Origin of the sequence: Streptomyces sp. NPDC048331 (genome assembly GCF_043201215.1) — a bacterium.
Lineage (GTDB): Bacteria > Actinomycetota > Actinomycetes > Streptomycetales > Streptomycetaceae > Streptomyces.
This window is the reverse complement of record NZ_JBICYT010000009.1, coordinates 1-57,671: the sequence shown is the minus strand read 5'-3', so window position 1 is coordinate 57,671 and position 57,671 is coordinate 1. Positions and strand designations below refer to the sequence as shown.

Here is a 57,671-nt window from a genome sequence, read left to right as displayed (position 1 = left end):
TCGGTGGCCTGGATCCCGGAGCCGACCACCACCGCGACCAACGCGGCCGTCCCCAGCCCCTCGACCGCCGCCCGCCGCACCAGCGGCGCCGGCACGCTCACGCCGGGGCCTTCGCGGAAACGGCGGGGATCTCCAGCAGGGCGGACAGTTTGGCCAGGGCCTCGGGGAGCACCCAGTAGTACACCCAGGTCCCGCGCCGCTCGGAGCCGACCAGTCCGGCCTCGCGCAGCACCTTCAGGTGGTGGGAGATCGTCGGCTGGGAGACGTCGAAGGGGCCGATGAGGTCGCACACGCACGCCTCGCCGCCCTCGTGGGAGGCGATCAGGGACAGCAGGCGTAGCCGGATCGGGTCCGAGAGCGCCTTGAACATCCGCGACAGCTCCGCCGCGGCCTCTTCATCCAGCGGTTCGCGGATCATCGGCGCGCAGCACGCCGCTTCGTCGCCCTGTCCGAGCACCGGCAGACCAGCTTGTTTCGACATTTCTCTATGTTGACAGTCATCTAATCCGGTGACAAGGTCGACTGTATCGACAGACATCGATACAAATCGTTGGGAGACCGCCATGTCCCGTGTCCAGCTCGCCCTGCGCGTCGCCGACCTCGAAGCCTCGATCGCCTTCTACTCCAAGCTGTTCGGCGCCGAGCCGGCCAAGCGCCGCGAGGGCTACGCCAACTTCGCCATCACCGAGCCCCCGCTCAAGCTCGTCCTCATCGAGGGCGAGGCCGGCGAGGACACCCGCCTGGACCACCTCGGCGTCGAGGTCGCCACCACCGAGCAGGTCCACGCCGCCACCACCCGGCTACAGGACGCCGGGCTGGCGACGTTCGAGGAGAACGACACCTCCTGCTGCTACGCCCTCCAGGACAAGGTGTGGGTCACAGGCCCCGGCAAGGAGCCGTGGGAGGTCTACGTCGTCAAGGCCGACGCCGACCAGCTGGGCAAGGGCCCCGTCGCCGGCGGCGACGCCTGCTGCTCCGGCCAGGAGGAGAGCATCGCGGTCGTGCCGGCGGCTTCGGGCTGCGCCTGCGGCAGCTGAACAGCGCCGCTCACCCTTCTTCCGGCTCGTCCTCCTGCGCGGCGTCCGGGCACCAGGGCGCGTATCGAGTCGTGATCAGCGGGTGGTTCGGGTGAGATCCTCCTCGGCCGAACGGCCCTGACCTGCGCCGCTCTGACGACCGTACTGACGACCCTGGGCGGCGGCACGGCCCACGCGGACAAGGGCTGGGAGGAGACCGCGGCACAAGGGGTGACGACACCAACCCCCTCCAACGGGGGGAATCACTGCCTCTCCCCGGAGGGGGTCGACATCAATGCGCTGCTGTCGATCAGGGAGCAGATCATCGGCCCGCCCGATTGCCGCGTCGCGGTGGCGTGGAAGCCGTGGGTACGGGCCTTCCCTAGCTGGGGCACGGCCGCCGGCGCGGCCACCGCCGTTTATCCGGCGGGGTACACACCCTCGCTGCCGAATCCCTTCGACGACTTCCTCCTGAAGTTCCTCGGCGTCCGCATCACCCAGGACATCGGCACCCCGCAGGAACGGAGCTACTCCTTCGGCCCCGAGGTTCTGCGCCTGGCGACGATCGAGGAGGGGCTGCCCTTCGCCAACTTTGCGTCACCCGCGCTGCCCGGCCTCAGGCCCGGTACGCACACGACCACGGTGTTCTTCAGGATGGCCTTCGAGCACTGCGACGGGGCCGGCACCGTTCGGGAGGAGAACTGCCTCCCCGCGGGAGAGAACCAGTACACGGGCGACACCCCGTTCGAGGTCGTCAAGAAGCGTGCCTCCTCCGGCGGCTGACCTAGCGCGTGTCTCCTGGATGGGTTGGTCAGTTGATCGGATGTGTCTGTCCGATCAGTGATCCCTGTTCCATGGGTGACTGGCGGCGCGGCCCCCTCTCAGCTACCGCTCAGCGGTGACGCCCACGTGGGGTCGTGTCGGGATCTCCGCGTGAGGTGGGCCAGCAGGTGCTCCGCCGCGATGGAGGCAGCGTCTTGCGGCGCGCCGACTGCGGTCAGGGCTGCGATAAGGCTTGCCGCCGCTGTTTCCGGCACGTCCGGGTCGGTGAGGAGGGGAAGTAGTAGCAGGAAGCGGGTGGCCGTGTTCTGAACGCCTTCGGCCGCCAGGGACGGGCTGTCAGCGATTCGGATCAGTTCGTGCCATGTCAACCCGCTACCCGAGAAGTCTCCGTCCCAGCTGGCGATCTGTTCGACGGAGCTTCTGCCTGGAGGAGTGAGGAGGTAGTCGGTGCCGTAGTCGCCCTCCAGGTTGCGGTAGATCACCACGGCTCCGGGGCCGTCTTGTGCCGGCACCCTGAACACCGGCCAGCGTTCAGGATCGAAGAGGACCTCGGACAGTGCATCGGCATCGGCGCCGTCCTCACCGAACCACTCCGGAACGGGGCGCTCGGCACACCCCCCGTCGCTACACATCGCCAAGAGGTAGTTCGACCAGAAACCCGGGTGGAACAGCAGTGACTCGCCCGGCACCAGCGGGCCGGCGCCATATCCCTTGATCAGCACCCCTCGATCCTGTCACCCGCCACTGACACGGACCGATCCGGGGATCAGCAAGGGCCGCCCAGTTACGGGACATCCCTTGAAGGTTGTTGCAGAAGGTCTGGTTCGGGCAGGTCGAAGTGGTGCATGACCTCCTGTTTCACCGCGTCATGGCGAGGTTGTGCATGGTGGCGACGGCCTGGACGGCGCGGTGAAGTCCGTCTCCTTTCTGTCGGCAGTCGCAGAGGGATCTTCCAGTTCTTCAGCGGCAACCTTTCGGTCGCGGACCGGGACAAGGGTGCCGTCCACGATCCACAGGCGTTCGACGTCGGCGACGGGCCGCGTCGCCGGATCGAGGGCGAGCAGGGGTCGCAGGCGCTGGATGACCCGGCATGCCGTGGCCGGGGAGATCCCGAAGAGCGGGGCGAGCTGCCGCATCGTGAGGTCGGTGCGGTAGTGGACGGCCACCAGCAGGACCCGGTCCGCCGGCGGCAGACACCACGGCCGGCCGCCTCCGGGACCGTTCCCGCCCCGTTCACGGACCACCTTCACCAGCGTCGCGAACCGGTCCATCCGCAGACCCGTGAACGCCTCCACCCACACCGGCTCAGCCCGCAACACCCCACCCATACAGGGAAAATGCCCAAGACCGAGCCTTCTGCAACAACCTTGAGGCCTTGACGGCTGCGACGGCCAACGCCGTGCGCCGGGGCTGCGGCGCACGCTCGATCGTCTGCGCCTTGCTCAGCTGACCGGTTCCGGGTGCCGGCGTGGACAACCGGTTCACCGGCACCCGGAACCGGTTCACCCGGCCCATCGCGTCGTCGCGGACCTGCGCATGCGCCAACAGCCTTGCCCCCCGTGCCGTCCGCCGCCCAGCGGGCGAACCGCTCGTGGATCGTCCGCCTGCCGCAGCCCATACCGCTCGGGCAGGGTCATGCCACGGAGCCCCGGTCCGCATCCGCCGCGGCACACCGTTGACCACCTGCCGGTGAACACGCCACGGCCGACGACGCCCATCCACCTGCGGCAACGAGGGGCGTCCTGCTTGCTTTGCGGGTTCACCCCAGCCTGATATCGTCATCGTGACGATAATCGCTCAGCGGTTCCCGCCCCTACGGGCATCGGCTCCAGGGGCCTCGATCCGCCGCCGCGCGCACGGGCGTGACGTCAAGCGCGAGCCCGGAGCCGTGCCGGCGCGAAGAAGCGCCGCCAGGAGCCTTCCCCTCAGGACGAAAGATTGAGCATGTTCGAAAAGCCGGTGAATCCCTTCGCCCTCTCCGAAGCGATGCTGAGCCGAATATCCGCCGACGACTCATGGGCCCCGACCGAGTCGGAGATCCCATACGTCGACGCCAGGGTGATTCGCCATTTCCTCACTCCGGCCGAAGTGGAGGCATTCGCGGCCGAACTCGCTGCCCAGCGCTTCGTGCCGGTGGGTCTGGACGGCGTTGCCGCCAACTACGCGGAGGGAGATCCGGTCGGCTCCCTCCGCGCCACGGCCGAGTCCGAGGTCCTGGCGACGGAGTTCTACCGCAGGCTGCGGACGTTTCTGTCCTCCGAAGTAGGACCGGACGATCCGACGGATTCGGACGGAAGGACCTGGAAGCCGGCGTCCGTCAATCCGCGCATGCGCTTCATCACGTACGAACACGGCGGCTTCCTTGTCCCGCACTACGATTCGCCCTATTTCGCCCCCGACGGAACGCGGACTCACCTGACGGTCGTCGTCTACCTGTCGTACGAGGCAGTGGGCGGAGAAACGCGGTTCATCGCCGACGAGCAGAACGACCTTCCCTTCGCGCAACGCGACTTCTCGGACTGGCCCCGGCTCGCGGAGCCTGAGGAGATAGTGAGCGCCCACCGCCCCGAACCGGGCGATGCGCTCCTCTTCTGGCATCGGACGCTTCACGACTCGGCCCCGATTCTCGAGGGTACGAAAACGGTCCTCAGAACCGACGTGCTCTACGAAGCCATAGCCGTGCCGTGAGCGACAGCAAGGCAGTCGTCGCACGGGGAACGGGCCCGACCGCGGCGTACGGTCCCGCCACGAACCGCGGAACGTCCTGCGCCGAGGAGACGGTCACCGCGAGTCGGCCGGGGCCGCCTTCGTCACCGACAGCGGCTCGGCGATGTCCTCCAGCGAGCGGCGCTCGGCCTTGACCGCCAGGAACACCGCCACGATTCCGGCGGCGCACATCAGTGCGGCGCCGATCCGGAAGGCGAGCGCCGTGTCGCCGACCACGCCCGACGCGGTGAGGTCGGCGAAGATCAGCGGGCCGCTGATGCCGCCGGCCGCGGTGCCGAGGGCGTAGAAGAAGGCGATGGCCATCGCGCGGGTCTCCATGGGAAAGACCTCCGAGACGGTCAGGTACGCGCTGGAGGCTCCCGCCGACGCGAAGAACAACACCACGCACCAGCAGGCCGTCATGGTCGTCGCCGTCAGTGAACCCCGGTCGAACAGCCATGCCGTGCCGAACAGGAGCATGCCCGAGAGCAGGTAGGTGGAGGAGATCATGATCCGGCGCCCGAGCGTGTCGAACAGCTTGCCGAGCAGCAGCGGTCCGAGGAAGTTGCCCGCCGCGATGACGGCGAAGTAGTAGCCGGTGTTGCCCGTCGGCACATCGAAGAACGTCGTGAGGATGGTACCGAAGCCGAAGGTGATGGCGTTGTAGAGGAACGCCTGGCCGATGAAGAGCGACAGGCCGAGGAACGCGCGGCGCGGGTAGCGGCCGAAGACCGTTGTGGCGATCAGACCGAAGCCGATGCTCTTGCGCTGGTGGACGGTGATCTCACCGGCGGGCGGCGGGAGACGTTCGCCCTTCTCCCGCTCGATCCGCTGCTCCACCGACGTCACGAGTTCCTCGGCTTCCTCCGACCTGCCGTGGATGAACTGCCAGCGTGGACTCTCCGGAACGTGCCGGCGGACCAGCAGGACGACCAGGCCGAGTACGACACCGAGCGCGAAACTGAGCCGCCAGCCGAGGTCCTTGGGGAAGATGTCGGTGTCCAGCATCACGACGGACAGCAGGGCGCCGCCGATCGCGCCCAGCCAGTAACTGCCGTTGATGATGAGGTCGACGCGGCCCCGGTAGAGGGAGGGGATCAGCTCGTCGATCGCCGAGTTGATGGCCGCGTACTCGCCGCCGATGCCGAAGCCGGTGAGGAAGCGGAAGAGGAAGAACCACCAGGACTCGAAGGACAGCGCGGTCATCGCGGTCGCGCCCAGGTAGACGACCAGGGTCACCATGAACAGCCTCTTGCGGCCGTAGCGGTCCGTCAACCAGCCGAAGAAGAGCGCCCCGGAGCAGGCACCTGCCACGTAGAGCGCGGCGGCGACGCCGGTGACCTGGGCGGCGGTGATGTCGAGGCCGCTGCCTTCCTCGGCGAGGCGGCCGGCGACGTTGCCGACGATGGTGACTTCGAGGCCGTCGAGGATCCAGACGGTGCCGAGGCCGATCACGATCATCCAGTGCCACCGGGACCACGGCAGGCGGTCGAGGCGGGCCGGCACGGCCGTGGTGACGGTGCCCGTGGTGCCCGGCACGGGCACCGGTGACGAGTCGGATGCCATGGTTCCCTGTTCCTCCTTCTCGAACGCCCTCTTGCCCTGCCGGGTTCCCGCGAACCGGCCGGACATGCGGCCGCGGCAACGGCCACGGCCACGGAGCGCTGCCCGCACGGCCGCGCCGCCCCGCGGCACGATGCCGGCGCCGCCCTCGCGTCCTGCCCGGCGGCGGACACGTCCCAGCTTGCGCGCGGACTCCGGACACACCCGCCGCGACACACGTGGCACCGCCCGCGCGGACCGCCGCAGCCCGGCGCCATGCCGTTCGCGCAGCTGTGACGGGCGCTCACCATCGCTGCGGACGAACGCCGTTGTCAGTGGCGACGGCTACGTTCGGAGTGTTGCAAGGGGCCGTTTCCCGACAGGAGTGCACGATGACCGAGAACAGTGTCCAGCCCCCGCTGAGGGTGGTGCTGACCGATGTGAACGAGCACGTGGTGCAGGCGTGGCGGGCAGCGTTCGCGGACACCCCCGGCATCGAGATCCGCCGCGGCTCGATCCTCGACGAGGACGTCGACGCCTGGGTCACCCCCACGAACTCCCGGGGCCGGATGGACGGCGGCGTCGACGCCGCCATCAAGCGCCACCTGGGTTCCGGCATCCAGGTACGGGTACAGCGCGCGATCCGTGACCGGTTCACCGGAGTCCTCCCGGTGGGCAGCGCGGTCTGCGTCCCGTCGGGCGCGGCCGTCCCCCGGTACCTGATATCGACGCCGACCATGGTGCAGTCCTCGCAGAACGTCAGCGCCACCCTGAACGTGGCCCTGGCCTGCGCCGCCGCGTTCCAGGCCGTTCACCGGCAGAACCGGCGGGCGCCCGGCAGCATCCGCTCCGTGGCCCTGGTCGGGATGGGCGCGCAGACCGGCCAGGTCCCTGCCCGGGTGTGCGCCAACCTCATGTGGACCGGCTACACCCTCTTCCACGACCACTGGTTCCAGGACGACGACGAGTTGCGCGCCACGATCATCGCGCAGCTGAACGGCATCGAGAACGCCCCCGTCGAGGAGCGGGTACGCATCGTGCCGCCGAAGCCCGTCGAGCCCGTCCCCGCCGGCCACCCCGCCGACCATCCCGTCGGCCACCTTCCTTCCTCGACCACCTCGACCACCTCGACCACCTCGACCACCTCGACCACGACGAACGAGAGCTCCTCCCCCATGACCGACGCGAACGACCCCCTGGCTCTCACCGAACTCTTCGACGGCGGCGGCGAACCCTGGCTGCCGCTCCTGAAGCCGGTCATCGAGGCGCTGCCGGACGCCCCACGGTTCATCGGGAAGGGCCGCAGCCCCGAGGTCGTCCCGGTGCGCGAGCTGACGTTCCAGGCGCTCAAGCCCAACCCGCCGCACAAGTGGAAGGTCGTCGCCTTCGGCCAGAACCCCTACCCCCGGCCGGAGAGCGCGACCGGCATAGCCATGTTCGACAACACCTTCAGCGACTGGAAGGACAGCCAGTTCGGCCGGGTCGTCAGCATCCGCTGCCTCATCAAGGCGGCGGCGATGTGGAAGTACGACATCGCCAAGAAGACGCCCATCGCCGAGGTCCGCGCGCTGTTGAAGGAGCGGGACACCGTCCAGCCGCCGGAGTGGTTCCAGGCGATGCTCACGCAGGGCGTGCTGCTGCTGAACGCCTCACTCACCGCCAGCGGTGACGGAGCGATGGGTGCCGACCAGCACACGGCGTTCTGGCGGCCCGTCGCCGAGCGGATCGTCGAGGAGATCCTCAAGGCCAAGCAGGACGCCGACGAGGAGGACCGCGGGATCGTCTTCGCCTGGTGGGGGGCGCACGCCCGTAATCTCAAGCGGGTCGTCCTGCGACTCCAGGAGAAGTATCCGGACGTCGAGGTCCGGCACATCGACCACGCGAACCCGGCGGCGCAGGGCGACATCTTCTGCGAGGGCGACCACTTCGCCCTGGTGAACGAGGCCCTCGCGTCGGTGGGCGCCGACCCGATCGACTGGCTGCCGAGCAAGGGGTGGGATCAGGGGGCGGCCGGCTCGGACGGAGGGGTCGCGGCACGCATGGGCGCCTTCATCGAGTCGACGATGAACCTCCACCAGCTGTACCTGGAGCGGCTCACCAGCGTCAAGGACGAGGGCCTGGTCCTCCCCGCGATCACCGGCGTGTTCGACACCCCGCTGATGGACTTCCAGGAAGCCGTCGCACCCGTCGCCCGGACGCTGGCCGGGCTCACCGGACACATCGACCGCTCACGCGACTTCGGCAAGCGGCGGGCGGACGAGACGTCCGCCGGCCTGTCCGCCGACGCGATCGCGGCGCTCCACCTCTACACCTGCGAGTCCGCCTTCTACCGCGAGATCAACGCCGTCCTGCGCTCCCCGGACCGCACCAAGGTCACGCCCTACCTCCCCTACCTGCGGCTGCTGTTCTCGGCGGTCGCGGGGCTGCCCGCGCACACGCAGCCGCTGTGGCGCGGCGTGTCCCTGGACCTGCGGGCCCAGTACCCGGTGGGCCGCACGGTCACCTGGTGGGGCGTCTCCTCGTGCACCTCCCAGCTGCACGTGGCGCGGTCCTTCCTGGGCAGCCGCGGCAGGCGCACGCTCTTCGAGGTGACCCCCGCCAAGGCGGTCGGGATCAAGAGGTTCTCCGCGTTCACGGGCGAGGAGGAGTACATCCTCACCCCGGGCACTCAGCTCAAGGTGACGGACGTCAAGAGCGAACGCAGCGGTCTCTACACGGTCAGGCTGACCGAGGTCGACGATGCCTCCATGGTGTCCTGACACCCCGGGACCTCCCGGTCCGGATGGGGGCTCGCGATCGCCATGCCCTGCACTGCGGCGGTGTGCGGGAGGGTTGCTCGGTCCTCGGGCCGTTTAGGTCAGGTTCGAGCGGTCATACGCGGCTGTGTACACCTTTTCCATTGAGCAGGGAGTGATCAGCTGTGTCTGGTGAGCAGAAGGCCGAGGCGAAGGGCGAGCAGGCCAAGGGCAAGCTCAAGGAGACCGCTGGCCGCCTGACGGGCAATGAGCGCATGACCGCCGAGGGGCGCGCGGAGCAGGCCAAGGGCGATGCCCGCGAGGCCAAGGAGAAGGCCAAGGACGCCTTCAAGCACTGACCTCGCGAGCATGGGGGCCGGGACCGCGTACAGCGGCCCCGGCCCTGTGCCATGCCCGCACGCGCGGGCTCCGCTCAGGCGGCGACGGGCTGTGGCCGCCGCAGTTGCGCCTGGCCGAAGAGAAGCGCGTAGCCGTCGGGGAGTTGCAGCAGGATGCGGTCGAGGAGGTCGGGGCCGGCAAGGCGGGTGACGGCGGCGAGAACCGCGCCGACGTCCCAGCGGGCTACGGCCGGGCTCGCTCCCGTTCGATCTGCCAGATCCTTGACGAAGCCCCAGCCCGTGAGCTTCTCGGTGGCGGGGATCTGGGCGGTGAGGATGAGAGCGGCCTCGACGGGCAAGCACTGGGCGAGGGCGACCCGTTCGTCGCCTGTGACCTGGCGGCCGAGTGCGCCGAGGACGGTGCGGACGGCTTCTTCCGCGCGTTCGCGGGTGGGGTGGGCGCCCTCGTAGCGGACGCGTTCCAGCATCTGGTCGAACGTGGTGACGGGGGCGGACCGGTCGGGTCGAGGCTGGTCGTACATGGTGCTGCGGTCACCTTTCTCGTCAAGGTCTCAGGTTGTTCGGCCCGGTCAGGGTCAGGGTCAGGTGGGCTGGGGGTGGCCGAAGAGGAGGTCGTAGCCGGGTGGGAGCTGGACGATGACCTCGCGGGTGAGGACGTCGCCCGCGGCGGCGGCCGCCGTGGACAGGACCGCGCCGATGTCCCACAGGGCCGTCTTCTCGGTGGCGCCCTCGATCCAGGCCGCCGTCGCACGGACGAACCGTTGCGGAGTGAGCGGTTCGGCCGCCTGGAGCGGGTTGAGGAGGATCAGGGCGTAGGTCTCGGGGAGTCGGGCGGCGAGTTCGGCCCGTACACCGCCGACCAGATGGGCGCCGAGCAGGGCCAGGACGACACGGGCGACGCGGTCGGCCTCTTCGACGGTCTCGTACGCGCCGCGTTCCTGGACGTGGGCCAGGAACGACTCCCTGCGGAGCGACATCGCAGCACCTCCGAGAAGGGGTGGAGAGGTCAAGGGGTGTGCGGAGGGCGGGTGCCGGAGGGGGGATCGGCCCTCCCGCCCTCCGCGACCGGCTGGGGGGGTGGTTCAGCCGGAGATCTGCTTGCGGCCGGATCCGGCCCCGATGCTGACCTTGCGGGGCTTGGCGCGCTCGGCGATCGGGATGCGCAGGGTCAGGACACCCGCGTCGTAATCGGCCTGGATGCGCTCGGTGTCCAGGGTGTCGGCCAGCATGATCTGGCGGGAGAAGACGCCCAGGGGCCGCTCGGAGAGCTCCATCTTCACGGAGTCGGCCTTGGCGACCGGGCGGCGCTCCGCCTTCACGGTGAGCATGTTCCGCTCGACGTCGATCTCGATCGCCTCGGTACTCACGCCGGGGAGGTCGAAGGCGATCACGTACTCGTCGCCGTCACGGTAGGCGTCCATCGGCATCACGGACGGCTTCGACCAGGTCCCCGACGTACCCGACAGCTGCTGGACGATCCGGTCCATCTCGCGGAACGGGTCGGTGCGCATCAACATCGCGAAACACCTCCAGTTGGTTCAGGCAGAAACTGCCAATGCGCTTCAACGTGCCTCCGTTGTAACATGTCATCGAAACGATGACAAGCAAGACGTCATCTGGAGGATGACAGGACGACGGAGAGTCCCATGAACGAAGCCGCCGACCCGGCCGCACAGGCCGCACCGGTCCCCTTCCTCGCCGCCGCCGCAGCGTTGGAAGCCATCAACCAGTCCGTGAAGGACGCCCAGCGGCCCTCGGCCCGGACGCCGATCACAGCGGAGCCACCCGCCGCCGACGCCGGCCCGCACCCGGCCCTGGCCGCACTGCTGATGCTGCGCGAGATCCGCGAACAGCTCGCCGGCTGGGAGAGCGGACTGATCGAAACCGCCCGTCGACAGGGCGCGAGCTGGGCCGACCTCGCCGGCCCGCTCGGGGTCGCCAGCCGGCAGGCCGCGGAGCGTCGCTATCTGCGACTGCGCCCCGGGGCGGCCGGGAGTACCGGCGAGGAACGTGTCCAGGCCACCCGCGACAGTCGCGCCGCCGATCGCACCGTCACCGCCTGGGCCCGCGACAACGCCGCGGAACTACGCCGCCTCGCCGGACAGATCACGGCCCTCACCGACCTGCCCGCCACCGCCGAGGACGCTGTCGACGAGCTGAACCTGGCACTCGCCGACAACGACGCCGCCCGCCTCGTGCACCCCCTGACCGCCACACGGGCCCACCTGCGGCCCGAGGACGCCGGTCTCGCCGAACGCATCGACACCCTCACCCGGCACACCGAACAACTCCGCCAGGACACCCACGACCAGCGCGGCACCTAGGTCATGAGCAGTGGGCGGCCGGGGGTGTCGGGTCATGGTGTTCTCTGTTCCTTCCCACCTCGGAGGTGAAGGCGTCACTTCGTGGTGGGAGCCCGTACGGTCGCCGTGGGAAAGTCGCTGCGGCCGCCCCGCAGTGCTGGAGGAACACCTATGAAGAAGCCGAAGGTGAGGGTCCGCCCGGATACGGGCGAGACGAGGGAGGTCGTCTGTTCCGGGGAGTTCGACATGGACTCGGTCGGGCAGCTGGCGGAGGCCTGTGTCCGGGATACAGGTGACCCTCGGGTCCTGGTGGTCGACGTCTCCCAGGTCGCGTTCGCCGATTCCTCCTTCCTCAATGTCCTGATCAGGGTGAACAACAGCGGGCCTCTGACGCTGGCCGGGCCGCTGCCGAGCCAACTGCGCCGCCTGCTGGAGATGACCGGCGCACTGCCACTCTTCGACGTGCGCGACGACGACGCCGGGGCGGTCTGAGCGTCAGGGCGTACCCGCGGGAGGTAGCGGGGGTGCGCCGGACCCGGTGAAGAAGACGGCGTTGACGGTCTTCATGTCGTCGTGGAAGTGGACGTGCGCGCGGTCGGCGAGCTGCTCGACCAGACGCCAGCCGAAGCCTCCCGGCCGACCCGGCTCCCAGGGGCGGGTCAGCGGGCCGTCGGGTGACCGGTCGGACACCTCCACGACCAGGGCTCCGCGTTGAACGCGGATGTCGAAGTGCGTGACCCCGCCGGCGTGGCGTCGGGCATTGGCGATCAGTTCACTCACCACGGTCAGCACGTCCTCCCGCCGCTCCGGGAGGAGTGCGGGTTCCAGGTGGTCGCGTTCCAGGCGGTCGAGAACGCGCCGAGCTTTCTCCCTCGCCTCCGCGCACGTGACATCACCTGTCAGCTCCGGCAGCGAGCGGGATCGGTGGTCGTCCATGCAACGCGCCTCCCCCACTTCCCGACCGGCATGCGCCGGGCCCCACCGGGCCACTCCATCGGATTCTGGGACGCCCCCGGGCCCGTCACGGTTCGCCGGAACCCCGAAGGGAAGCCCGACCGATCCGAAAATCGTCCGGGCACGGGTGAACGGGCTGCGGAGCGGGCACGTTGAAGGTAGCCGTTGGTGTGACCCGCGCTGCTGCGTCCCTCCTCGATCGTGGTGGGGCGCCTCCGGTACGGACCTCCTCGATCACGTGGCCATGTGGGCCGCGTACCTCCTTCCCGGACGCGGAAGGGGAGGGCTCCCCCACGACCGGGACGGCCACCATGCAGCGCACCCTTCACACCGCTCACACCCGCCCGGGGCCGGCCCATGCCGGCGCACAGGCCGCGGTCGAACTCCTGCCGCGACAGCGGCACACCACGCTCATCCGGCTCACCGGCGAGTTCGACATGGACTCCGTCCACATACTGCGCGAAGCCCTGGGCGCCGTCCCCGCCACCACAGCGATCATGGACCTGACCGGTGTCGACTTCGCGGACGCCGCGCTGCTGCACGCCCTCCTCGACGCCCCGCAGAACCTCGTACTGGCAGGCCCCCTGCCGCAGCACCTACAACGCCTCCTCGACGCCACCGGCACCACGCAGCTGTTCACCACCGCCCCGGTCAGGCCCTAGGCGCCCCGCCGGCCGGCAGTGGGTCGAGGCTCAGGTCATGTTGAAGTACGGCAGGGGGCCTGCGGGCTGGGCCGCGGTGATCCGGCGGACGACCACGATCGCGAGGATCGCGGACAGGATGTTCAGGCTCTGGTCGACCGGGTTGCGGTAGTCGAAGTGGCCGAGTACCAGGTAGTGGAAGGCGACCGAGAGCGGGCCGTCGAGGAGCCAGACGAACCACCAGGCGTTGATCAACCAGGCGTCGCGGGGCGGGCCTCCGGCCCGTCGGATGTCGAGGGCGATGCGGCGCGGCAGCCACCACATGGCGAGCGGGATGGCCCAGGCGCCGATGGCGAAGCCCACCGGGTACGTGTGGCTGCCCGGGGCCAGGACCTCGGCGTTGCTGCGGACGCGGAAGAACCAGACGAGGAACGCGATCCAGCACGACACCTGGAGCACGGCCGGGAACGGAACCATGTCGTCGGCCAGCCAGGGCGAGTCCTCACCGCCGGTCGCGATGATGTAGACGTCGGCGAGCGCCTGGGTGGCGATCAGCGACTGGACGACGAGCGCCGGTCCGATCGGATTGCGGAATCTGAAGCGCGGGCCCCGCTCGGCGGCCGGTCCGACCGGCACGTTGTAGGCGTCCATGAATCCCCCCGGGATGTGGTGACGTCGCCGTGGAGCGCCACGGCGACGATGATCACCGGCATGGTAGGTGGGCTTCGGCCAGGGCGTCCAAGGGCGATGTCCCTCCACCGGATCTGCGAGAACGGCGAGAACGGCGAGAACACGCCGGCCCGGTCCGGCTCGGGCCGTCAAGGCCCGAGCGCGGACTCGACGTCAGGGTGAAGCGGGAAGACCTGGTCCAGTCCGACGACGCGCAGGACGCGCAGCGTGTTCGCCGGGACCGTGGCGAGTGCGAAGTCGGCTCCGGCCGACCGGGCGTGGTTGCGGGCGGCGATCAGCGTGGTGATGCCGCTGGAGTCGCAGAACTCCATGCGGGCCAGGTCCAGGACGAGGCGCCGGCCCGGTTGGAGGGAGAGGGTCGTCAGGAGGTCGCGCAGGTCCGCGCAGGTGTCGTAGTCGAGGTCTCCGACGACTTCCACCACCGAGCCGGTCGGGGCGTCTCGAACGGTGACGTGCAGCGGGCTCATGTCGGCTTCCCGGTCGTGGAACGGGCTGCGGGCACGCCGAGGGCGAGGAGGGCGGTGTCGTCGTCGAGGCCGTCCCCGAAGCCGTCCAACAGGACCGTCAGTGCCTCCATGACCTCGGCCGGGGACCGGCCGGTGTGATCGGTGACGAAGGCGCGCAGGGCTTCGTCACCGTACAGCTCGGTACGGCTTCGACCGGTACGGGCTTCGGTGAGGCCGTCGGTGTAGAGCAGGAGGGTGTCGCCGGGTCCCAGCGTGGTCGTGGCGGGGGTGAAGGGCGCGGTGGGCAGGATGCCGATGAGGAGGCCACCGGGGGTGCGGAGGAAGTCGGCTGTGCCGTCGGCGCGCAGGACCAGGGCCGGCGGGTGTCCGCCCGAAGCCAGGTGGACCGTGACCCGCTCTGTCACCGGGTCGGGTTCGAGGGTGCCGAAGACGGCGGTGCAGTAGCGGGGGTCACCCGTGCTGAAGCGCTGGTGAAGGACTCGGTTGAGAGTGGTGAGGGCGGAGACGGGGTCGGCGTCGTGGAGGGCCGCGGTGCGCAGGGTGTAGCGCGTGAGCGAGGTGACCGCGGCGGCCTGCGGGCCCTTACCGCAGACATCGCCGAGGAAGAAGGCGAAGCGTGTGGCGTCGAGGGGGAAGACGTCGTAGAAGTCGCCGCCGAGTCGATCGGGGGAGGCGGTGCGGTAGTGCGCGGCGGTCTCCATGCCGGGGATGGGCGGCAGGGTGTCGGGCAGGAGCGATGACTGGAGTACGGCGAGGGCGTCCTGGAGTCGGGCACGGTCGGCTTCGGCCTGCCGGTGTGCCTCCTCGGCGGCTTTGCGCGCCCGCAGGAGTTCTTCTTCGTAGGCGCGGCGGTCGCGGGCGTCGAAGAGGGTGGTGCGGATCAGCAGCGGCTCGCCCGTCGCCCCGTGCTTGACCACGGAGGAGACCAGCATCGGCATCCGGGCGCCGTCGGCCTTGCGGATCTCCAGGGCGATGCCGCCGATCTCGCCCTGCATGCGGAGCAGCGGCGCGAAGTGCGTCTCGTGGTAGAGCCTGCCGCCCACGGTCAGCAGGTCGGTGAAGCGCATCCGGCCCACCACCGCCTCCCGGGTCAGGCCCAGCCAGTCCAGCAGCGTCATGTTGATCTTCGCCACGGTGCCGTCCATCAGCGTGGAGAGGTAGCCGCACGGTGCGCGCTCGTACAGCTCCTCCGCGCTGTCCTCCAGCAGTGCCGCGAAGGCCGCGTCCGAGCGCTTGTCGTCGCCCGTGTCGCCCGTGTCGTGCGGCTCGGACTGCTGATCGCTGGGGCACATCACCGCAGGCCTGCCAGGAAGCCGGTGATCGCCGCGTTGGTGGCTTCGGGTGCGGACAGGTGCGGGCAGTGCCCGGTCGCGTCCAGAGTGATCCGTGTCGAGTGGGGGATCTCACGGTGCACGAAGGCGCCGACCTCCCGGGGGGCGATGGCGTCCTGGGTGCAGTCCAGCACCAGCGTCGGCACGCCGACCTTCTTGAGGTCGTCCCTGGAGTCGGACAGGAAGGTGGTGCGGGCGAAGACGCGCGCCATCTCCGGGTCGGTGGCACAGAAGCTGTTCGTCAGCTCCTCGCCGAGTTCGGGCCGCTCGGCATTCCCCATGATCGCCGGCGCCATCGCCGCCGACCAGCCCAGGTAGTTCGATTCCAGCGAATCGAGCAGCTCCTCGACGTCCTCGGCGGAGAACCCGCCCCGGTATCCCTCGTCATCGATGTACCGGGGAGAGGGCGCCACCATCACCAGGGCGCCGATCCGCTCCGGAGCCGTCCCGGCGGCCAGTACGCCGATCATCGCCGAGACCGAATGCCCCACGAACACCGCGCCTCTGAGGTCGAGCACCTCGCAGACGTCCACCACGTCCTGGGCGTAACCGTCGAGGGATGCGTAGCGGGTCTCCGAGAAGGAGGAAAGGTCCGAGCGGCCCGACCCGACGTAGTCGAACAACACCACCCGGTAGTCCTCGACCAGGGCGGGGACGGTGAAGCGCCACATGTTCTGGTCGCAGCCGAAGCCGTGCGCGAGGACCACGGTCGGGCCGTGGGCGTTGCCGGTGACGGTGACGTTGTTCCTGCGCTGGACATCCATACCGGGCAGTCTCTCAGGTCCCACCCACCGCTCCCCCGCCCACCGCTCCCCCGACGCAGCCCCCTTCCGTACGCTGGCTACATGCGTACGCGCCCCACTCTGAGCTGGACCCCCACCGCCGCGGAACTGCTGCCGGGCACCACGGATCCGGAGCCGGTCGCCGACACGCTGAGGAACGGCGGCGTGCTGGTGCTCAGCGGGGCGGGCCTGTCCACCGAGTCGGGAATCCCCGACTACCGGGGCGAGAACGGGAGCCTGCGCCGGCACACCCCGATGACCTACCAGGAGTTCACCACGAGCATCCACGCTCGGCGCCGCTACTGGGCACGCAGCCACCTCGGCTGGCGCACCTTCGGCCGCGCTCGGCCCAACGCCGGGCACCGGGCCGTGGCCGCGTTCGGGCGGCGCGGCCTGCTCTCGGCGGTGATCACCCAGAACGTCGACGGTCTGCATCAGGCCGCCGGCAGCAAGGACGTGGTGGAACTCCATGGAAGTCTGCACCGGGTCGTCTGCCTTTCCTGCGGCGCCTTCAGCGCGCGCCGGGAACTCGCCCGGCGGTTGGAGGAAGCCAATGTCGGCTTCGATCCCGGGACCGCCCGACTGAATCCGGACGGCGACGCCGACCTCACCGACGACCAGGTCGGAGACTTCACCGTCATGCCTTGCTCGAAGTGCGGCGGCACCCTCAAGCCCGATGTGGTGTTCTTCGGCGAAACCGTTCCCCCGAACCGGGTGGAGCGCTGCCGCGAACTGGTCGACACGGCGAACTCACTCCTGGTCCTGGGGTCATCGCTGACGGTGATGTCAGGGCTCCGGTTCGTGCGCCAGGCAGCCCAGGCGGGAAAACCCGTGATGATCGTCAACAGGGACCCGACCAGAGGCGACCGGCACGCGGCCGCACGCGTCGCGCTCCCCCTGGGCCCGACCCTCACCGCCCTCGCCGACGGACTGGACATCCCCCTCGACGACCGGCCGACGCACTGAACCAGGGACTGCCTGGTGACCGCCCCAGCCGCCGGTCAGTCGCGGCCGCCTCCCGCTCCGTCGAGGGCGGTGACGGTGCCGCCGGCGGCGAGGGTTCCCGTCACGGACACCGGACCGTCCGGGCCGGTCCAGGGGGCGGCGAGGGTACGGTCGGTGGCGCCGGCCCGCACCGCGCCGGTCGCCGTGATCCCGGTGACCTGCCGGCTTCCGGCGGCCAGCAGGTACCAGCGGCCGGCCGGGGATCGCCAACGGAAGCCCGCGAGGAGGTGCTGGCCGAACCGGCCGCAGGCGGCGGTGGAGCGGGCCCGCGCCACGTCCTGCGGTGTTCCCCCTTCGAGGCGCATCCGGACCGTGACGTCGCCGGGCCCGGCCCAGCCGGAGGCCCGTGTGCACGACCAGACCGCACGGCCGGCGCCGTCGGGCAGCCGGGCGGCGGCGAAGTCCCAGACGTTGACGGCCCGGTAGGCGCCTGCGCGCAGTTCGCCGAGCCGGCAGGCCAGGGGGGCCCAGGCCGTGCGGGCCTCGGGGCCGGTGGCTTCCCGCGGCTGGCGCGCGGGGGCGGCGGCGGGGCCGTCCGGCAGGGGCGTGTAGGTCAGGTGCACCGGCGACAGCGCGCCGAGGTCGGTGAGGACGAAGGAGTGCTTCTCGACGATGCGGGTCGATGAGGTGAGTTCGAGGACGGGCCAGGAAGCGCAGCTCCCGCCGCTGGCGGGAACGGCGGCCGGGGCGGTGACCCCGTCGCCCGCGACGGCGAGCGTGTGGGGCGCGTCGCCGGCGCGGAGCAGGTCGCGGGTGGCGGCCGTGGCGATCCACGGGGCGAGGAGGTAGCGGGCCGACGCCCCGCCGGGGGCCCGGGACAGGGTGAGGGCGGCCGCCGTCGTGACGCCCGCGTCGTCGGTGCGGGTGACGTCGAGCGTGCGGGCCCCGGATCCGGTGGTGGTTTCGCCGTAGCGCACCACACGGTCCTCGTCGCGCAGGAGCACCACCGTACGGCCGTCCAGTTCGCCCGCGTACAGCAGTTGGGGCGGTCGTGCGGGAGGTTCGGCCGTGGTGCCGGGCGTCATGGTGACCGGGGTTCCGCCCGGCGCGGCCCATGTGCGCAGGGCGCGGGCCAGCAGGTCACGGTCGCCGGTACGGCCGCCGCGGGCGGGCCAGGCGGTGAAGTCGACGCGGGCGGTGTCGGCCCACGCCTCGGCGGGGACGCGCTGGAGCCGGCCGGGGTCCAGCACCGCGGAGGCCGCGGGTCCGGCCGCCGGGCGTACGTCCGGCCCGGAGGGCGGGCCGTGGACGGAGAGCGCGGTGAGGGCCACGGCCAGGGTGGCGAGACCGGCCCAGCAAGCCCGGGCCCTGCGGCGCCGGCGCAGCAGGTCGGTGGGGCGGGCGCTGACCACGCTGGCGTCGAACTCCGGTCGGCGCAGGGCCTGGAGGAGTCCTTCCCCGACGGGCAGGGCGAGGGCGTCGCGTACGGCTCCGGCGGGGTCGGCGGCCCCGGCGGAGCCGAGGAGGCGTACGACCTCGCGCTCGGTCAGGTCGTCCAGGTGGTGGAGGACGAACGCCGCCCGCACGGGGGCGGGGGCATCGCCCAGCGTCTGGGCGGCCTCGTCGATCCCGCCCGCGGGTGGCCACAGTCGCAGCCCCCACACGAAGGGCGGCACGGGCAGTCGGCCGATGCGGGCCCAGGCGCCGCGCGCGGGTCCGGCGGGGGCGAGGACGGCGCGCAGGACGCGGATGCGGATGCGGATGCGGACCAGCGTGGGGTGCGGGTCGACGTCGCCCGTACCGCCGTCGGCACGGGCTGGTTCCGCCGGTGTGCCGGGGCGGGGCAGCGCCCGCTGCACGGCCTTGTGGGCCAGCAGGACGCGGGCGTGCCGGCCCGACGAGTTCGGGAGCGTCAGGTAGGCGAGCCGGACCAGTCGGGGGTACTGCTCGACAAGGACCGCCTCGGCGTGTTCGACGGCGTCCGAGCCGAATCTCTGAGAGGTGCTCACGCCCGCGTCAAACGAGTGAATCCTGGGATGGTCACACACCATGCCCGCGAACACCGCCGACACCGCCGAGGTCGTGCGGCGGCGGCCGGCCCGCTCCACCCGGCAAGGGCGTGCGCGCCGGCGAACGCCGCCCCCGCGCCGAGGGCCGGCTCGCCCCGCCTGCGCAGGGCGGCACAGGACCGGCTCCGGGCGAGTCGAACCGCGGCGACGGGGACCGCCCCGGACGTGCGGGTGATCGCAGCGCTTCCACGGCTCTGACCTGGGTAGACGCAGGAGGCTTAACAAGAACTGCGGTTCGACGTACATGAGGTGAGGGCTCGGAGCCCTCACCTCTTTCCGCACAAGGAGATGCCCCCTCCATGAGCACCACCACGGTCCCCTCGGCGCAGGCCACCTGGATGCACGCTCGGTCGTCCCCGGCCGTCGAAGCGGCCCTGGACGCGGCCTACGAGACACACCGCCGGTTCCGGCACGGGGCGTTCGGCGAGCAGTGTCCGACCTGTCACGTGCCCCCCGGCGAGCTCTGCTCGTCCCGCCGCAGCGTGCAACGTCGCGCGTCGCCAGGCGCACCGGGCCCGCCTCGCGCAGACCGAACCGGTGCCGTCGCTTGCCGCGGTGGCCCGATGAGTGCGCTCGCGGTCGAGGTGCCGCCGGCGGTTCCGTGGGAGGGCGACTCGTCGTGCGTGCTGCCGGCGGGCGCCTGCCGCATGTCGGACCCGAAAGCCGCTAGCCCGTGCGCGGGTTCCTCACGTGGCGGCCTTGATCGCGGCCCCGTCCACCGCCGGAGGCACGGCGCCTCGCCGCACGCCTGCCGGATCCTTGACCAGCAGCGCAATGTACGTGAGGTCGAAGACGGAGCACAGGATCCCCAGCCCGAGAACGAGCGGGGAGTACTCCACGACCCCGAAGAGGAACGCCGCGGAGAGCGTGCCGATCCACTTGGCGACCGCGATGACCAGGGACTGGCCGAGCGGGCCACGCCGACTCGCGTAGAGGGCGATGAACAGGCCGGACATCAGCAGGTTCTGCAAGAAGGCCGAGTAGTGGCCCCCGTCCTGCGGGCCGAACTGCGCGACGAAGAGCCATTGGACGACGAAGGCGCTCGCGAAGAGGAGCACACTCCACACGGCGAACAGCCTCGGGGTGACGAAGCCGGGCAGCTCGGCCCGGCCGTACCGCAGGTACGTGTACACGATGACGATGTCGGCGACGGTCCAGACCGCGTTGATCACAGCCTGAGCCGTGTCCGCGGATCCGCTGAACCCTTGGACGACGTACGTCGCCTCCCAAGCGAGATTCAGCGCCAGGGCCCCGGCAGGTATCGCGTACGTCCGATCCCGCAGCCCCACCCGTATGGCCTCGACATACACAACCGTCCATGCCAGCCCGCCGATCAGGGCCAAGATCTGCTCCATGCCGTCCCCCACAGTCAGTCTGCGCCGTCCAAACTTCCGCACCTTAAGCCATCGACGTCCATGGGCCTTGCGGAGGCGGTCGGAAGGGCTGAGCACCGCGGTGCTCGGCGATGAAAGCGCACGCAGCCGACCTGACCGCCGCCCCGTCGCCATGGTGCGCACAGCAGCCGCGCCGCCGGGATCCCGAGCGGTCGACCGGCCCTCAGGGCTTCGTGCTGCCCCACTCCCACATGCTGCGCACCACCGGTTCCAGTGCGCGCCCCCGGCCGGTCAGGACGTAGCGGACCCGGGGAGGCCAGCCGGGTGTGCGGTGGCGTTCGACGACACCCGCTCGGCTCAGCTGGGCGAGCCGGTCCGAGAGGACCTTGTCGGAGAGGGCGGGCAGGGCGTCTGCCAGCTCGGAGTAGGTGGCCTGGCCGCGGCGGAGGAATTCCCGCAGGACCAGCGGCGTCCACCGGCCGCCCAGCACGGTCAGGGTGACGTCCACCGGGCAGTGCGGTTCGCGGGCGGGCGGGACCAGCGCGCTGTCGGGGCAGTCCGCCAGCGGGCCGTCCTGGGCACCCTGCGGTGCGTGTCCAACCGTTTGGTGAGTCACGAAAGCCCCTCATAACGTCCGTCGCGAACAGCCCACCCGTGCACCTCCAGGGGGTCCTTGTGCGCATCCATCATCTCAACTGCGGTTCGCTCCGTACGATTCCACCGTTCGGCGCGGTACCCGCGACGGGCGGACCCGGGGAGCTGCCCGAACTGCCCGCCGTCTGCCACTGCCTGCTCATCGAGACGGACAAGGACGGGCTGATCCTGGTCGACACCGGTCTCGGTACCGAGGACACGCGTCGGCCCGACCGGACGCTCGGGGCGGACTGGGTGGACTACGCACAGCCCGCACTGGACCCGCGGGAGAGCGCGCTGCACCAGGTCGTACGCCTGGGCTACGCACCGCGGGACGTGCGGCACATCGTCCTCACGCACCTGCACCGGGACCACACGGGAGGGCTGGCGGACTTCCCCGACGCGCGGATCCACGTGCACCCCGAGGAGTACCGGGCCGTCACCGACCCGTCGGCCGCGCACCACCGGCACAGCGTCGACGCCTTCATGCCGGCGCACCGGGCGCACGGGCCGCTGCTGTCACCCGCCTCCGTGGAGGGGGACACGGCGTGGTTCGGCTTCCCCGGCGTGGCGCGGCCGCAGGGGCTGCGGTGCGAGCTGCTGCTGGTGCCGCTGCCCGGACACTCTGCGGGTCACGCGGGCGTCGGGGTGCGCGCCGACGACGGCCGGTGGCTGCTGCACGCGGGCGACGCGTACATGTATCACGGCGAGATCGACCGCACCCCGCCGCTGGACCACCCGGTCCTCGACCCGGTCCAGCAGGGGGCGCAGACCGACGCCGCGGCACGCGCCGCGACCCGCGACCGCCTGCGCGACCTCGTCCGCGACCACGCGGACGAGGTCACCGTCTTCAGCGCGCACGACCCGTGGGAGTACGCCCGCCTCGCCGCGGTCACCGGTCCGTCGTGGGACGGGCGTTGAGCCCGCCCGGGGCCCCGGGCGGATCGGCGGCGCCACCGGCCGGCACGGCGGGCGGCCTCACACCAGTGGGGGGAAGGTCACCGTAGGATCGCCCAGTAGGACAAGGCTCTGCCGGTCCAGCGCCGAGAGCCGCAGCCTGGTCATCGCCGGGAGGACTTCCTTGTGGCCTGTGGCCAGACGGGTGCGCAGTTCGTCCAACTGGGTGTTGAGTTCCCCCACGTCCGCCCGGTATTCGGAGAGGGCGAGGCCCAGCGGTTCCCCGTCGTACAGGTGCGAGGACAGTGCGGCGGCGATCCGCTCGCCCAGCTTCTGGCCGGTCTCGTCGACCTGGAGCGTCCAGCTGAAGGTGGGCTCGACGTGCCCCAGTACCGCCCGCACGGGGTGGGGTCGGCCGAGCAGTTCCAGGGCGGCCGGGGCCACCATCGTTCCCAGTGCGGCCACGGCGGTCACCGTTCCCAACGCTCGACTCCCTTCGGGCAGCAGCCCGGTGTAGAGGCTGTCGCCGCCGGCCCCGGCCGAGCAGCAGGCCTGCGCGTACCAGATGCAGCCGGGCGGCATGTGTGCGAGCAGCTCCGGCAAGGGCACGTCCGCGTGTGAGGCGTCCACGGGCAGCCCGAGCCGCGCCCGCATCGCGTCCGGGTCGCCCAGCGGTCCGGTCCGTCCGTGGCTGGACGTCGCCACCAGGCCCGGCGCGTGCTCGCTCAATTCCTGCAGGAGTGCCACGCCGGTGGCTTCCTCCCCGACCAGCTGCCGGAAGCCGGTGAGTGGTGGCGGCGTGAGCCTCGCGGCGAGTTGCTGGGCGATGACCGTGTTCATCAGGGCGGTGATGTCCTCGGGATCGTGCACGACCGTCCAGCCGAGCGCGCGGTCGAGGGCCGTCGTGGTGCCGTTCCAGTCGGACAGCAATGCCGTGATGTAGCGGTCCAGTTGCTCCCCCGACAACGGGATCCGGCCCACCGCGTGCCGGGTGCTCAGCGCGTACTGCACGGACCAGGGGATCACCTCGGGACCGCCGATGATCACCACGTACTTGGGCAGGTGACCCGTTCCCGCCCCGAAGGGCGTCAGTCCGATCGTCGGCTCCTCCGGCGCACCGTCCGGGTAGTAGCGGCGCAGGAAGCGGCCCCCCAGCTTCGGGCGCCAGCGCAGGACCACGCTGCCCGGACGTGCGGCCAGCAGTTCCTGTACGGCTGGTGGCGCGTCGGTGCCTGCCGCCTTCTCCGCATCCGTCATACCGGAGTCCTCGGGCTCGTGCAGCAGTACGCCGTATCCCACATCCGGCGCGCTCCACCGGCGCAGATCGGGTGGGGCGCCGAAAGGCAGTACGGCCTGGGAGTGCGGCAGCCCCTGTTGTCTGGCCCCCCAGCTTTCGGCGCCGTTCCCGAGCGCGGTGCGCGGGGCCTCCTCGCCCGTCCAGGCGTTCAGCTGGATCTCCTGGGGAAGTGCTTCGGTCATGGCTCGGCCACCCCCAGCGCGGCGTGCAGAGCGGCGATCCGCTCCTGGGCCGTCTCCAGCAGGACGGGGTCGGCGGTCGCGGGGTCGAGGGTGGAGACGAACTCCTGCCACACGTCCAGTTGTCCTTGCAGGGTGGAGAAGTCGGCGGGTGACAACGCGGAGGATCCCGGGAAGACGAGCAGCGGATCGGCCTGTACGTACAGCACCGGATCGGTCCAGGAGTCGGCCGCGGCCGGATCCTGCCCGGCCAGCGCGAGGCGGGGTGCGGTGAAGACCCCGGCCCAGTCGATCTCCCGCGCGAGCGTGCCCTTCGGCGAGATCGCCGCCCGGACGGCGGCGAGGACCTCCGGGTAGAGGGCCGCGCAGAAGTGGTTGGTGTCGTTGAGGTCGACCAGTCTGCGCATCCCGGCCACGGCGGGTACCCCGTTCGACACGAGCTCGTGCGCCATGGCCTGGGTGTTGTCGGTGGCTGCGGCGGTCTGGCAGGCGCTCAGGACGACCAGCCAGGGATCGGAGGGCTCCAGAGCGGTGATCAGTTCGGGCACTTTGACGCGTACGGAGCCGGCGTCCTCCGCCCGGTCCGCCTCCTCCTGTTCCTCCGGCGTGCGGCCTCTCGCTGCCTCGACGTCGGCGAAGTGGGCGAATGCCAGGGTCCGCACTCCCCCGAGGCCGGCCCCGCCGTGGCAGAGGAGGTGCAGGATGTGCGGCCGGGCTGCGGTGATGCTCCTGCGCAACTCGGGTTCGGTCGAGGGAATCAGCTCGGCGGTCACCTCCGGGCGCCCGGCGGGGGCCACGGCGTCCAGTACCTCCTGCTCGCCGCTGATGACGTGCAGCTGGACCGTGACGGCCTCGGCGTCGGCAGTGGCAGTGGCGTCCAGCAAGGTGGCGAGCTGCGGCAGTCCGGACCGGCCGGCCGCGGAGAGCACGGCGACCAAGCGCAGCGGAGGCGTGAATCCCCGTTGTCTGAGATCACGGTGGCGGGCGGCGATGCGTACGATCGGCCAGCGACGGTCGAGAGCGCAGAAGCCGTGCGCGGGGTCGAAGAGCAGTTCCCAGGGGAGCTGGTCGGCGTGCGCCGAGAGCATGTGGAAGTAGAGCGGGCCCGGCGCGGCGCCCGGTGGCAGGGCCAGTACCGCGGCGAGCCCCTTGCCCACGGCGGGATGCAAGGCCAGTCGGTCCAGCAGTGCCTTGCCTCGCTCCACGAGCGTGCCGCCGGGGTCCGAGACGTCCGTGACGGCGTGCTCCCCCAGTCCCGGGATGTCGGTCGGGGCGTCCGCCAGCTTGAGCAGGACCTGGTCTCCGAAGGGCTCGAAGCTCAATACCGTGCGGTTCATGACTGCTCCACCCGCCGGTCGACGAGTTCACGCAGTTCGGTGAGGGCCTGCGCGGTGCCGCGGTCGTACGCCTGCTTCATGGCCGGTGTCTCCCCCGGCACGGCGGCGGTCTCCACCAGGTCCGCCGCCTTGGACTCGATGAACCGCTCCGACGTCGCCATCCAGCCGGGGACGGAACTCGCCTGCCGGTAAAGGGTACGAGTGGCCTCGCCCGGGACCAGCCCGAGGGCCGTCGGCAGGATCTCCCGGCTGGTGGCCGAGTCGTCGATCGGGGCGCGCCCGGTCAGCCAGGACTGGTTCGGTTGTTCGGGATCGGGCCACTCCTCCCGCAGGAGGTCCTGGACCTGTTCGGGCTGGATGTACGCGAAGAGCGACCGGTCGTGAGGGGCGGGGACGGCACCCCGGCCGGCCAGTGCGGCATGTGCCTGCGCCAGCACGTGCCCGAGCAGGTCGAACCGCATGTCGCTGTAGAGCGTCGCTCCGGAGCGTCGCAGTCCGAGTCCGTCCGCCAGCATCCGTGTGGCGAGGTCGGACCGGTTGTGCGGGGACGAAGCCAGCGACAGTACGGATGCGCCGATGCCGTCGGCCAGCAGCCGAAGGTCGTCGCCGCTCATGGAGACCCGGTCCTGCCCTTTGCCGGGACGCCCCGGGTCGAGGCTGACCATGAGCAGCGGGCGCTCGTCGTCGAAGGATCCGTCGGCGATGACGTGCAGGGCGCGCACGGCATCGCCGCCGGCCAGTTCGCCGGCGATCCAGTCCGTCCAGAGCGGGGTCCGGTCCGGACGCGACGGCTGTGCCCCGACCGGTCCACGGCCTCGGAGCCGCCGGATCCCGCGCCCGGCTCGTTCCCGACGAATCTCCGATGCCTGGCGAGGATCATGGAGGTGGGCCGCCGCTCCTTCCGCCTTCAGCAGGTCGTGTACGGCGGCGTCGGCGAAGACGTGGGCGACGACGTTGCCCGGTACCGCCTGGGTGAGTTCGGAGAGGAAGTGCCGGACGCTGCCGGCCGCCCAGTGGGCTTTCGAGTCGTCGTCGCTCACCACGATGGCCACGGTCCAGTCCTCGCCGGGGTCGGTGGCCACCGGGAGGCGGTCGGGGACCCGCACCATGGCCCGGCCCGTCAGCTGGACGAGGTCCCGCTCCCACGGGACGGCTCCCAGGTGCCCGTAGGGCGGCACCAGTCGCAGCCACAGGGTGAACTCCTCGTCTCGGCGCGGGGACAGCGCCTGGACGACTTCCTGCGTCAGCCGGGGCGGAACGCGTAGCTCTTCCGGCATGCCCGGACCGGTGAGCAGCCCGAACTCCTCCGGCGCGAAGCCGCCTTGCCAGTCGCTGTGGGCCTGCGTGCTGCCGTCCGCGTAGCTCAACAGGTCGGCCTTGACGAGCGGGGTGCGTTCCGCGAGGTCGAGCCGTACCCGCAGTACCGTCAGACGCCATTGCTCGATGAGGGCATCGGCCATCGTGGCTCCCTGCCCGGGCCGCGGTCGCCCGCGTGCCCGTCGTTCAGTCGGGCCTCGTCAGACAGTGCAGTGCCCACCAGGTGACGGGGCTGCTGACCTCGCCGTGTCCCGGGATCGCGGGCTTCCCCTCGAACTCGACGCTGCCGTCGACGGCGATGATCCGGGCCCCGCTCTGCAGGTCGTACCGGCCCTTGTCGGGGAAGATCGCATCGGCTTCCGCCGTCCGGCCCGCTTCTTCGGCCGGGCCGTATCCGCCGAGCGCGCCGTACAGGTCCGTGTTGCCGAACGCGGCGATATCCGGTTCCCCGAGCTGGCTGCTGCCGCGCATGGCGAGGTGGAAGAACGTGCGAAGTGGTTCGTCATGTTCGGAGAGCGTGGTCAGCAGGGGGCGTTCCAGGAGGTCCGGTACGGCGTGGTAGCCACCCTTGCGGCCGGTGCCCGCCACGTTCCCGGCGAAGCACCAGCGGTTCACCGCGGGTTGGAGGAGCAGCATCGAGTGGGCCTTGTGCGCGGGCGCCGCAGTGGCGAGCGCCGAGAGCAGGACGCGGGCACCGAAGGAGTGGCCGATCAGGTGCAGTCGCGGTCCGCCCTGCTGAAGGATGTGCCCGACGAGGGGGGACACGCCGTGTGCGCCGATGTCTCCGGCGCGGGCCTTCATCTTCCACACCGTCGCCGTCCGCAGCAGGATGCGCGGGTCGAAGGAGAGGCCTCCGGCGACGTCGGGGGCGCCGCCGACCGGGGGCGCGCCGTCCTCGTTCCCCTCGTCCGGTACCAGTCCGATCCGGTCCGTGTCGGTCGGCACCGGGTGCCCGCCGGCTGCCGACGCCTGCAAGGTGTTCAGGAACTCCTCCGCGGTCGGCGCCCTCGAGCCGTCGTCGGGATCGACCTGTGCGCGCAGCGTGCCCAGCAGGAGTCCGGCCAGATTCAGGGCGTCGTCGCGGTCGATCGCCGTATGTCCGTCGATCCGTTCCGTGAGCTCGGGGCGCTTCGCGCCGGGCAAGGACTTCGCGACCAGCTCCAGCATCTCCTGGACCTCGGCGGCCTCGCGGCCCTCGGGATCGGGCGCCGCCGCGATCTCCGGGCCCGCCTCCCAGGGGAAGACGAAGCTGGTCGACGGCCAGATGATGCCGATCAGGAGCGGCCGGTAGCCCTGCGGGGTAGGTATCGCGAAGGCCCTGCGCTGCTCCATGTAGCCGTTGACGAAGCTCCGGTAGCGCTCCAGGGCCTGATCGAAGACGTTGTTCCAGCCGTGCGAGAAGAGGTACACGTCGGTCACGCCCGGCAGGCGCTGCTTGAGTTCCTCTTCGGCTCTCGGGCTGAGAAGCCGACCGTCCTCGTCGTACCGAAGGAGGAAGAGGTCGGCCTGCAAGCCCCCGTCTAGCGTGATCTGCTGAAAGGAGCCAGACATGGGAACGCTCCTGTGCTCGTGCACGCGGGTCCGCCACTTGTAAAGCGATCTTGATTCCATGCTTCACCCACCCCACGAGTAGGGCAAGTCGGACGCCGGCGAGGAAGCCGATCGGCTTCTTTGCGGGAGTGAGTGCTCACGACACGCTAATTTGGCACCCCGAAGCAGAGGAGAGCCCGGTGGGCGAGGTGGTCCTGTACAGCTCGGTGTCGGTGGACGGTTTCGTCGCGGACGAGAGCGACCGGCCCGGACCGCTGTTCGACTGGCTGTCCGGTGGTGACGTGCCGTTGGACGAGAGCGGCGCGCTGAAGGTGTCGCAGACGTCCTACGACTACACCCGGCCGTACTGGGACCGGATCGGGGTGACCGTCGTCGGCCGCCGCGTCTTCGACCTGACGGAGGGCTGGGACGGCAAGCCTCCGGGCGGCATCGACCACGTGGTCGTCGTGACGCACCGGCCGCGGCCCGAGGGCTGGGACCCCGAGGCGCCGTTCCACTTCGTCGACGGCGTCGAGGCGGCCGTGGCCAAGGCGCAGGAGCTCGCGGGTGACCGCATCGTCGAGGTCGCCGCCGGCGACGTCGGAGGCCAGGTGCTTGCCGCGGGTCTGGTCGACGAGGTGCGCATGGACGTCGTACCCGTGGTGTTCGGGTCCGGCAAGCGCTACTTCGGGTCGGTCCACGCGCAGCACCTGTTGGAGGATCCTGACGCGGTGATTCAGGGCGACCGGGTGCTTCACCTGCGCTATCGGGTGCGCCGTTGACCGGTCCGAGGGGGTACGCGAACCGCTTCGACCGTCGAGAAGCGCGTCATGAAGCGGCCTCGTCCTTCCTCAGATAGCCGCCCGTGGGGCAGCCTGCGTCCGGGTCCCTCGTGGGGCACATGCGGGGGTCCTTCGCGGATCCGTACAGGTAGACCCACACCGTGCACGACGGATCGTCGGGGAAGGACAGCTCGAGGTCGTTGCCTCGTGGGGCGGTCTCGTCGGGGACGATGTGGCCGTCGCCCTCGGGGCTGACGTAGAAGGCCCAGCGGCCGTCGGACAGCGTCTCGCGGTGAGCGCAGTCGGCCATCGCTTCGACGGTGCTGAAACCCGTTCCGGTGAAGGTGTGATCCTTCGAGAAGGTCAGGGACGTGCCGGCGGGACTGGTCCACGTCCCCACCAGCTGCTCCTGCGAAATGTCCGCCGCGTTGATCGCCGCGGCGTATCCGCAGGATGTGGTGAGCACCATCCCGGTCACCGCGAGAACGATCGCTTGCCATCCACGCATGGTCACAGACCTCCCCCAGAGGTTGAGCGTCCGGCCCGCGGCCGCACACCCTTATTTGAACATGCTCAAAACTTACGGTGTTCCTCGGGGTCCCCCGAGCGGCCTTCCGCCGCCTGTCGACAGGGGAAGGCCCTGCCGAGGGCCAGGACGGCCCTCAAGGCCCTCCCAGGGCCTGGAACGGGGCCTGCGCGGACTGCCGGCGCCTGGCCTTCCAAGCGGCCATGTGGCTGCGGACCGCCTCGTCCAGGGCGGTGCCGCGCAGCCCCTCACGCACGAGCGCGGCGCGGGCCGTCTCCTCCTCTACGGTGCGACGGCCTCGCCGGCCGGCTCCGGCGTAGTCGGCTCCGCCGTCCCGGGGTGCGGGGATCCCGAGGGACCGGACGGCATCGGCGGCCGTTTCCGGGTGGTCCTCGGTCAACCGCTCGCGCAGGCGGGCCATCTCCTCGGCCTCGGCGGCCCGGGCGACGCGAGCGGCACGGATCCGGTCGTACGCCTCGTTCGCGGCCACCGCCTCGTCGTGGACCGCGTCGATGGCGGCCTGGTCGTGCCCGACGGCCGCGTCACGCCGCTGCTGGTAGCGGCACAGTCGGCATTCCTCGCCGCTGTCCAGGTGGACACCCATCTCGCAGTGCGGCAGGTCGCATTCCTGCTCGATCAGGAGCGTGGCGAGGTAGCCGGCCGGGCGCAGGTTCCTGTCCGGGCCGTCGTACTCCGGGTGGGCGCGGTCAGGGCCGTTCGTGAGGTGCCACTTCCAGTTGACGCGCGTCGTGGCGTGGGCCGGAGTCCGGGGGTACATGTCGAACGCGGTCCGGCGGGGGTCCGGGTTGTGCCCCAGGTACGCGCGGACCGCGCGCCGCAGGATCCTGATCGCGCGTACCTGGAAGACCAGCGGCCCGGCCACCGCGCTCGCGGCCGCAGCGGGCAGGGCGAAGAGCATCATCGGGAACGCCGTGAGCCATCTGCAGCGGACCGGATCCATCCGTGGGTGCGCGGCGCCCGCGCCGATGGCGCGTGCCACCGACGGGATGCCGGTGCACGCCGTCATGCCCGGGGTGATGCCCCATGAGCCGCCCGAACGAGTCGGCCTGGCATTCCGCCGGCACCTCCTCGGCGAGGTCGCGGGCCGACGCCCTGTATCGGGGGGCGTCGCGGCGAGCGCGCGGTTCGAGGGTCGCGCGTCAGCCGAGCCACGCCGCGCTGTGTCGATGCCGGCCCAACCCGACGGCTGAGAACTCGTCCTGGTCGACGCTTGCGACGACGCCCAACCGTCGCAGCGCCTGAGAGATCGGACTGCCGGCAGGTGGAGAAGGCCGGCCCTCCTCGACATGGAGCGGTCCCAGCACGAGGGTGCCGCCGTCCCACACAGCAGCCCGCTGCTCGCCCGTACCCCCGAAGTACTCGGCTTCCACGTAGGCCACCGGCCCACCGGCCGACCGATCGGTGAGCACCTGCGCGAATGCTTCCGGCAACCGCCGGAATCCCAAGGCGCCTCCACCGGTACCGGCTGCGGCTTCGTCGAACAGGGCCTTCGTCATCGGCATCAGTGAGAGGCCCTGCCCGATCGACGCGAGCCGGGCAGTAGGCAGCTCGCGCGCCAAGCGGCGCAGCACTTCTCCCTCAGCGATCACTGCTTGCAGCTCGTAACTCATCCCCACGCCCCTCCGGATCGGAGGCCCCATCTTGTCCCACACGGTGAACCCGAGTCCGCGCGGCAGCCACGACCAGGGCCACCGTGGGCGGGTCAGCGGGTGCTGAGGCTCTCGCGCTACGAGGCCCAGGCGCCCGGCGCGCGGAACGGGGGGCAGGGGTGGCGTGGGAGTTTGCGGGGCAGGACGGTGGGAGCCTCGGACTCGCGGGCATGGTGCAGCAGACGCAGACGGGCCGTCAGGAGGGCCGCCAGTGCGGCCGTCTCCTCCACGGTGGGGTTGCCGCGGGAGATCCGGATCGAGGCCATGGCCAGGGCGAGCGCCGGTTCCGCGGTGGTGGGGGTCGGCGGGGCGTCGGGACGCGCGGGCGCCTGCGCCGGGCGTTCCCGTATGCGGGACACGCGGACCACGGGGGCGCGCAGGACGGGGTCTGCCACCAGCGGTCGTTCCTCAACGATGCTCATTCGGGGCCCTTTCGACGAACGCACCGGGAACAGCCGGTGCCGCACGCTCCAGGTTCGATCGCGGCGCTACAGCGCGGCTCGGGTTTTGCAGGGGGTACCGACGGGCCACCCGCGGGGGGGTTGCGGTTGTGGCTGGAATACACCGCCTGCCCGGATTTTCATCGAGTGAGGCTCGAATAATCTTCAAGCGAGACTCCAGCGAAATTCCAGCGCAACCTCCGCCGCATTCATCCGGCGAACAGAAAAGCCGCCGCGACTCATTCGCAGGGAATGAGCCGCGGCGGCACAGGGGGTGGAGATCAGCCGGTCTTCCTGCGGAAATACCGCTTCTGTCCGGCCGAACCGCTCATGTTCTTCACACGAAGGCGGCCCTCTTCGTGGGCCGTTCGGGCGCGCGTGACCTGGGCCTTACGTTCCAAGATCTCGCGGAACTTCTCCTTGGCATCCTGAGCATTGCCACCGTCGAACGACTTGTCAGTCATACGTACCTCCTGAAATCAATCGACGAAAAAAGTCTGGCACAGAAATCCAGGAATGGCGACCCTGCATTTCCGATGCCGGCGAATGGAATTAGCCATTCGCGAAGGGCAGGCGTGTTCGAGGACGGGGTGGTCGGCGGCCGGCGCCTCCGGTGCGTCCCGAGGCGCCTTCGAGGCGGGCAGGAGCGGCCCCGGGCCGGCCGGTGAGCCGGCCCGGGGCAGCGCGTCAGACGGTGCCGAGGACGGCGTCCAGGGCGGCGTCCATCTCGGAGTCGGTGAGTTCCTCGGCGGTCCGGAGGGCGTCGGCCCGGACCGCCGGCCGGGCCGCTTCGGGGGCGGCGAGTTCCAACAGCCGCTCCAGCAGGCCGCTCTGGCGCAGCCGTTCGACACCTATACGGGTCACCGCCCACCGGGCGGCCTGCGCCGGGTCCTGCGGCGGGGTGTCGGCACCAGGCTGCGGTGCGTCGTCGAAGGAGAGCCGGCCGAGCAGGTATCCGGCGATGGCGCGGGGCGTGGGGTAGTCGAAGGCGAGCGTGCCGGGCACGGCCAACTGCGTGTACTTGGTGATGCGGTTGCCCAGTTCGACGGCCATCAGGGAGTCCCAGCCCAGTTCGCGCATCGGCTTGTCGAGTGAGACCCCGCCGGAGAGGCCGAGGACCGCGGTGACCTCCTGCTGGACGAACGTGATCAGCTCCGCCTCGCGTTCCCCGGCGGGCAGGGCGGCCAGCCGCTCCCGGAAGGCGGAGCCGGCCACGGCGGACTCCTTGGCCTTCCTGGGCCGCGTACGGACCAGGGCGCGCAGCAGGGCGGGAGCGGAGTCGGTGCCGAGCCGTGTGGCGTCGAGCTTGAGCGGCACCAGGTGCGGTTCCGGGCGGGACAGGGCGGTGTCGAAGAGGCCGAGGCCCTCGGCCGCGGTCATGGCCTGCGCGCCCTGGCGGCGCATCCGGGCGAGTTCGGCCTCGCCGAGCCGGGCGGTCAGGCCGGCGCCGCCCTGGGCCCACAGACCCCAGGCGAGGCTGGTGGCGGGCAGGCCGCGGCGCAGGCGGTGGGTGGCGAGTGCGTCCAGGAAGGCGTTGGCCGCGCCGTAGTTGGACTGGCCCGGCGATCCGAGGGTGCCCGCGACCGAGGAGAAGAGGACGAAGGCGGCCAGGTCCAGGTCGCGGGTCAGTTCGTGCAGGTGCCAGGCGCCCGCCAGTTTGGGGGCGAGGACCCGGGCGAAGCGCTCGGGCGTCTGGTGACGGACGACGCCGTCGTCGATCACGGCCGCGAGATGCACCACGCCGGTCAGCGGGCGTTCCCGTACGGCTTCGGCCAGCAGGCCGGCCACCGCGTCGCGGTCCGAGACGTCGCAGGCCACGATGCGCACACTGGCCGCGCCGGCTGCTTCGAGGTCGGCCACGAGTGCGTCCGCGCCGGGCGCCGCCATGCCCTGGCGGGAGGTCAGGACGAGGTGGCGTACGCCGTGTTCCGCGACGAGGTGCCCCGCCAGGTCGCGACCGAGCTCGCCGGTGCCTCCGGTGAGCAGGACCACGCCCTGCGGGTCGAGCGGCCGACCGACGGTGAGGACCAGCTTGCCCGTGTGGCGGCCCTGCGCCATGTGGCGGAAGGCCGCGGGGGCCTCCCGTACGTCGTACGCGAGGTACGGCAGCGGGGTGATGACCCGGTCGGTGAGCAGGGCGGACAGCTCGGTGAGCATCCGGTGCAGGTGGCTGGGGTCCAGCGACATCAGGTCGAAGGCGGTGTAGGCGACGCCGGGGTGGGCGGCGGTGATCCGGTCCGCGTCGCGGATGTCGGTCTTGCCCATCTCGAGGAAGCGGCCGCCTCGCGGCAGCAGGCGCAACGAGGCGTCGGTGAACTCGCCGGCGAGGGAGTTCAGCACGACGTCGAAGCCGGCTCCGCCGGTGGCGGTGAGCCACCGCCGCTCGAACGTGGTGTCGCGGGAGGAGGCGATGCGCTCGTCGGGCAGTCCGAGGGCACGCAGCGCGTCCCACTTGCCGCGGCTGGCGGTGCCGTACACCTCGGCGCCCAGGTGGCCGGCGAGCTGGACGGCGGCCATGCCGACCCCGCCGGCGGCGGCGTGGACGAGGAGTCTCTCGGCCGGACGCAGAGCACCGAGGTCGGTGAGGGCGTAATAGGCGGTGAGGAAGGCGAGCGGGATCGTCGCGCCCTCTTCGTAGGTGAGGGTGTCGGGCAGTTTCGTCATCAGGTGGCCGTCGCCGCGCACTTCGGTGCCGAAGGCACCGAGCGCGAGACCCATGGCCCGGTCGCCCGGGCGCAGGTGCGTGACCGCGGAGCCGGTCTCCAGGACCGTGCCCGCGAACTCGAGGCCCAGTGCGGGCGTGGCGACCATGCCGAGCGTGTTGAGGACGTCGCGGAAGTTCATGCCCGCGGCGCGGACGGCGACGCGGACCTCGTGGGGGCCGAGCGGGCCGCCGTCGGCGACGGGGACCAGTTCGAGGCTGTCGAAACTGCCCTTCTCGCGGATGTCGAGGTGCCAGGGGCCGTCCTCGGCGGGCGGGGTCAGGGCCGCGCCGCCCTGGGCCGCGCCGGGGCGCGGGCCCTGCCCCGCACGGACGAGTCGGGGCGCGAGCAAGGTGGTGCCGCGCAGCGCCAGTTCGGGCTCGTCGGTGACGGCGAGGGCGGTCGTGAGGGCCGCCGCGTCGGGGGTGGCCGTGTCGAGGTCGAGCAGGCGCAGGGTGCGGTCGGGAGCCTCCCCGCGGACGGCCCGTACGAGGCCCCACAGGGGAGCGTGGGCGAGTGCGCCCGCGGTGTCCTCGGGGCGGGCCGCGACGGCGTCCCGGGTGATCCAGACCAGCTCGGCCGAGGCGTACCGCTCGGTGAGCAGGTGCTGTACGAGGTCCAGGGCCGCCAGGGTGGCGGCCTGAGCACCCTGGGCCGCATCGCCCGCGACGGCCTCGGTGGCGTCGACGACGATGCGGTCCGGGACCGGCGCGGCGTCGGGCAGCGGCTCGGGGCCCGCCGCCCAGACGGCACCGAGGCACTCGGCGAGGGCTCCGGTGCCGCCGATCACCAAGGTGGTGGCCGGGCCGGCCGGGGTGGCCGGGTCGGCGGTGGCGGCGGGCTCGGGGACCGGCTGGAACTCGACGCGGTAGAGGTGGTCGGCGTCGGAGGGACGGGTGACCCGCAGTTGGTCGGCGGAGGCCTGGCGGACCTGGAGCACGCCCGACAGGACGGGGTCTCCGGAGGGGTCGGTGACGAGGACGGCGGCGCCGAATCCGGCGGCCGCGGCCTGCGGGGTCCCGGCCGCCGGGGCCTGGTCGTCGGTCTCCAGGGCGACACGGACGCGCAGTTCGGTGCTGTCCGTGGCATACAGCGTCACGTCGGTCCAGGCGAAGGGGAGCAGCACGGTGCCTGCGGGCCGGTCGGCGCCGGCGGGAGTGACCCCGGCCAGGACGTGCAGGGCCGCGTCGAGAAGGGCGGGGTGCACGCCGTGGCCGTCGGTGGTGGGGCGCAGCGGCTCGGGCAGGACGACCCTGCCGTACGCGACGCCGTCCTGGCGGGACAGTTCGGTCACACCGCGGAAGGCCGGGCCGTAGTCGAGACCGTCGCCGCCGAGCTGCTCGTAGAAGCCGTCGAGGGCGATGCTCTCGGCTCCCGGGACCGGCCACCGGGTCAGGTCGGCGAGCCCGTCCGGGGCGCCCTGTGCGGGAGCGTCGGTGAGTTCGCCGGAAGCGTGCAGGGTCCAGGCCGTCGGGTCGGCGGAGGTCTCGGGCTGGCTGTGGACGGCGATCTTCCGCCGTCCGTCCGCGTCCGGGGCACCCACCTTCACCTGGAGGCGCAGTGCCTCGCCTTCGGTGAGGACGAGCGGCTGGGCGAGGGCGAGTTCGGCCACGCGTGCGGCGCCGACGACCCGGGCCGCGGCCAGGGCCAGGTCGAGCAGGCCGGTGCCGGGCACGAGAACGCTGCCGAAGACGGCGTGGTCGGCGAGCCAGGGGTGGTCGGCCAGCGAGAGGCGACCCGAGAGCAGCTGGCCCTCGCCGTCGGCGAGCGTCAGGACGGCGCCCAGCCAGGGGTGCCCGGCGGGTACGAGACCGGTGTCCCGGGCGCTGCGGCCGGCGTCGCGGGCGGGTTCGAGCCAGTACCGCTCGCGCTGGAAGGCGTACGTGGGCAGCTCGGCGGCGAGGACGAGGTGCGGGCCGGTCCGGCCGGTGAACACCTCGTCCCAGACGGGCTCCTGGCCGCCGGTGTGCAGCGCGCCAAGGGCTTCGACGAGGACGCGGACCTCGTCCGGAGCCCGTTCGGCGTCCTTGGGCGCGCGCTGGGAGGCGACGAACACGGCGGGGTCGGTGACACATCCTGCGCCCATGGCGGCCAGGACGGCTGCGGGGCCGCATTCGAGGTGAAGGTCGATGCCGTCCGCCTCGAGGGTCCGTACGGCGTCGAGGAAACGGACGGCTTCGCGGACCTGGCGCACCCAGTAGGCGGGGTCGCGCAGGCCTTCGCCGGGTGCGAGGTCCTGGCCCATGCGGGTGCCGGTCACCGTGGAGACCACGGGGATCCGCGGTGCGGCGAACGAGATACCTTCGGCCACCTCGCGGTAGGCGTCGAGCATGGCCTCCATGTGCGGCGAGTGGAAGGCGTGCGAGACGGCCAGGCGGCGGGTGCGGCGACCGAGTGCGGCGAACCTGCCGGTGGCGGCGGCCACGGCGGCCGCGTCACCGCTGACGACAGTCTGCGCGGGGCTGTTGACGCCTGCGACACAGATGCGCCCGGCAACGCCCGCGAGAACTTCCAGGACCTCGGATTCCGAGGCCTCTACGGAGGCCATCGCGCCGCCGTGTTCGCAGCCCTGCATCAGGCGGCCGCGGGCGGCCACCAGTCGGGCGGCGTCGTCCAGGGTGAGGACTCCTGCGACGTGCGCGGCGGCGAGTTCGCCGATGGAGTGGCCCGCGACGGCGGCGGGGCGCACACCCCAGGCCTCCCACTGGCGGAAGAGCGCGGTCTCGAAGGCGAACAAGGCCGGCTGCGCGTATTCGGTCTCGTGGACGAGTGCCGAGCCGCCGAGGACGAGTTCGGCCAGGGGCTGGTTCAGGTGCGGGTCGAGCGCGGCGCAGGCCGCGTCGAAGGCCTCCCGGAACACCGGCAGGGCGGCGTACAGGGCGCGGCCCATGCCGGGCCGCTGGCTGCCCTGGCCGGTGAACAGCACCGCGAGGGGCCTGTCGGCGGCGGCCCCCTCCGTCGCGCCGGCCGGGGTGCGGCCGTCGGCGAGGGTGCGCAGCGCGGCGACGGCTTCCGCGGTGGTGGTCACGGTGAGGGCGGCGCGGTGCTCGAACTGCGTACGGTGGCGGGCCGCCGCGTACGCGAGGTCGGCCACCGGTACCTCGGGGCGGCCCTCGAGCCAGTCGGCCCAGCGGGCGGCCTGGGTGCGCAGGGCGCTCTCGTCGCGGCCGGAGAGGACGAGGGGGTACGCGGTGACCGACTCGCCGGCGAGGGCCGGGGCGGGGACAGGGGTGGGGGCGGGGGCAGGGGCGGGGGCGGGGGCGGGGGCCGGGGGTTCCTCCAGGACGATGTGGGCGTTGGTGCCGCTGAGCCCGAAGGAGGACACGCCCGCGCGGCGGGTCCGCGCGGCGTCCCGCGCCCACGGCCGGGCCTCGCGCAGGAGGGACAGTCCGCTGCCGTCCCACTCGATGTGCGGGCTCGGCTCGTCGGCGTGCAAGGTCTTGGGAAGGGTCTCGTGCTGGAGCGCCAGGACCATCTTCATGACACCGGCGACGCCGGCGGCGGCTTGGGCGTGGCCGATGTTCGACTTGGAGGAGCCCAGGTGGAGCGGGCGGTCCTCGGCGCGGTGGGGGCCGAACACCTCGGCCAGTGCACCGGCCTCGATGGGGTCGCCGAGCGGGGTGCCCGTGCCGTGGGCTTCGACGGCATCGATGTCGGCGGGGGTGAGACGGGCGGCTTCCAGGGCGTCGTGGATGACGCGCTGCTGTGCGGGACCGTTGGGGGCGGTCAGGCCCTGGCTCCGGCCGTCCTGGTTGACGGCCGACCCGCGTATGACGGCCATGACGCGGTCTCCGTCGCGTTCGGCGGCCGACAGCCGCTTGAGGACGAGGATGCCGACGCCGTCGGACCATCCCGCACCGTCGGCCAGGGCGGAGAAGGACTTGCAGCGGCCGTCGGGGGCCATGCCCTTGAGGCGGGAGAACTCCACGAAGAGCCGCGGTGTGCTCATGACGGTGACGCCGCCGACGAGGGCGAGTTCGCATTCACCCTGGCGCAGGGCGGTGGCGGCAAGGTGGATCGAGACGAGAGAGGAGGAGCAGGCGGTGTCCACGGTGACGGCAGGGCCCTGGAGGCCCAGCGCGTACGAGACACGGCCCGAGACGACGCTGGAGGCGTTGCCGGTGCTCACGTACCCGTCGAAGGCGTCGAGTTCGCGGCCCTGTTCTCCGTAGTCGGAGCTCATGGCGCCGAGGTAGACCCCGGTGCGGCTCTCGCTGAGCGTTTCGGGGCGGATGCCCGCACGCTCCAGCGCCTCCCAGGCGGTTTCGAGTACGAGGCGCTGCTGGGGGTCCATCGAGAGCGCCTCGCGCTGCGAGATGCCGAAGAAGGCGGCGTCGAAGTCCGCGGCGTCGTCGATGAAGCCGCCTTCGCGGGCGTAGCTCTTGCCGACGGCCTCCGGGTCCGGGTCGTAGACGTCGAGGTCGTTCCAGCGCTTCGGCAGGCCGCCGACCGCGTCACCACCGGAGGCGAGGAGGTCCCAGAAGGCTTCCGGCGTGTCTATGCCGCCGGGCAGCCGGCAGGCCATCGACACGACCGCGATCGGGTCGTCGGCGGCTGCGGCGAAGGCGGAGGCGGAGGCGGAGGAACGCCGTGCGGGCGTCTTCTGCTCGGGCTTGTCGGTGAGCGCCAACTTGTCGAGGAGGAGGCCGGCGATGGCGGTGGGGGTGGGGTGGTCGAAGGCGAGCGTGGACGGCAGCGGGATTCCGGTCTCGGCCGACAGGCGGCGGCGTAGCTCGACCGCCATCAGGGAGTCGATTCCGAGTTCCTTCAGGACCTGCTGCGCCCCGACGCCCTCGGCGCCGGAGACACCGAGGACCGCGGCCGCCTCGCGCTGCACCAGCCGAACCAGGTGCGGAAGACGCTCGGCCTCGGCCTGCGCGGCCAGCTGGTCGCGCAGCCCGGAGGGCGCCGTGCCGGCTTCGCCCACGCGCTTCTTCGGGGCGCGGACGAGAGCACGCAGGAGGGCGGGCACCTCGCCGGCGCTGCGTTGGAGGGCGACCAGGTCGAGCTTGACCGGGACGAGGTGGGGGCGGCCGGAGCCGAGGGCGGCGTCGAGGGCCGTGAGGCCCTGCTGCTCGGTGAGTGCGGCGATGCCCATTCGACGCATGCGGGCGAGTTCGGCTTGGCCGAGGGTGGCGGTCAGACCGTGGCCGGCCTGCTCCCACAGACCCCACGACACACTCGTCGCGGGCAGCCCCGCACCACGCCGGTACGCGGCCAGGGCGTCCAGGAAGGTGTTCGCCGCCGCGTAGTTGCTCTGCCCCGCACCACCCAGAACACCCGCGGCGGAAGAGAACAGCACGAAGGCCGTCAGGTCGAGGGTGCGCGTCAGCTCGTGCAGATGCCACGCCGCCTCGGCCTTGGGACCCCAGACACCAGCCAGACGCTCCGCGTCCTGCGACACCAACAGACCGTCGTCCAACACCGCCGCCAGATGGAACACAGCCGTCCACGGACGACCCTCCGTCCCCGCGAGCAACGCCGCCACCTGCGTACGGTCACCCACGTCGGCCGCGACGATCCGTACGCTCCGCGCACCCGCCGCCTGCAGCTCGGCAACCAACGCGGCCGCACCCGGCGCCTCCGGACCACGACGGGACGTCAGCACCAGGTGCCGCACACCGTGCACGGCCACCAGATGACGCGCCACCGCCCGACCCAACTCACCCGTACCGCCCGTGACGAGGACGGATCCTTCGGGATTCAGCTGCGGGACGTCCGAGGAGGCCTTGGCCGCACGGACCAGGCGGGCCGTACGGATCTCCCCGTCGCGAAGCGCGATCTCGGGCTCGTCGGTGAGGGACAGGGCCTGGGCGAGCACGGCGACGTCGCCCACGCCGCCGGCGTCCAGGTCGACGAGGTGGATGACGCGGTCGGCGTGCTCGGCACGCGCCGCCCGGACCAGGCCCCACGAAGGCGCGTGAGCGATGTCGGCGACACCGTCACCCGCGTCCACCGCCGAGCGGGTCACCCAGACGAGCTCGGCCCGTTCGATGCCCGGTGCGGCCAGCAGCCCCTGGATCAGCTCCAGCGCTGCCGTGGCCTCGCCGAGGGCCGTGGCCGTGGCCGCGGCCGCGGCGGGTCGGGTCGCGTCGACGAGGATGCGAGCCGGGGCGTCCGCCGCTGCGGAAAGCCGGGTGAGGAGCGCGTCGAGGTCCGGGAACACCTGGGCGCCGAGAGCCGCGGCCAGGACCGTGTCACCGGCGAGGACCCAGGTCTCCCCCGCCGGCTCGGCGTCGCCGCCCGGCGTCCGGGCAGGGCGGAACTCGACCTGGTAGAGGTGCTCGGCGCGCTCGCCGGCCCGGATCTGCTCGGCGCTCGCCTCGCGGATCGCGAGACCACGCGCCCGTACGACGGGGTGGCCCGTGCCGTCGGCGACGGTGAGGGTGAGGTGTTCGTCGGTGCCCGACGCGACGTCGACGCGTACGCGGAGCTCGGTGGCACCCGCGGCGAGGAGCTCGACACCGGTCCACTCGAACGGCATGAAGACGCGCTGCCCGGCTTCTTCGTCGCGTACGGCCATGAGGGTGTGGAGCGCGGCGTCGAGGAGGGCGGGGTGGACGCCGAAGTCGTCGGCCTTCAGCCCTTCGGGGAGACGGATCAGCCCGTAGGCGGTGTCTCCCGCGCGCCAGAGTTCCGTCAGGCCCTGGAAGGCCGGGCCGTAGTCCAGACCACGGGCACGGAAGCCCTCGTAGAAGCCGTCCAGGTCGACACGCTCGGCGCCGGGGACCGGCCACCGGGCCAGGTCGGCGAACGCCTCGTGGTCGAAGGATGCATCGGTGGTTTCGGCGAGCTCACCGGTGGCGTGGCGACGCCATTCCGTGTCGCCGTCGCTGCCCTCCGGCAGGCTGTACACGTTCACCGACCGGCGGCCTACGGCGTCCGGGGCACCGACCACGACCTGGAGCCGCAGTATCGAGTCCTCGGTCAAGGTCAGCGGCTCCAGGAGCGTGAGTTCCTCGACCGACGCGGCACCGACGTGGTGCGCGGCGGTGAGCGCCAGCTCCAGCAGCCCGGTGCCGGGGACGAGGGCGGTGCCGAAGGCGGCGTGTTCCTTGAGCCACGGGTGCTGGGCTGCGGAGAGACGGCCGGTGAACAGGTGTCCCTCGCCGTCGGCGAGCGCGGTGACCGCGCCGAGCCACGGGTGCTCGGGGACGTCGAGACCCACGGTGCGGACATCGCCCGAGGACTTCGGGGTATCCATCCAGAAGTGCTCGCGCTGGAAGGCGTACGAGGGGAGCGGCACGAGGTTTCCGGTGCCGAGGACGCGGTTCCAGTTCAGGGTGTGGCCCTGGACGTGGAGGAGGCCGAGGTTGCGCAGCAGCTGTGCCGGCTCGCCGTGGTTGCGGGCGAGCGAGCCGACGACGATCCCGCCGTGCTCCGCGCTCCCGTCGGTCAGCGGCATCGACAGGACCGGGTGCGCGGACATCTCCACGAAAACGGTGTGACCGTCCTCCAGGAGCTGGTTCAGCGCCCGGTCGAAACGGACCGGCTCCCGCAGATTCCGGCACCAGTACCCCCCGTCCAACTCCGCACCGCCCGCCACCCCGCCGGTCACCGTCGAATAGAAGGCGATGTCCGTCCCCGTCGGGGTCAAGTCCTGGAAGCCGTCCGCGAGAGCGGGCAGCAGCGGGTCCATCTGGGCGTTGTGGGACGCGTAGTCCACATTGATCCTGCGGGCGTAGACGTCCCGCCCGGAAAGCTCCGCGACGATCGCGGCGATCGCGTCCGCCCGGCCGGAGATGACGGTCGAGCCAGCCGTGTTCACCGCGGCGATCGACAGAGCGTCACCGTACGGGGCGACGAACCCCTCGACCTCGGCGACCGGGCGTTCGATCAGAGCCATACCGCCCTGACCCGCACACGCCAACACCGCCCGCGAACGCTGCGCCACGATCTGAGCGCCCTGCTCCAAGGACAGAGCACCGCTCACCACGGCGGCGACCACCTCGCCCTGCGAGTGACCCACCACCGCAGCCGGCTCCACCCCCAGCGAACGCCAGACCGCCGACAGACCCACACCCATCGCGAACAACGCCGGCTGGACCACGTCCACCCGATCGAACGGCGGATGATCACCGTCCTCCCCGGCGAGGACCTCACGGACCGACCAGCCCGTGAACGGACGCAACGCCACATCACACGCTTCGACGGCTCGCCGGAAGGTCTCGTTCTCCGCGAGGAGTTCACGGCCCATCCCGATCCACTGCGAGCCCTGACCGGGGTACACGAACACGACCTTGCCGCGCTCCCGCGCCATGCCGGTCACGACCGCGTCGTGCGAGCGGCCCTCCGCCAGCGCACGCAACGCCTCGACCAGCCCCGCGGAGTCCTCGGCGACCACGCTCGCCCGCGACTCGAAATGCGAACGATGACGAGCCGCCGTCACCGCCACATCGACCGGCGGAACCCCCTGGTTGTCCTCCAGCCACGAAGCCCAGTTCGCCGCCTGCTCCCGCAACGCGACCTCGTCACGCCCCGAAACCAGCACCGGAACCGGCCGTACCTCATCAACGACCGGCTGCGGAGCGACGGCAGGCGGCTCCTCCAGTACCACGTGAGCGTTCGTACCGCTCAGACCGAACGAGGACACACCCGCACACCGCGTGCGCTCCGCGCCCCGCTCCCACGGCCGAGCCTCGTTCAACAGCTCGAGGCCACTGCGCTCCCACTCGATGTGCGGGCTCGGCTCGTCCGCGTGCAGGGTCTTGGGCAGGGTCTCGTGCTGGAGCGCCAGGACCATCTTGATCACGCCGATGACCCCGGCCGCCGCCTGCGCGTGCCCGATGTTCGACTTCGACGAGCCGAGATAGAGGGGTTTCTTGTCGTCGCGGTGGGGGCCGAACACCTCGGCCAATGCACCGGCTTCGATGGGGTCGCCCAGCGGGGTGCCCGTGCCGTGCGCCTCGACCGCGTCGACGTCGGCCGGCGTCAGCCGGGCGGCTTCCAGCGCGTCGTGGATGACGCGCTGCTGCGCCGGACCGTTCGGCGCCGTCAGACCCTGGCTGCGGCCGTCCTGGTTGACCGCCGAACCGCGGATCACCGCCAGGATCGGATCGCCGTCCCGCTGAGCGGCCGACAGCCGCTTCAGTACGATCACGCCCGCGCCCTCGGCCCAGCCCGCGCCGTCGGCCTGCGCCGAGAACGACTTGCAGCGACCGTCCGCCGCCATGCCCTTGAGGCGTGAGAACTCCACGAACAGCGCCGGGGTGCTCATCACGGTCACACCGCCGGCGAGGGCGAGTTCGCACTCGCCCTGCCGCAGCGCCTGCACGGCGAGGTGGATCGAGACGAGGGAGGAGGAACAGGCGGTGTCCACCGTCACCGCCGGGCCCTGAAGGCCGAGCGTGTAGGAGACGCGGCCCGAGACGACGCTGCTCGCGTTGCCGGTGCTGACGTATCCGTCGAGGGCGTTGAGGTCGTGGCCCTGCTGGTTGCCGTAGTCGGAACTCATGGTGCCGAGGTAGACGCCGGTACGGCTCTCGGCCAGCGCGTCCGGGCGGATGCCCGCCCGCTCCAGGGCCTCCCAGGAAGCCTCCAGGACCAGTCGCTGCTGCGGGTCCATCGAGAGCGCCTCACGCGGCGAGATCCCGAAGAAGCCGGCGTCGAAGCCGTCGGCTCCCTCGATGAAGCCGCCTTCGCGGGCGTAGCTCTTGCCGACGGCCTCCGGGTCCGGGTCGTAGACGTCGAGGTCGTTCCAGCGCTTCGGCAGGCCGCCGACCGCGTCACCGCCGGAGGCGAGGAGGTCCCAGAAGGCTTCCGGCGTGTCTATGCCGCCGGGCAGCCGGCAGGCCATCGACACGACCGCGATCGGCTCGATGCGTGCGGACCGCTCTGCGTCGAGTTCCTTCTCGGTCTCGACGAGCGCGTTCGCCGTACGCCGCAGGTACGCCTCGAGTTTTTCCAGCTTCCCGACTTCAGACGCGCTCATTCACTCACTCCAAGCTTGCGATCCAGGAACTGCAGGAGGTCATCGGTGCTGTCGCCGCCGAGCTCGGCTTCGGGCTCGGCTTCGGCCCCGCGGGACGCGGCCGCGGCCTTGGCCAGGCCGTCCCGCAGCGCCAGAAGCCCGGCGGCCAGGCCCTGCTCCTCGAGTTGTTTCGGGGCCACGGAACGCAGGAGTTCCACGAGGCTGTCGATCTGGTTCTTCGTCACGCCCTGTCCGGTCCGTACCGCTCCCCCGGCCCCGATGGCCAGCTTGTCGAGCACGAGGCCGGCGATGGCGGTGGGCGTGGGGTGGTCGAAGGCGAGCGTGGACGGCAGCGAGATCCCGGTCTCGGCCGACAGACGGCGGCGCAGCTCGACCGCCATGAGCGAGTCCATGCCGAGTTCCTTCAGGACCTGCTGCGCCCCGATGCCCGCGACTCCGGAAGCGCCGAGCACCACGGCAGCCTCGCGCTGCACCAACTGGGTGAGGGAGGGCAGTCGCTCGGCTTCCGGCAGCGCGGTCAGCTGCTCGCGCAGCCCGCCCGCTCCGGTGGACGCCTCGCCGCCGGCCCTCTTACGCGGTGCGCGGAGAAGCCCGCGCAGCAGGGCCGGGACGTCGGCGCCGTTGTCCAGCTCACGTTGCAGAGGCGTGAGTTCGAGGCGTACCGGTACCAGGTGCGGTTGTCCGGAGGCGAGAGCGATGTCCAGGGCGGCCAGGGCCTGCTTCTCGCTGAGGGCGGCGATGCCGCGCCTGCGCATGCGGGCGAGTTCGGCTTGGCCGAGGGTGGCGGTCAGACCGTGGCCGGCCTGCTCCCACAGACCCCACGACACGCTCGTCGCAGGAAGCCCCCTGCCTCGCCGGTGTGCGGCCAGGGCGTCCAGGAACGTGTTCGCCGCCGCGTAGTTGCTCTGCCCCGCACCACCCAGCACACCGGCGGCGGACGAGAACAACACGAACGCGGCCAGGTCCAGGCCCTGCGTCAGCTCGTGCAGGTGCCACGCCGCCTCGGCCTTCGGACCCCACACACGGGCGAGGCGCTCGGCGTCCTGGGACACCAACAGACCGTCGTCCAACACCGCCGCCAGATGGAACACAGCCGTCCACGGACGACCCTCCGTCCCCGCGAGCAGGGCCGCCACCTGCGTACGGTCGGACACGTCGGTCGCGACGATCCGTACGCTCCCCGCACCCGCCGCCTCCAACTCCGCGACCAACTCCGCGGCACCTGGGGCATCCGGGCCACGCCGGGACGTCAACACCAGATGCCGCACACCGTGCACGGCCACCAGATGACGCGCCACCGCCCGACCCAGCTCACCCGTACCACCCGTCACCAGCACCGACCCGTCGGCCGCGAACTCCGGCAGCGCACCACCGGCCTCCGCACGTACGAGACGCGCCACCAGCAGCTCACCACCCCGAACCGCGATCTCCGGCTCACCCGTGGCGGACACGGCGCGCGCCGGCAGGACGTCGTCACCCGCGCCGTCGGCGTCCAGGTCGACGAGGCGGATGACGCGGTCGGCGTGCTCGGCCCGCGCCGCCCGGACCAGGCCCCAGAGAGGGGCCTGAGCCGGGTCGGTCACGCCGTCGCCCGCGTCGACGGCCGAGCGGGTCACCCAGACGATCTCGGTCGATACCAGACGGGGTTCGGCCAACAGACGCTGCAGGACTTCAAGAGCGGAGGCGGTCAGCTGCTGCGCGTCCGCGGCGCCTTCGCCCGCGGGCGGGAGCTGTGATGCCGCTCGTGCGGCATCGACAACGAGTCGAAGCGGTGCCTCCCCGCAGTTGTCGACTTGCGCCAGGAGCGCATCCACGTCGGCCACATGTTCGACCTTCAGTGATGCGGACAGCGAGGCGTCGTCGCCGAGAAGCCATGTGCCGCCCGCCGGAGCGTCGTGAAGCTGGAGCGCCCGGGGCGCGGCGAACTCGACGCGGTAGAGGTGCTCGGCGCGCTCGCCGGCCCGGATCTGCTCGGCGCTCGCCTCGCGGATCGCGAGACCGCGCGCCCGAACGACGGGCTGCCCGGCCGGATCGGCCACCCAGATGCGGGTGTGGGTGCGGCTGTCGTCGAGGTCGATGCGTACGCGGAGCTCGGTGCTTCCGGTCGCGAGCAGTTCGACGCCCGTCCACTCGAACGGGAGCAGCACCTTCTGGTCGCTCGCATCCTGGCCTCGTACGGCCATGAGGGTGTGGAGCGCGGCGTCGAGGAGGGCGGGGTGGACGCCGAAGTCGTCGGCCTTCAAACCCTCGGGGAGACGGATCAGCCCGTAGGCGGTGTCTCCCGCGCGCCAGAGTTCCGTCAGCCCCTGGAAGGCCGGACCGTAGTCCAGACCACGGGCACGGAAACCCTCGTAGAAGCCGTCCAGGTCGACACGCTCGGCGCCGGGGACCGGCCACCGGGCCAGGTCGGCGAACGCCTCGTGGTCGGAAGAGCCATCGGCGGTGTCGGCGAGCTCACCGGTGGCGTGACGACGCCATTCCGTGTCGCCGTCGCTGCCCTCGGGCCGGCTGTACACCGTCACCGGACGCCGACCAGAGGTGTCCGGGGCACCGACCACGACCTGGAGCCGCAGTATCGAGTCCTCGGTCAAGGTCAGCGGCTCCAGGAGCGTCAGCTCCTCGACCGACGCGGCACCGACGTGGTGGGCGGCGGTGAGCGCCAGCTCCAGCAGCCCGGTGCCGGGGACGAGGGCGGTGCCGAAGGCGGCGTGTTCCTTGAGCCACGGGTGCTGGGCTGCGGAGAGACGGCCGGTGAACAGGTGTCCCTCGCCGTCGGCGAGCGCGGTGACCGCGCCGAGCCACGGGTGCTCGGGGACGTCGAGACCCACGGTGCGGACATCGCCCGAGGACTTCGGCGTGTCCATCCAGAAGTGCTCGCGCTGGAAGGCGTAGGTCGGCAAGGGGACGAGGTTTTCGGTACCGGAGGAGAGGACGCGGTTCCAGTTCAGGGTGTGGCCCTGGACGTGGAGGAGGCCGAGGTTGCGCAGGAGTTGTGCCGGCTCGCCGTGGTTGCGGGCGAGGGAGCCGACGACGATCCCGCCGTGCTCCGCGCTTCCGTCGGTCAGCGGCATCGACAGGACCGGGTGCGCGGACATCTCCACGAAAACGGTGTGACCGTCCTCCAGGAGCTGGTTCAGCGCCCGGTCGAATCGGACCGGCTCCCGCAGATTCCGGCACCAGTAACCGCCGTCCAACTCCGCACCGTCGGCGACCCGACCCGTCACCGTCGAATAGAACGCAAGATCCGAAGACCTCGGAACGATCCCCTCGAAACCCTCCGCGAGAGCAGGCAGCAGCGGGTCCATCTGGGCATTGTGGGACGCGTAGTCCACATTGATCCTGCGGGCGTAGACGTCCCGCCCGGAAAGCTCCGCGACGATCGCGGCGATCGCGTCCGCCCGACCCGAGATCACCGTCGAGCCAGCCGTGTTCACCGCGGCGATCGACAGAGCGTCACCGTACGGGGCGACGAACCCCTCGACCTCGGCGACCGGGCGTTCGATCAGAGCCATACCGCCCTGACCCGCACACGCCAACACCGCCCGCGAACGCTGCGCCACGATCTGAGCGCCCTGCTCCAAGGACAGAGCACCGCTCACCACGGCGGCGACCACCTCACCCTGCGAGTGACCCACCACCGCAGCCGGCTCCACCCCCAGCGAACGCCAGACCGCCGACAGACCCACACCCATCGCGAACAACGCCGGCTGGACCACGTCCACCCGATCGAACGACGGATGATCACCCTCCGCCCCCGCGAGGACCTCACGGACCGACCAACCCGTGAACGGACGCAACGCCACATCACACGCATCGACGGCCTCGGCGAACACCGGGTTGCGGGCCAGGAGTTCACGGCCCATGCCGACCCACTGACTGCCCTGACCGGGATACACGAACACGACCTTGCCGCGCTCCCGCGCCATGCCGGTCACGACCGCGTCGTACGACCGGCCCTCCGCCAGCGCACGCAACGCCTCCACCAGCCCCGCGGAGTCCTCGGCGACCACGCTCGCCCGCGACTCGAAATGCGAACGATGACGAGCCGCCGTCACCGCCACATCGACCGGCGAAACCTCCTGGTTGTCCTCCAGCCACGAAGCCCAGTTCGCCGCCTGCTCCCGCAACGCGACCTCGTCACGCCCCGAAACCACCACCGGAACCGGCCGTACCTCATCAACGACCGGCTGCGGAGCGACGGCAGGCGGCTCCTCCAGCACCACGTGAGCGTTCGTACCGCTCAGACCGAACGAGGACACACCCGCACGCCGCGTGCGCTCCGCGCCCCGCTCCCACGGGCGGGCTTCGTTGAGGAGTTCCAGTCCGCTGCCGTCCCACTCGATGTGCGGGCTCGGCTCGTCCGCGTACAGGGTCTTGGGCAGGGTCTCGTGCTGGAGCGCCAGGATCATCTTCATGACACCGGCGACGCCCGCCGCGGCCTGGGCGTGCCCGATGTTCGACTTCGAGGAACCGAGGTAGACCGGGCGCTGTCGGTCACGGTCCGGGCCGAAGACCTCGGCCAATGCACCAGCCTCGATCGGATCGCCCAGCGGGGTGCCCGTGCCGTGCGCCTCGACCGCGTCGATGTCCGCCGGCGTCAGCCGGGCGGCTTCGAGCGCGTCCTGGATCACCCGTTGCTGCGAGGGACCGTTCGGCGCCGTCAGACCCTGGCTGCGGCCGTCCTGGTTCACCGCCGAACCGCGGATCACGGCCAGGACCGGATCGCCGTCCCGCTGAGCGGCCGACAGCCGCTTCAGCACCAGGATGCCGACTCCGTCCGACCAGCCGGCACCGTCGGCGAGCGCCGAGAAGGACTTGCAGCGACCGTCGGGGGCCATGCCCTTCAGACGTGAGAACTCCACGAACAGACGGGGCGTACTCATCACCGTCACGCCACCGGCGAGGGCCAGCTCGCACTCGCCCTGCCGCAGAGCGGCGGCCGCGAGATGGAGGGAGACCAGGGAGGAGGAGCAGGCGGTGTCCACCGTCACCGCCGGGCCCTGCAGACCCAGCGCGTAGGAGACCCGGCCGGACACCACGCTGCTCGCGTAGCCGGTGCTGGTGTAGCCGTCGAGGGCGTCCAGGTCACGGCCCTGGTGGCCGTAGTCGGAGGTCATCGTGCCGAGGTAGACGCCCGTGCGGCTTTCCGTCAGCGCGTCCGGGCGGATGCCCGCCCGCTCCAGGGCCTCCCAGGAAGCCTCCAGGACCAGTCGCTGCTGCGGGTCCATCGAGAGCGCCTCACGCGGCGAGATCCCGAAGAAGCCGGCGTCGAAGCGCTCGATGTCCTCGATGAAGCCGCCTTCGCGGGAATAGCTCTTGCCGAGCGCGTCCGGGTCGGGGTCGTACAGGTCGAGACCGCTCCAGCGGTCCGGCAGGCCGCCGACCGCGTCACCACCGGAGGCGAGGAGGTCCCAGAAGGCTTCCGGGGAGTCGATCCCGCCGGGCAGCCGGCAAGCCATCGACACGACCGCGATGGCCTCGTCGCCGGCGGAGGCACGACGGGCGGGCGCCTTCTGCTTGGGCTTGTCGGTGAGCGCCAGCTTGTCGAGCAGGAGCCGCGCGATGGCGGTGGGGGTGGGGTGGTCGAAGGCGAGGGTCGAGGGGAGGGAGATCCCGGTCTCGGAGGACAGCCGGCGGCGCAGCTCGACCGCCATCAGGGAGTCGATGCCGAGTTCCTTCAGGACCTGCTGTGCTCCGATGTCTTCGGCGCCGGAGATGCCGAGAACGACGGCCGCCTCGCGCTGCACCAGCCCGATCAGCGAGGGCAGACGCTCGGCCTCCGCCAGGGCGGCCAGCTGGTCGAGCAGTCCGGTCGGCGTGCCGCCGGCATGTCCGGCCCGCTGACGGCGGGCGCGCAGCAGACTTCGGAAGAGCGCCGGAACGTCCGCTCCCCCGTCCAGTTCACGCTGGAGAGAGGCGAGTTCGAGCCGTACGGGTACCAGGTGCGGCTGGTCGGAGGCGAGGGCCGCGTCCAGAGCGGCGAGGCCCTGCTGCTCGGTGAGGGCGGCGATGCCGCGCCTGCGCATGCGGGCGAGTTCGGCTTGGCCGAGGGTGGCGGTCAGGCCGTGGCCGGCCTGCTCCCACAGACCCCACGACGCACTCGTCGCGGGCAGCCCCGCACCGCGACGGTGTGCGGCCAGGGCGTCCAGGAACGTGTTCGCCGCCGCGTAGTTGCTCTGCCCCGCACCGCCCAGCACACCGGCGGCGGACGAGAACAGCACGAACGCGGCCAGGTCCAGGCCCTGCGTCAGCTCGTGCAGGTGCCACGCCGCCTCGGCCTTCGGACCCCACACACGGGCGAGGCGCTCGGCGTCCTGGGACACCAGCAGACCGTCGTCCAACACCGCCGCCAGATGGAACACAGCCGTCCACGCGCGATCCGTGTCCGCCAGCACATCGATGACCTGAGCCCGGTCGGACATGTCCGCCGCGACGATCCGTACGCTTTGCGCGCCCGCAGCCTCCAGCTCGGCAGCCAGCTCCGTAGCACCCGGGGCCTGCGGACCCTGCCGCGAGGTCAGCACCAGATGACGGACACCGTGCACGGCGACCAGGTGACGCGCCACCGCCCTGCCCAGCTCACCCGTACCACCCGTCACCAGCACCGACCCGTCGGCCGCGAACTCCGGCAGCACGCCACCGGCCTCCGCACGCACCAGACGCGCCACCAGCAGCTCACCACCGCGAACGGCGATCTCCGGCTCACCGGAGACCAGCAGGGCACGTGTCACGTCCGTCACCACAGCGGCCGGCTCGGCATCGACGTCGAGGAGCCGGACGGTGCGCTCGGAGTGTTCCCCGCGGGCCGTGCGCAGGATTCCCCACAGTCCGGCGCGGGCCAGGTCGCTGACGGGGGCGTCGGCGGCCACCGCGCCTCGGGTCAGCCAGATCAGCGCGGCCTGCTCGAGGCGAGGGTCGGCCAGCAGCCGCTGCGCGAGCTCCATCGCCTCGGCAGCCGCGGCGAGGGGCGTGGCCTCGATGGGGCGGGTCGCGTCGACGAGGATGCGGGCGGGGGCGTCCGCGCCCGCGGCGAGGGCGGCGAGCAGCGCGTCCGCATCGGGGTGGGCGGCGGCGAAGCCGAGTGCGTCGCCACCCAGGACCCAGGTCACGCCGTCCGCCGCGTCCTCCCGTAGGGGAACGGCCTGGAACGCGACCTGGTAGAGGTGGTCGACGGTCTCCGTGACGCGCAGCTGCTCGGCGCCGGCCGCACGCAGCTGAAGTCCGTCGGCGTGCGCTACGGGCCGGCCGGACGGGTCGGTGGCGGTAACGCGCACGCTGTTCCGACGGGTGTCGAGTTCGACGCGTACGCGGAGCTCGGTGGCACCCGCGGCGAGGAGTTCGACACCGGTCCACTCGAACGGCAGCAGGACCTGTGACCCGTCGGTGGCCATGGCGGCCGTGGCCGCGGCCGTGTCCTGGACGCCGACCAGCGCGTGCAGGGCGGCGTCGAGGAGGGCGGGGTGGACGCCGAAGTCGTCGGCCTCCAGGCCTTCGGGAAGCCGGACCAGCCCGTAGGCGGTGTCTCCCGCGCGCCAGAGTTCGGTCAGGCCCTGGAAGGCCGGGCCGTAGTCCAGGCCGCGCTCGCGGAGGCGGTCGTAGAATCCGTCCAGGTCGACGGGTTCGGTGCCGGGAACCGGCCACTGGGCCAGCTCGGTGAAGGAGTCGTGGTCGGCGGCCGGGATGGGGGCGAGGGCACCTGCCGCGTGCCGGCGCCACGGCGCGTCGTCGGGGGCGTTCTCGGGGAGGCTGTAGACCGCGACGGGCCGGCGGCCGGACGTGTCCGGGGCGCCGACCGCGACCTGGATGCGTACGGCTCCCTCCGGGCCGAGCAGCAGGGGCTCGGTGAGGGCGAGTTCGGCGACGGCGGACGCACCGACGTGGTGGGCGGCGGTGAGGACGAGTTCGAGGAGCCCGGTGCCGGGGACGAGGGGGGTGCCGAAGGCGGCGTGTTCCTTGAGCCACGGGTGCTGGGCTGCGGAGAGACGGCCGGTGAACAGGTGTCCCTCGCCGTCGGCGAGCGCGGTGACCGCGCCGAGCCACGGATGCGCCGAGGCGGTGAGGCCGAGCGAGCCGGCATCACCGGCGCGCTCGTCCGACTCGAGCCAGTAGCGCTCGCGCTGGAAGGCGTAGGTCGGCAGGGGGACCAGGTTTTCGGTACCGGTTGTGGTGGTGGTGCCGAGGACGCGGTTCCAGTCCAGGGTGTGGCCCTGGACGTGGAGGAGGCCGAGGTTGCGCAGGAGTTGTGCCGGCTCGCCGTGGTTGCGGGCGAGCGAGCCGACGACGATCCCGCCATGCTCCGCGCTCCCGTCGGTCAGCGGCATCGACAGGACCGGGTGCGCGGACATCTCCACGAAAACGGTGTGACCGTCCTCCAGGAGCTGGTTCAGCGCCCGGTCGAAACGGACCGGCTCCCGCAGATTCCGGCACCAGTACCCCCCGTCCAACTCCGCACCGCCCGCCACCCCGCCGGTCACCGTCGAATAGAAGGCGATGTCCGTCCCCGTCGGGGTCAAGTCCTGGAAGCCGTCCGCGAGAGCGGGCAGCAGCGGGTCCATCTGGGCATTGTGGGACGCGTAGTCCACGTTGATCCTGCGGGCATAGACGTCCCGCTCCGACAGGTCCGCGACGATCGCGGCGATCGCGTCCGCCCGGCCGGAGATGACGGTCGAGCCAGCCGTGTTCACCGCCGCCACCGACAGAGCGTCACCGTACGGGGCGACGAACCCCTCGACCTCGGCGACCGGACGTTCGATCAGAGCCATACCGCCCTGACCCGCACACGCCAACACCGCCCGCGAACGCTGCGCCACGATCTGAGCGCCCTGCTCCAAGGACAGAGCACCGCTCACCACGGCGGCGACCACCTCGCCCTGTGAGTGACCCACCACCGCAGCCGGCTCCACCCCCAGCGAACGCCAGACCGCCGACAGACCCACACCCATCGCGAACAACGCCGGCTGGACCACGTCCACCCGATCGAACGGCGGATGATCACCCTCCTCCCCGGCGAGGACCTCACGGACCGACCAGCCCGTGAACGGACGCAACGCCACATCACACGCATCGACGGCCCGCCGGAAGGTCTCGTTCTCCGCGAGGAGTTCACGGCCCATCCCGACCCACTGCGAGCCCTGGCCCGGATACACGAACACGACCTTGCCGCGGCGTGCGGCCGAACCCGTGACCACCGCGTCGTGCGACCGGCCCTCCGCCAGCGCACGCAACGCCTCCACCAGCCCCGCGGAGTCCTCGGCGACCACGCTCGCCCGCGACTCGAAATGCGAACGATGACGAGCCGCCGTCACCGCCACATCGACCGGCGGAACCCCCTGGTTGTCCTCCAGCCACGAAGCCCAGTTCGCCGCCTGCTCCCGCAACGCGACCTCGTCACGCCCCGAAACCACCACCGGAACCGGCCCCGACGGCCGCTCCGCCGCAGCGGTCGCGCGCACCGGCGGCTCTTCGAGCACGACGTGAGCGTTCGTACCGCTCAGACCGAACGAGGACACACCCGCACGCCGCGTGCGCTCCGCGCCCCGCTCCCACGGCCGAGCCTCGTTCAACAGCTCGAGGCCACTGCGCTCCCACTCGATCAGCGGGGTCGGCTCGTCGGCGTGCAGGGTCTTCGGGAGCAGGCCGTGCTCCAGCGCGAGGACCATCTTGATCACACCGATGACGCCGGCGGCCGCCTGCGCGTGCCCGATGTTCGACTTCGACGAGCCGAGGTAGACCGGATGGCCGGGCTTCCGGCCCGGGCCGAAGACCTCGGCGAGCGCGCCGGCTTCGATCGGATCGCCCAACGCGGTACCCGTGCCGTGCGCCTCGACCGCGTCGATGTCCGCCGGCGTCAGCCGGGCGGCTTCCAGCGCGTCCTGGATCACCCGTTGCTGCGAGGGACCGTTCGGCGCCGTCAGACCCTGGCTGCGGCCGTCCTGGTTCACCGCCGAACCGCGGATCACGGCCAGGACCGGATCGCCGTCCCGCTGAGCGGCCGACAGCCGCTTCAGGGCGATGACGCCCACGCCTTCGGCCCAACCGGCGCCGTCGGCCTGCGCCGAGAAGGACTTGCAGCGGCCGTCCGCCGCCATGCCCTTGAGGCGTGAGAACTCCACGAAGAGGGAGGGGGCGCTCATGATCGTGACGCCGCCCGCGAGGGCCAGTTCGCACTCTCCCTGGCGCAGGGCCTGTACCGCCAGGTGCAGGGCGACCAGGGAGGAGGAGCAGGCGGTGTCCACCGTCACCGCCGGGCCCTGAAGGCCGAGCGTGTAGGAGACGCGGCCGGACACCACGCTGGATGCCTTGCCGGTGCTCACGTACCCGTCGAGGGCGTCCAGATCACGGCCCAGGTGACCGTAGTCGGAGCTCATCGTGCCGAGGTAGACGCCCGTGCGGCTCTCCATCAGCGTGTCAGGGCGGATACCGGCCCGCTCCAGCGCCTCCCAGGAAGCCTCCAGGACCAGCCGCTGCTGCGGGTCCATCGAGAGCGCCTCACGCGGCGAGATCCCGAAGAAGCCGGCGTCGAAGTCCTGGACGCCGTCGAGGAATCCGCCGTTCTGGGAGTACGTCTTGCCGACGGCCTCCGGGTCGGGGTCGTACAGGTCGAGACCGCTCCAGCGGTCCGGCAGGCCGCCGACCGCGTCACCACCGGAGGCGAGCAGGTCCCAGAAGGCCTCCGGGGAGTCGATCCCGCCGGGTAGGCGGCAAGCCATCGAGACGACCGCGATCGGCTCGGACTGCTTTGCTTCGAGGTCCGCCGCGCGCTTCTGCAGCGCACGAATCGCTGGCAGGGCGGCCTGCATCCGGTCCTGGTTTGTATTCGACACCATCGAGCCTCTCTGCGCGGCCACCGCGAGCTTTCAGGTCCCCGCGAACACAACACGGGGACCCGATCAGCCAATCGGTGGGCGCTCGAGCCCCGGTCAACATGACCTGGTGCGTCGAGCCGCCCCGGCTGGGTTCTGCCTCTTGGGTCGGCGTCGGGTCCGGACGAGGGTGCCGGCGAGGTGGAGTGCGGCCGGTCCGAACCCCACGGTCGGATGAACTGCGGGCAGCGCGCAGGTGATGCCCGGCTTCGCCTTCGCGATGACCGGAATCCGTTCACCGGCTCGGGTCCGAAGCGGGTGCTCCAGGAGATGTCATCGGCGCCGCAGACCTCCCGGCACGCTTCTCTCCCCCCCTCGCGAGCACCGCCGACGCACTCGCTCTCCTGGTCCGCGCCCTCGGAGTTCTCGGCGGTGGCCGGGTGGAGCCGGACGGCGTGACCGCGCCGGCGAACGGGGTGACGGAGGACGGACCTTGCGGGCGTGGGCACCCTGCCGGCCGCGTCCGCATCCTGACACTCCGCCCTCAGCATGGCGGCGCCCACGAGGGCGGAGGTGACGAACAAGGCCGTGCGATGGTGGCCGGACGTGGCACACATCCCGTTTTGAGGTGAGTGGTCACGGCCGCGGCAGTCCGAACGGGTGACGCACGATCACCATGCGGGGACTGCGGGCCGACGCACATCGATGCACTCGCCGCACGACGACGCTGCCGCAGATCAATGTCATGATCGCGACGAACGCCGACGGCTCGTGCGCGTCCCGCCGATTCGAGCCGCCCCGGCGGAAGGTGCCGGTGAGGCCGGCCGGACCTCGTCGCACCCACTTCGAGCACATGGCCGAAAGAACCAAGGCACCCAAACATCGCAACTGACCGCCAGAGGCCTGAATCGGGACAAGAGGCCGCGAATTCCGGCCGAGCCCACCGGAGTTGATTGCAGAATGCACCGGTCCCGAGGAAGGCTGGATGTGCAACCGCGAAGGTCACCTGCCTGTCCGTCGCGGTGCGGGGTGCCGCCGTGCCCGCAGGCACAGGGCGCCTTTCTCGCTCGATTCCCGTGAAGGAGAGATCGTGCTCATCAAGTCGAAGAGGTTCGCTCGATCGGCTGCCGTGGCGTTCGCCGCGACGGCGGCCCTGACCCTGGCCGTTCCCGGCAACGCCTTCGCCATCGATCACGTCGAGTGCCGAGGCGGTGAGAACTTCCTGAAGATCTGGTCCCACAGCGACGGCCGCCAGAGCGTGGACTGCTACGCGAACAAGGGACGGACCGGGTTCGGAGGCTGGTGGGTCGACAAGATCTCCACCGGCAACAACGACCTGATCTACTACGACGCCAACGGCGACTCGGTGCGCATCAACCGCTGGACCGAGATCACGTTCCCGAACCGCCCGCCCAAGGTCGATTCCATCGAGATCCTGTGACCCGCTGACGGGCCGCCCGCGGGGACCTCGCCGGTGCGCGGTCCCCGCGGGTCGTTCCCGCAGCCAGGTCGAACCGAGACTGCCGGCGCCCGCCGCGGCCGGTTCGTGACGCGGTGAACCTGTACGACGCGAGCCGCGGAAATTCGTTGGCCCCGGTCGCCGGGCGATGCGACAGTCCGGCTGTGATCATGAACAGAGGCCATTCCGTCCCCGTTTCCTTGGCCGAAGGCCTCGTCCTGCGACAGGCGGTGCCCGCGGACCTCGACCAGATCGGCGCGCTCCTGTCCGAGCGCGGTGAGCCGGACGACGCCATCGACCACCGGCTGGTGGTGACCGACCCCGATGCGGGCCTGTCCTCCTGTGCCGTGGTCGTCGACGGCGACCGGGTCGTGTCCACCGCGACGCTCCTCGACGAGGAGGTGTGGATCGGAGGTATCCGTCTGCCCGCCGGCCAGGTGGAACTGGTCGCCACCGCCGGCGAGTACGAGGGACGTGGGCTCGTCAGGGCGCTGATGGACTGGGCCCACGAGCGTTCTGCCGCCCGTGGCCACATCGTCCAGGCGATGATCGGAATTCCGTACTTCTACCGGCTGTTCGGCTACGAGTACGCGATCGACATACCCCCGACGCTGAACGTGAACGCCGTGCCACCCGGCAGTGGGACGGCCACGCTCCGTGCCGCCCGGCCCTCCGACATCCCCTCCATGGCTGCCCTGCAGGCCTCGGCCCAGAGCGCGTTCGACGTGACCATGCCGCGCTCGGCGGCGTGCTGGCGATGGCTCCTGGACCACGAGTCGAGCAACCTCTGGGTTCTCGAGCGTGCCGACACGGTCGTCGCCACCGCCCGCACCACACCTCCCGACGGGGAGATGCTCCTGGCCGAGGCCGCGGCACGCGACGAGGCGGCGGCACGGGACCTCCTGAGCGGCATTGCCGCCCTGGCGCCCGACGACACCCTACGGATCGTCCATCGGGCGGGCACCGTGACGGGCGACGCGTGGCAGGAGTTCATCGTCCCGGAACCGCATCGGGGTGCGGAGCAGTACTACATCCGCGTCCCGGATGTCGCAGCGCTGCTCGACCGGATGCGTCCGCTGTTCCGGCAGCGCCTTTCCGAGGCCGGCATCGACCGTACCGGCCACGACATCGTCATCTCCACCTTCGGCGCCCACCACCGGATTCCGGTTCTCGCCGACGGGCTCGGTGAGGTCGTCACCGGCGGCCCGATGCAGTCGCCGGGAGTCGCGGGAGGCGCCGGGGTGGCGCCCGACCATCTGGCCGCCCTGCTGTTCGGCCCGCACGGCATCCAGGGGCTGAACCGGATCCGCCCCGACGTCTACGCAGCGGACGAGGAACTGTTCGAGGCGCTCTTCCCGCCCCTGACCGGCGACGTACTCAGCTACTACCTGCCGAACTAGACGGTTTCTCGGATCACCTAGTGCCGTGACCGGAAAGGTTTGCCGGGTCGCGTTGTCCGGTGCGGTGCATCTCCCCCAGCTACCGCTGGGAGGGGCCCCCGGGCGGAGGGCC

39 protein-coding genes and 2 pseudogenes (1 of these 41 running past the window's edge) are annotated in these 57,671 nt (G+C 71.5%); 13 read left to right on the top strand and 28 right to left on the bottom strand.

The window, feature by feature from the left end:
* A protein-coding gene (locus tag ACGFYY_RS15610; RefSeq protein WP_393709661.1) for an aquaporin crosses the window boundary here: on the bottom strand, positions 1-101 show its start. Its footprint begins 679 nt before the window's first position; 101 of the gene's 780 nt are visible here — the first part of the coding sequence; it begins with the start codon at positions 99-101; the stop codon falls past the left edge of the window.
* Positions 98-481: an ArsR/SmtB family transcription factor gene (locus ACGFYY_RS15605; protein WP_393709659.1), complete on the bottom strand. Its 384-nt coding sequence runs from the start codon at positions 479-481 to the stop codon at positions 98-100. The genes ACGFYY_RS15610 and ACGFYY_RS15605 overlap by 4 nt, the downstream gene beginning before the upstream one ends.
* An 82-nt stretch (positions 482-563) precedes the next feature.
* Here ACGFYY_RS15605 and ACGFYY_RS15600 point away from each other — a divergent pair, with 82 nt between their 5' ends.
* Entirely contained in the window at positions 564-1,037 is a 474-nt protein-coding gene (locus tag ACGFYY_RS15600; RefSeq protein WP_393709657.1) for an ArsI/CadI family heavy metal resistance metalloenzyme, read from the top strand.
* Between the two features lie 210 nt (positions 1,038-1,247).
* Entirely contained in the window at positions 1,248-1,799 is a 552-nt protein-coding gene (locus tag ACGFYY_RS15595) for a hypothetical protein (RefSeq protein WP_393709655.1), read from the top strand.
* Positions 1,800-1,897: 98 nt separating this feature from the next.
* Here the strand turns inward: ACGFYY_RS15595 and ACGFYY_RS15590 are convergent, their stop codons facing one another.
* The 3 genes and pseudogenes from ACGFYY_RS15590 to ACGFYY_RS15580 form a co-directional block, all read right to left on the bottom strand.
* Positions 1,898-2,521: a hypothetical protein gene (locus ACGFYY_RS15590; RefSeq protein ID WP_393709653.1), complete on the bottom strand. Its 624-nt coding sequence runs from the start codon at positions 2,519-2,521 to the stop codon at positions 1,898-1,900.
* Between the two features lie 240 nt (positions 2,522-2,761).
* Positions 2,762-3,127: pseudogene (locus ACGFYY_RS15585) on the bottom strand (transposase family protein); the annotation flags it as partial.
* A 175-nt stretch (positions 3,128-3,302) separates the two neighbouring features.
* Positions 3,303-3,581, bottom strand: a pseudogene (locus tag ACGFYY_RS15580) (transposase); the annotation flags it as partial.
* 162 nt (positions 3,582-3,743) lie between these two features.
* Between ACGFYY_RS15580 and ACGFYY_RS15575 the strand changes: the two are divergent.
* Positions 3,744-4,487, top strand: coding sequence for a 2OG-Fe(II) oxygenase (locus ACGFYY_RS15575; protein WP_393709651.1), 744 nt, complete (start codon positions 3,744-3,746; stop codon positions 4,485-4,487).
* Positions 4,488-4,580: 93 nt separating this feature from the next.
* Here ACGFYY_RS15575 and ACGFYY_RS15570 read toward each other — a convergent pair whose 3' ends face one another.
* Complete coding sequence (locus ACGFYY_RS15570) at positions 4,581-6,071, bottom strand: MFS transporter (protein ID WP_393709649.1); 1,491 nt, start codon at positions 6,069-6,071, stop codon at positions 4,581-4,583.
* A 368-nt stretch (positions 6,072-6,439) separates the two neighbouring features.
* Here ACGFYY_RS15570 and ACGFYY_RS15565 point away from each other — a divergent pair, with 368 nt between their 5' ends.
* Both ACGFYY_RS15565 and ACGFYY_RS15560 read left to right on the top strand, forming a co-directional pair.
* The gene (locus tag ACGFYY_RS15565) at positions 6,440-8,806 is read left to right on the top strand and encodes an ADP-ribosyltransferase domain-containing protein (protein ID WP_393709647.1); all 2,367 of its coding nucleotides are present in this window, start codon (positions 6,440-6,442) and stop codon (positions 8,804-8,806) included.
* A gap of 161 nt (positions 8,807-8,967) precedes the next feature.
* Positions 8,968-9,141 (top strand): CsbD family protein, encoded by a 174-nt coding sequence (locus ACGFYY_RS15560; protein ID WP_352333707.1) that lies wholly within the window; start codon positions 8,968-8,970, stop codon positions 9,139-9,141.
* 74 nt (positions 9,142-9,215) lie between these two features.
* On the opposite strand, the gene ACGFYY_RS15555 is transcribed toward ACGFYY_RS15560, so the two are convergent.
* The 3 genes from ACGFYY_RS15555 to ACGFYY_RS15545 form a co-directional block, all read right to left on the bottom strand.
* Positions 9,216-9,662: a DUF2267 domain-containing protein gene (locus tag ACGFYY_RS15555; RefSeq protein ID WP_393709644.1), complete on the bottom strand. Its 447-nt coding sequence runs from the start codon at positions 9,660-9,662 to the stop codon at positions 9,216-9,218.
* Positions 9,663-9,722: 60 nt separating this feature from the next.
* Complete coding sequence (locus tag ACGFYY_RS15550) at positions 9,723-10,118, bottom strand: DUF2267 domain-containing protein (protein ID WP_393709642.1); 396 nt, start codon at positions 10,116-10,118, stop codon at positions 9,723-9,725.
* Between the two features lie 105 nt (positions 10,119-10,223).
* Positions 10,224-10,658, bottom strand: coding sequence for an Hsp20/alpha crystallin family protein (locus ACGFYY_RS15545; RefSeq protein ID WP_365267123.1), 435 nt, complete (start codon positions 10,656-10,658; stop codon positions 10,224-10,226).
* 129 nt (positions 10,659-10,787) lie between these two features.
* On the opposite strand from ACGFYY_RS15545, the gene ACGFYY_RS15540 reads away from it, so the two are divergent.
* Complete coding sequence (locus ACGFYY_RS15540) at positions 10,788-11,465, top strand: HSP18 transcriptional regulator (protein WP_393709640.1); 678 nt, start codon at positions 10,788-10,790, stop codon at positions 11,463-11,465.
* A 150-nt stretch (positions 11,466-11,615) separates the two neighbouring features.
* Positions 11,616-11,936 (top strand): STAS domain-containing protein, encoded by a 321-nt coding sequence (locus ACGFYY_RS15535; RefSeq protein ID WP_393709638.1) that lies wholly within the window; start codon positions 11,616-11,618, stop codon positions 11,934-11,936.
* Positions 11,937-11,939: 3 nt separating this feature from the next.
* On the opposite strand, the gene ACGFYY_RS15530 is transcribed toward ACGFYY_RS15535, so the two are convergent.
* Positions 11,940-12,380 carry an ATP-binding protein gene (locus ACGFYY_RS15530; protein ID WP_393709636.1) on the bottom strand — a complete coding sequence of 147 codons (441 nt, stop codon included), beginning with the start codon at positions 12,378-12,380 and terminating at the stop codon, positions 11,940-11,942.
* Between the two features lie 329 nt (positions 12,381-12,709).
* Here ACGFYY_RS15530 and ACGFYY_RS15525 point away from each other — a divergent pair, with 329 nt between their 5' ends.
* Entirely contained in the window at positions 12,710-13,060 is a 351-nt protein-coding gene (locus tag ACGFYY_RS15525; RefSeq protein WP_393709634.1) for a hypothetical protein, read from the top strand.
* Positions 13,061-13,090: 30 nt separating this feature from the next.
* Here the strand turns inward: ACGFYY_RS15525 and ACGFYY_RS15520 are convergent, their stop codons facing one another.
* From ACGFYY_RS15520 to ACGFYY_RS15505, 4 genes are all read right to left on the bottom strand, one after another.
* On the bottom strand, positions 13,091-13,690 hold the full coding sequence (locus tag ACGFYY_RS15520) for a DUF4328 domain-containing protein (RefSeq protein WP_393709632.1): 600 nt from the start codon (positions 13,688-13,690) through the stop codon (positions 13,091-13,093).
* 167 nt (positions 13,691-13,857) lie between these two features.
* Positions 13,858-14,196 carry an STAS domain-containing protein gene (locus ACGFYY_RS15515; RefSeq protein WP_393709630.1) on the bottom strand — a complete coding sequence of 113 codons (339 nt, stop codon included), beginning with the start codon at positions 14,194-14,196 and terminating at the stop codon, positions 13,858-13,860.
* Entirely contained in the window at positions 14,193-15,488 is a 1,296-nt protein-coding gene (locus ACGFYY_RS15510; RefSeq protein ID WP_393709628.1) for a PP2C family protein-serine/threonine phosphatase, read from the bottom strand. The genes ACGFYY_RS15515 and ACGFYY_RS15510 overlap by 4 nt, the downstream gene beginning before the upstream one ends.
* Positions 15,488-16,291 (bottom strand): alpha/beta fold hydrolase, encoded by an 804-nt coding sequence (locus ACGFYY_RS15505; protein WP_393709627.1) that lies wholly within the window; start codon positions 16,289-16,291, stop codon positions 15,488-15,490. Before ACGFYY_RS15505 ends, ACGFYY_RS15510 begins: the two co-directional genes overlap by 1 nt.
* An 81-nt stretch (positions 16,292-16,372) precedes the next feature.
* On the opposite strand from ACGFYY_RS15505, the gene ACGFYY_RS15500 reads away from it, so the two are divergent.
* Entirely contained in the window at positions 16,373-17,275 is a 903-nt protein-coding gene (locus ACGFYY_RS15500; protein ID WP_365274889.1) for an NAD-dependent protein deacetylase, read from the top strand.
* Positions 17,276-17,310: 35 nt separating this feature from the next.
* Here ACGFYY_RS15500 and ACGFYY_RS15495 read toward each other — a convergent pair whose 3' ends face one another.
* The 3 genes from ACGFYY_RS15495 to ACGFYY_RS15485 form a co-directional block, all read right to left on the bottom strand.
* Complete coding sequence (locus ACGFYY_RS15495) at positions 17,311-19,305, bottom strand: hypothetical protein (protein WP_393709957.1); 1,995 nt, start codon at positions 19,303-19,305, stop codon at positions 17,311-17,313.
* Between the two features lie 704 nt (positions 19,306-20,009).
* Positions 20,010-20,678: a hypothetical protein gene (locus tag ACGFYY_RS15490; RefSeq protein WP_393709626.1), complete on the bottom strand. Its 669-nt coding sequence runs from the start codon at positions 20,676-20,678 to the stop codon at positions 20,010-20,012.
* A 202-nt stretch (positions 20,679-20,880) separates the two neighbouring features.
* Positions 20,881-21,273, bottom strand: coding sequence for a helix-turn-helix domain-containing protein (locus ACGFYY_RS15485; RefSeq protein WP_365274900.1), 393 nt, complete (start codon positions 21,271-21,273; stop codon positions 20,881-20,883).
* A 59-nt stretch (positions 21,274-21,332) separates the two neighbouring features.
* Between ACGFYY_RS15485 and ACGFYY_RS15480 the strand changes: the two genes are divergently transcribed.
* Positions 21,333-22,211 (top strand): MBL fold metallo-hydrolase, encoded by an 879-nt coding sequence (locus ACGFYY_RS15480; RefSeq protein ID WP_393709625.1) that lies wholly within the window; start codon positions 21,333-21,335, stop codon positions 22,209-22,211.
* A 57-nt stretch (positions 22,212-22,268) separates the two neighbouring features.
* Here the strand turns inward: ACGFYY_RS15480 and ACGFYY_RS15475 are convergent, their stop codons facing one another.
* Genes ACGFYY_RS15475 through ACGFYY_RS15460 form a run of 4 tightly spaced genes read right to left on the bottom strand, consistent with a single transcriptional unit; the run spans position 22,269 to position 27,868 of the window.
* Positions 22,269-23,666, bottom strand: coding sequence for a hypothetical protein (locus tag ACGFYY_RS15475; protein WP_393709624.1), 1,398 nt, complete (start codon positions 23,664-23,666; stop codon positions 22,269-22,271).
* Positions 23,663-25,000, bottom strand: a complete 1,338-nt coding sequence (locus tag ACGFYY_RS15470; protein ID WP_393709622.1) for a CHAT domain-containing protein — start codon at positions 24,998-25,000, stop codon at positions 23,663-23,665. The genes ACGFYY_RS15475 and ACGFYY_RS15470 overlap by 4 nt, the downstream gene beginning before the upstream one ends.
* Complete coding sequence (locus ACGFYY_RS15465; RefSeq protein WP_393709620.1) at positions 24,997-26,460, bottom strand: hypothetical protein; 1,464 nt, start codon at positions 26,458-26,460, stop codon at positions 24,997-24,999. The genes ACGFYY_RS15470 and ACGFYY_RS15465 overlap by 4 nt, the downstream gene beginning before the upstream one ends.
* Before the next feature lie 43 nt (positions 26,461-26,503).
* On the bottom strand, positions 26,504-27,868 hold the full coding sequence (locus tag ACGFYY_RS15460; RefSeq protein WP_393709618.1) for a hypothetical protein: 1,365 nt from the start codon (positions 27,866-27,868) through the stop codon (positions 26,504-26,506).
* Positions 27,869-28,047: 179 nt separating this feature from the next.
* On the opposite strand from ACGFYY_RS15460, the gene ACGFYY_RS15455 reads away from it, so the two are divergent.
* On the top strand, positions 28,048-28,629 hold the full coding sequence (locus ACGFYY_RS15455; protein ID WP_393709616.1) for a dihydrofolate reductase family protein: 582 nt from the start codon (positions 28,048-28,050) through the stop codon (positions 28,627-28,629).
* 46 nt (positions 28,630-28,675) lie between these two features.
* Here ACGFYY_RS15455 and ACGFYY_RS15450 read toward each other — a convergent pair whose 3' ends face one another.
* The 7 genes from ACGFYY_RS15450 to ACGFYY_RS15420 all read right to left on the bottom strand — a co-directional run bounded on the left by ACGFYY_RS15450 (position 28,676) and on the right by ACGFYY_RS15420 (position 54,724).
* On the bottom strand, positions 28,676-29,137 hold the full coding sequence (locus ACGFYY_RS15450; protein WP_393709614.1) for a hypothetical protein: 462 nt from the start codon (positions 29,135-29,137) through the stop codon (positions 28,676-28,678).
* Between the two features lie 154 nt (positions 29,138-29,291).
* Positions 29,292-30,182 carry a hypothetical protein gene (locus ACGFYY_RS15445; RefSeq protein WP_393709612.1) on the bottom strand — a complete coding sequence of 297 codons (891 nt, stop codon included), beginning with the start codon at positions 30,180-30,182 and terminating at the stop codon, positions 29,292-29,294.
* Positions 30,183-30,315: 133 nt separating this feature from the next.
* Positions 30,316-30,786, bottom strand: a complete 471-nt coding sequence (locus ACGFYY_RS15440; protein ID WP_393709610.1) for a hypothetical protein — start codon at positions 30,784-30,786, stop codon at positions 30,316-30,318.
* 116 nt (positions 30,787-30,902) lie between these two features.
* Positions 30,903-31,247, bottom strand: coding sequence for a hypothetical protein (locus tag ACGFYY_RS15435; protein WP_365274917.1), 345 nt, complete (start codon positions 31,245-31,247; stop codon positions 30,903-30,905).
* A 299-nt stretch (positions 31,248-31,546) separates the two neighbouring features.
* Entirely contained in the window at positions 31,547-31,729 is a 183-nt protein-coding gene (locus tag ACGFYY_RS15430; RefSeq protein ID WP_365274920.1) for a DUF5302 domain-containing protein, read from the bottom strand.
* 223 nt (positions 31,730-31,952) lie between these two features.
* Positions 31,953-43,898 (bottom strand): SDR family NAD(P)-dependent oxidoreductase, encoded by an 11,946-nt coding sequence (locus ACGFYY_RS15425; RefSeq protein ID WP_393709607.1) that lies wholly within the window; start codon positions 43,896-43,898, stop codon positions 31,953-31,955.
* Positions 43,895-54,724 carry a beta-ketoacyl synthase N-terminal-like domain-containing protein gene (locus ACGFYY_RS15420; protein ID WP_393709605.1) on the bottom strand — a complete coding sequence of 3,610 codons (10,830 nt, stop codon included), beginning with the start codon at positions 54,722-54,724 and terminating at the stop codon, positions 43,895-43,897. The genes ACGFYY_RS15425 and ACGFYY_RS15420 overlap by 4 nt, the downstream gene beginning before the upstream one ends.
* 1,066 nt (positions 54,725-55,790) lie before the next feature.
* Between ACGFYY_RS15420 and ACGFYY_RS15415 the strand changes: the two genes are divergently transcribed.
* Complete coding sequence (locus ACGFYY_RS15415; protein ID WP_365275305.1) at positions 55,791-56,141, top strand: beta/gamma crystallin domain-containing protein; 351 nt, start codon at positions 55,791-55,793, stop codon at positions 56,139-56,141.
* Between the two features lie 188 nt (positions 56,142-56,329).
* Positions 56,330-57,559 (top strand): GNAT family N-acetyltransferase, encoded by a 1,230-nt coding sequence (locus tag ACGFYY_RS15410; protein WP_393709954.1) that lies wholly within the window; start codon positions 56,330-56,332, stop codon positions 57,557-57,559.
* The last annotated feature ends 112 nt before the right edge of the window (positions 57,560-57,671 follow it).

Coding starts and splice junctions, on each gene's coding strand:
- ACGFYY_RS15605 (WP_393709659.1), bottom strand. CDS start 481: ATGTCGAAACAAGCTGGTCTGCCGGTGCTCGGACAGGGCGACGAAGCG.
- ACGFYY_RS15600 (WP_393709657.1), top strand. CDS start 564: ATGTCCCGTGTCCAGCTCGCCCTGCGCGTCGCCGACCTCGAAGCCTCG.
- ACGFYY_RS15575 (WP_393709651.1), top strand. CDS start 3,744: ATGTTCGAAAAGCCGGTGAATCCCTTCGCCCTCTCCGAAGCGATGCTG.
- ACGFYY_RS15570 (WP_393709649.1), bottom strand. CDS start 6,071: ATGGCATCCGACTCGTCACCGGTGCCCGTGCCGGGCACCACGGGCACC.
- ACGFYY_RS15565 (WP_393709647.1), top strand. CDS start 6,440: ATGACCGAGAACAGTGTCCAGCCCCCGCTGAGGGTGGTGCTGACCGAT.
- ACGFYY_RS15555 (WP_393709644.1), bottom strand. CDS start 9,662: ATGTACGACCAGCCTCGACCCGACCGGTCCGCCCCCGTCACCACGTTC.
- ACGFYY_RS15550 (WP_393709642.1), bottom strand. CDS start 10,118: ATGTCGCTCCGCAGGGAGTCGTTCCTGGCCCACGTCCAGGAACGCGGC.
- ACGFYY_RS15545 (WP_365267123.1), bottom strand. CDS start 10,658: ATGTTGATGCGCACCGACCCGTTCCGCGAGATGGACCGGATCGTCCAG.
- ACGFYY_RS15540 (WP_393709640.1), top strand. CDS start 10,788: ATGAACGAAGCCGCCGACCCGGCCGCACAGGCCGCACCGGTCCCCTTC.
- ACGFYY_RS15535 (WP_393709638.1), top strand. CDS start 11,616: ATGAAGAAGCCGAAGGTGAGGGTCCGCCCGGATACGGGCGAGACGAGG.
- ACGFYY_RS15530 (WP_393709636.1), bottom strand. CDS start 12,380: ATGGACGACCACCGATCCCGCTCGCTGCCGGAGCTGACAGGTGATGTC.
- ACGFYY_RS15525 (WP_393709634.1), top strand. CDS start 12,710: ATGCAGCGCACCCTTCACACCGCTCACACCCGCCCGGGGCCGGCCCAT.
- ACGFYY_RS15520 (WP_393709632.1), bottom strand. CDS start 13,690: ATGGACGCCTACAACGTGCCGGTCGGACCGGCCGCCGAGCGGGGCCCG.
- ACGFYY_RS15515 (WP_393709630.1), bottom strand. CDS start 14,196: ATGAGCCCGCTGCACGTCACCGTTCGAGACGCCCCGACCGGCTCGGTG.
- ACGFYY_RS15510 (WP_393709628.1), bottom strand. CDS start 15,488: ATGTGCCCCAGCGATCAGCAGTCCGAGCCGCACGACACGGGCGACACG.
- ACGFYY_RS15505 (WP_393709627.1), bottom strand. CDS start 16,291: ATGGATGTCCAGCGCAGGAACAACGTCACCGTCACCGGCAACGCCCAC.
- ACGFYY_RS15500 (WP_365274889.1), top strand. CDS start 16,373: ATGCGTACGCGCCCCACTCTGAGCTGGACCCCCACCGCCGCGGAACTG.
- ACGFYY_RS15495 (WP_393709957.1), bottom strand. CDS start 19,305: ATGGTGTGTGACCATCCCAGGATTCACTCGTTTGACGCGGGCGTGAGC.
- ACGFYY_RS15490 (WP_393709626.1), bottom strand. CDS start 20,678: ATGGAGCAGATCTTGGCCCTGATCGGCGGGCTGGCATGGACGGTTGTG.
- ACGFYY_RS15475 (WP_393709624.1), bottom strand. CDS start 23,666: ATGACCGAAGCACTTCCCCAGGAGATCCAGCTGAACGCCTGGACGGGC.
- ACGFYY_RS15470 (WP_393709622.1), bottom strand. CDS start 25,000: ATGAACCGCACGGTATTGAGCTTCGAGCCCTTCGGAGACCAGGTCCTG.
- ACGFYY_RS15465 (WP_393709620.1), bottom strand. CDS start 26,460: ATGGCCGATGCCCTCATCGAGCAATGGCGTCTGACGGTACTGCGGGTA.
- ACGFYY_RS15460 (WP_393709618.1), bottom strand. CDS start 27,868: ATGTCTGGCTCCTTTCAGCAGATCACGCTAGACGGGGGCTTGCAGGCC.
- ACGFYY_RS15450 (WP_393709614.1), bottom strand. CDS start 29,137: ATGCGTGGATGGCAAGCGATCGTTCTCGCGGTGACCGGGATGGTGCTC.
- ACGFYY_RS15445 (WP_393709612.1), bottom strand. CDS start 30,182: ATGACGGCGTGCACCGGCATCCCGTCGGTGGCACGCGCCATCGGCGCG.
- ACGFYY_RS15440 (WP_393709610.1), bottom strand. CDS start 30,786: ATGAGTTACGAGCTGCAAGCAGTGATCGCTGAGGGAGAAGTGCTGCGC.
- ACGFYY_RS15435 (WP_365274917.1), bottom strand. CDS start 31,247: ATGAGCATCGTTGAGGAACGACCGCTGGTGGCAGACCCCGTCCTGCGC.
- ACGFYY_RS15430 (WP_365274920.1), bottom strand. CDS start 31,729: ATGACTGACAAGTCGTTCGACGGTGGCAATGCTCAGGATGCCAAGGAG.
- ACGFYY_RS15425 (WP_393709607.1), bottom strand. CDS start 43,898: ATGAGCGCGTCTGAAGTCGGGAAGCTGGAAAAACTCGAGGCGTACCTG.
- ACGFYY_RS15420 (WP_393709605.1), bottom strand. CDS start 54,724: ATGGTGTCGAATACAAACCAGGACCGGATGCAGGCCGCCCTGCCAGCG.
- ACGFYY_RS15410 (WP_393709954.1), top strand. CDS start 56,330: ATGAACAGAGGCCATTCCGTCCCCGTTTCCTTGGCCGAAGGCCTCGTC.